Annotated in this window: 49 protein-coding genes (2 of these 49 cut by a window edge); 25 read left to right on the plus strand and 24 right to left on the minus strand. The window is 63.7% G+C overall.

Annotation, left to right across the window (positions count from 1 at the left end):
* Window positions 1–1,206, plus strand: the 3' portion of a protein-coding gene (locus GQ674_RS04945) for a hypothetical protein (RefSeq protein WP_159496198.1). The gene continues 108 nt to the left of window position 1, outside the view; the window shows 1,206 of its 1,314 coding nt (coding positions 109–1,314); its start codon lies off the left edge, out of view; its stop codon occupies window positions 1,204–1,206.
* Between the two features lie 41 nt (window positions 1,207–1,247).
* Here GQ674_RS04945 and GQ674_RS04950 read toward each other — a convergent pair whose 3' ends face one another.
* The gene (locus GQ674_RS04950; protein WP_159496199.1) at window positions 1,248–2,639 is read right to left on the minus strand and encodes a site-specific integrase; all 1,392 of its coding nucleotides are present in this window, start codon (window positions 2,637–2,639) and stop codon (window positions 1,248–1,250) included.
* 492 nt (window positions 2,640–3,131) lie between these two features.
* Between GQ674_RS04950 and GQ674_RS04955 the strand changes: the two genes are divergently transcribed.
* The 5 genes from GQ674_RS04955 to GQ674_RS04975 all read left to right on the plus strand — a co-directional run bounded on the left by GQ674_RS04955 (window position 3,132) and on the right by GQ674_RS04975 (window position 7,223).
* On the plus strand, window positions 3,132–3,587 hold the full coding sequence (locus GQ674_RS04955; RefSeq protein ID WP_159496200.1) for a hypothetical protein: 456 nt from the start codon (window positions 3,132–3,134) through the stop codon (window positions 3,585–3,587).
* Window positions 3,588–3,646: 59 nt separating this feature from the next.
* On the plus strand, window positions 3,647–4,597 hold the full coding sequence (locus GQ674_RS04960; protein ID WP_159496201.1) for a hypothetical protein: 951 nt from the start codon (window positions 3,647–3,649) through the stop codon (window positions 4,595–4,597).
* 119 nt (window positions 4,598–4,716) lie between these two features.
* Window positions 4,717–5,154: a hypothetical protein gene (locus GQ674_RS04965; protein WP_159496202.1), complete on the plus strand. Its 438-nt coding sequence runs from the start codon at window positions 4,717–4,719 to the stop codon at window positions 5,152–5,154.
* Between the two features lie 414 nt (window positions 5,155–5,568).
* Entirely contained in the window at window positions 5,569–6,696 is a 1,128-nt protein-coding gene (locus GQ674_RS04970; RefSeq protein WP_159496203.1) for a DUF4062 domain-containing protein, read from the plus strand.
* Between the two features lie 29 nt (window positions 6,697–6,725).
* Complete coding sequence (locus GQ674_RS04975; RefSeq protein ID WP_159496204.1) at window positions 6,726–7,223, plus strand: hypothetical protein; 498 nt, start codon at window positions 6,726–6,728, stop codon at window positions 7,221–7,223.
* 272 nt (window positions 7,224–7,495) lie between these two features.
* Here the strand turns inward: GQ674_RS04975 and GQ674_RS04980 are convergent, their stop codons facing one another.
* Window positions 7,496–10,618, minus strand: coding sequence for an AAA domain-containing protein (locus GQ674_RS04980; RefSeq protein WP_236546193.1), 3,123 nt, complete (start codon window positions 10,616–10,618; stop codon window positions 7,496–7,498).
* Between the two features lie 840 nt (window positions 10,619–11,458).
* Here GQ674_RS04980 and GQ674_RS04985 point away from each other — a divergent pair.
* The 5 genes from GQ674_RS04985 to GQ674_RS05005 all read left to right on the plus strand — a co-directional run bounded on the left by GQ674_RS04985 (window position 11,459) and on the right by GQ674_RS05005 (window position 15,792).
* Window positions 11,459–11,764, plus strand: coding sequence for a DUF3892 domain-containing protein (locus GQ674_RS04985; RefSeq protein ID WP_159496206.1), 306 nt, complete (start codon window positions 11,459–11,461; stop codon window positions 11,762–11,764).
* Between the two features lie 153 nt (window positions 11,765–11,917).
* Window positions 11,918–13,411 carry a PIN domain-containing protein gene (locus tag GQ674_RS04990; protein ID WP_159496207.1) on the plus strand — a complete coding sequence of 498 codons (1,494 nt, stop codon included), beginning with the start codon at window positions 11,918–11,920 and terminating at the stop codon, window positions 13,409–13,411.
* 158 nt (window positions 13,412–13,569) lie between these two features.
* Window positions 13,570–14,424, plus strand: a complete 855-nt coding sequence (locus GQ674_RS04995) for an OST-HTH/LOTUS domain-containing protein (protein WP_159496208.1) — start codon at window positions 13,570–13,572, stop codon at window positions 14,422–14,424.
* A 223-nt stretch (window positions 14,425–14,647) separates the two neighbouring features.
* A complete protein-coding gene (locus tag GQ674_RS05000; RefSeq protein WP_159496209.1) occupies window positions 14,648–15,541 on the plus strand; it encodes a MobA/MobL family protein in 894 nt (297 codons plus the stop codon).
* 74 nt (window positions 15,542–15,615) lie between these two features.
* A complete protein-coding gene (locus GQ674_RS05005; protein WP_159496210.1) occupies window positions 15,616–15,792 on the plus strand; it encodes a DUF3606 domain-containing protein in 177 nt (58 codons plus the stop codon).
* Between the two features lie 513 nt (window positions 15,793–16,305).
* On the opposite strand, the gene GQ674_RS05010 is transcribed toward GQ674_RS05005, so the two are convergent.
* Both GQ674_RS05010 and GQ674_RS05015 read right to left on the minus strand, forming a co-directional pair.
* On the minus strand, window positions 16,306–16,698 hold the full coding sequence (locus tag GQ674_RS05010) for a hypothetical protein (protein ID WP_159496211.1): 393 nt from the start codon (window positions 16,696–16,698) through the stop codon (window positions 16,306–16,308).
* Window positions 16,699–16,739: 41 nt separating this feature from the next.
* Window positions 16,740–17,054 carry a hypothetical protein gene (locus tag GQ674_RS05015; RefSeq protein ID WP_159496212.1) on the minus strand — a complete coding sequence of 105 codons (315 nt, stop codon included), beginning with the start codon at window positions 17,052–17,054 and terminating at the stop codon, window positions 16,740–16,742.
* 166 nt (window positions 17,055–17,220) lie between these two features.
* Between GQ674_RS05015 and GQ674_RS05020 the strand changes: the two genes are divergently transcribed.
* Together GQ674_RS05020 and GQ674_RS05025 are read left to right on the plus strand one after the other, a co-directional pair.
* Window positions 17,221–17,556, plus strand: coding sequence for a helix-turn-helix transcriptional regulator (locus GQ674_RS05020; RefSeq protein WP_159496213.1), 336 nt, complete (start codon window positions 17,221–17,223; stop codon window positions 17,554–17,556).
* 379 nt (window positions 17,557–17,935) lie between these two features.
* Complete coding sequence (locus GQ674_RS05025; RefSeq protein WP_236546194.1) at window positions 17,936–19,558, plus strand: MobA/MobL family protein; 1,623 nt, start codon at window positions 17,936–17,938, stop codon at window positions 19,556–19,558.
* A 59-nt stretch (window positions 19,559–19,617) separates the two neighbouring features.
* Here the strand turns inward: GQ674_RS05025 and GQ674_RS05030 are convergent, their stop codons facing one another.
* The 4 genes from GQ674_RS05030 to GQ674_RS05045 form a co-directional block, all read right to left on the minus strand.
* The gene (locus tag GQ674_RS05030; RefSeq protein ID WP_159496214.1) at window positions 19,618–20,013 is read right to left on the minus strand and encodes an H-NS family nucleoid-associated regulatory protein; all 396 of its coding nucleotides are present in this window, start codon (window positions 20,011–20,013) and stop codon (window positions 19,618–19,620) included.
* 355 nt (window positions 20,014–20,368) lie between these two features.
* A complete protein-coding gene (locus GQ674_RS05035; RefSeq protein WP_159496215.1) occupies window positions 20,369–21,484 on the minus strand; it encodes a hypothetical protein in 1,116 nt (371 codons plus the stop codon).
* Complete coding sequence (locus GQ674_RS05040; protein WP_159496216.1) at window positions 21,484–22,107, minus strand: hypothetical protein; 624 nt, start codon at window positions 22,105–22,107, stop codon at window positions 21,484–21,486. The genes GQ674_RS05035 and GQ674_RS05040 overlap by 1 nt, the downstream gene beginning before the upstream one ends.
* A gap of 523 nt (window positions 22,108–22,630) precedes the next feature.
* A complete protein-coding gene (locus GQ674_RS05045; protein WP_159496217.1) occupies window positions 22,631–23,026 on the minus strand; it encodes a barstar family protein in 396 nt (131 codons plus the stop codon).
* A gap of 257 nt (window positions 23,027–23,283) precedes the next feature.
* Between GQ674_RS05045 and GQ674_RS05050 the strand changes: the two genes are divergently transcribed.
* Window positions 23,284–23,646 carry a glycine zipper 2TM domain-containing protein gene (locus GQ674_RS05050; RefSeq protein WP_128096016.1) on the plus strand — a complete coding sequence of 121 codons (363 nt, stop codon included), beginning with the start codon at window positions 23,284–23,286 and terminating at the stop codon, window positions 23,644–23,646.
* A 134-nt stretch (window positions 23,647–23,780) separates the two neighbouring features.
* Here GQ674_RS05050 and GQ674_RS05055 read toward each other — a convergent pair whose 3' ends face one another.
* The 5 genes from GQ674_RS05055 to fabR all read right to left on the minus strand — a co-directional run bounded on the left by GQ674_RS05055 (window position 23,781) and on the right by fabR (window position 29,437).
* On the minus strand, window positions 23,781–24,902 hold the full coding sequence (locus GQ674_RS05055) for an ABC transporter permease (protein ID WP_159496218.1): 1,122 nt from the start codon (window positions 24,900–24,902) through the stop codon (window positions 23,781–23,783).
* Window positions 24,899–26,080: an ABC transporter permease gene (locus GQ674_RS05060; protein WP_159496219.1), complete on the minus strand. Its 1,182-nt coding sequence runs from the start codon at window positions 26,078–26,080 to the stop codon at window positions 24,899–24,901. The genes GQ674_RS05055 and GQ674_RS05060 overlap by 4 nt, the downstream gene beginning before the upstream one ends.
* Complete coding sequence (locus GQ674_RS05065) at window positions 26,077–27,093, minus strand: efflux RND transporter periplasmic adaptor subunit (protein WP_159496220.1); 1,017 nt, start codon at window positions 27,091–27,093, stop codon at window positions 26,077–26,079. Before GQ674_RS05065 ends, GQ674_RS05060 begins: the two co-directional genes overlap by 4 nt.
* Entirely contained in the window at window positions 27,086–28,414 is a 1,329-nt protein-coding gene (locus tag GQ674_RS05070; RefSeq protein ID WP_236546195.1) for a TolC family protein, read from the minus strand. Before GQ674_RS05070 ends, GQ674_RS05065 begins: the two co-directional genes overlap by 8 nt.
* 357 nt (window positions 28,415–28,771) lie before the next feature.
* Window positions 28,772–29,437 carry an HTH-type transcriptional repressor FabR gene (gene fabR / locus GQ674_RS05075; protein ID WP_159499238.1) on the minus strand — a complete coding sequence of 222 codons (666 nt, stop codon included), beginning with the start codon at window positions 29,435–29,437 and terminating at the stop codon, window positions 28,772–28,774.
* A gap of 92 nt (window positions 29,438–29,529) precedes the next feature.
* On the opposite strand from fabR, the gene GQ674_RS05080 reads away from it, so the two are divergent.
* A complete protein-coding gene (locus GQ674_RS05080) occupies window positions 29,530–30,606 on the plus strand; it encodes a ferredoxin reductase (RefSeq protein ID WP_159496222.1) in 1,077 nt (358 codons plus the stop codon).
* 2 nt (window positions 30,607–30,608) lie between these two features.
* Window positions 30,609–31,742 (plus strand): acyl-CoA desaturase, encoded by a 1,134-nt coding sequence (locus GQ674_RS05085; RefSeq protein ID WP_159496223.1) that lies wholly within the window; start codon window positions 30,609–30,611, stop codon window positions 31,740–31,742.
* Between the two features lie 21 nt (window positions 31,743–31,763).
* On the opposite strand, the gene GQ674_RS05090 is transcribed toward GQ674_RS05085, so the two are convergent.
* The 5 genes from GQ674_RS05090 to GQ674_RS05110 form a co-directional block, all read right to left on the minus strand.
* The gene (locus GQ674_RS05090) at window positions 31,764–33,941 is read right to left on the minus strand and encodes a TonB-dependent receptor (RefSeq protein ID WP_159496224.1); all 2,178 of its coding nucleotides are present in this window, start codon (window positions 33,939–33,941) and stop codon (window positions 31,764–31,766) included.
* Between the two features lie 112 nt (window positions 33,942–34,053).
* On the minus strand, window positions 34,054–35,547 hold the full coding sequence (locus tag GQ674_RS05095; RefSeq protein WP_159496225.1) for a M23/M56 family metallopeptidase: 1,494 nt from the start codon (window positions 35,545–35,547) through the stop codon (window positions 34,054–34,056).
* Complete coding sequence (locus GQ674_RS05100; RefSeq protein ID WP_159496226.1) at window positions 35,544–35,936, minus strand: BlaI/MecI/CopY family transcriptional regulator; 393 nt, start codon at window positions 35,934–35,936, stop codon at window positions 35,544–35,546. Before GQ674_RS05100 ends, GQ674_RS05095 begins: the two co-directional genes overlap by 4 nt.
* Window positions 35,937–36,002: 66 nt before the next feature.
* Window positions 36,003–37,106 (minus strand): metallophosphoesterase, encoded by a 1,104-nt coding sequence (locus GQ674_RS05105; protein ID WP_159499240.1) that lies wholly within the window; start codon window positions 37,104–37,106, stop codon window positions 36,003–36,005.
* A gap of 150 nt (window positions 37,107–37,256) precedes the next feature.
* Complete coding sequence (locus GQ674_RS05110; RefSeq protein ID WP_159496227.1) at window positions 37,257–38,681, minus strand: GGDEF domain-containing protein; 1,425 nt, start codon at window positions 38,679–38,681, stop codon at window positions 37,257–37,259.
* Between the two features lie 148 nt (window positions 38,682–38,829).
* Here GQ674_RS05110 and GQ674_RS05115 point away from each other — a divergent pair, with 148 nt between their 5' ends.
* Window positions 38,830–39,861, plus strand: a complete 1,032-nt coding sequence (locus GQ674_RS05115; RefSeq protein ID WP_159496228.1) for a cation diffusion facilitator family transporter — start codon at window positions 38,830–38,832, stop codon at window positions 39,859–39,861.
* 76 nt (window positions 39,862–39,937) lie between these two features.
* Entirely contained in the window at window positions 39,938–40,687 is a 750-nt protein-coding gene (gene gpmA / locus GQ674_RS05120; protein WP_159496229.1) for a 2,3-diphosphoglycerate-dependent phosphoglycerate mutase, read from the plus strand.
* A gap of 152 nt (window positions 40,688–40,839) precedes the next feature.
* On the opposite strand, the gene GQ674_RS05125 is transcribed toward gpmA, so the two are convergent.
* A complete protein-coding gene (locus tag GQ674_RS05125) occupies window positions 40,840–41,256 on the minus strand; it encodes a hypothetical protein (RefSeq protein WP_159496230.1) in 417 nt (138 codons plus the stop codon).
* 120 nt (window positions 41,257–41,376) lie between these two features.
* Here GQ674_RS05125 and GQ674_RS05130 point away from each other — a divergent pair, with 120 nt between their 5' ends.
* Window positions 41,377–43,473 (plus strand): M13-type metalloendopeptidase, encoded by a 2,097-nt coding sequence (locus GQ674_RS05130; RefSeq protein ID WP_159496231.1) that lies wholly within the window; start codon window positions 41,377–41,379, stop codon window positions 43,471–43,473.
* A 299-nt stretch (window positions 43,474–43,772) separates the two neighbouring features.
* Here GQ674_RS05130 and GQ674_RS05135 read toward each other — a convergent pair whose 3' ends face one another.
* From GQ674_RS05135 to rlmJ, 5 genes are all read right to left on the minus strand, one after another.
* Window positions 43,773–44,378: an HD domain-containing phosphohydrolase gene (locus tag GQ674_RS05135; RefSeq protein WP_159496232.1), complete on the minus strand. Its 606-nt coding sequence runs from the start codon at window positions 44,376–44,378 to the stop codon at window positions 43,773–43,775.
* 51 nt (window positions 44,379–44,429) lie between these two features.
* Window positions 44,430–44,951, minus strand: a complete 522-nt coding sequence (locus tag GQ674_RS05140) for a hypothetical protein (protein ID WP_038689572.1) — start codon at window positions 44,949–44,951, stop codon at window positions 44,430–44,432.
* Window positions 44,952–45,032: 81 nt separating this feature from the next.
* Window positions 45,033–48,500 carry a transcription-repair coupling factor gene (mfd, locus tag GQ674_RS05145; RefSeq protein WP_159496233.1) on the minus strand — a complete coding sequence of 1,156 codons (3,468 nt, stop codon included), beginning with the start codon at window positions 48,498–48,500 and terminating at the stop codon, window positions 45,033–45,035.
* Between the two features lie 208 nt (window positions 48,501–48,708).
* Window positions 48,709–49,254 (minus strand): GNAT family N-acetyltransferase, encoded by a 546-nt coding sequence (locus GQ674_RS05150; RefSeq protein ID WP_038689569.1) that lies wholly within the window; start codon window positions 49,252–49,254, stop codon window positions 48,709–48,711.
* A gap of 95 nt (window positions 49,255–49,349) precedes the next feature.
* Entirely contained in the window at window positions 49,350–50,207 is an 858-nt protein-coding gene (gene rlmJ, locus GQ674_RS05155; protein WP_137188950.1) for a 23S rRNA (adenine(2030)-N(6))-methyltransferase RlmJ, read from the minus strand.
* Window positions 50,208–50,252: 45 nt separating this feature from the next.
* Between rlmJ and creB the strand changes: the two genes are divergently transcribed.
* From creB to gltX, 6 genes are all read left to right on the plus strand, one after another.
* Window positions 50,253–50,945 carry a two-component system response regulator CreB gene (gene creB, locus GQ674_RS05160; RefSeq protein WP_159496234.1) on the plus strand — a complete coding sequence of 231 codons (693 nt, stop codon included), beginning with the start codon at window positions 50,253–50,255 and terminating at the stop codon, window positions 50,943–50,945.
* A gap of 3 nt (window positions 50,946–50,948) precedes the next feature.
* On the plus strand, window positions 50,949–52,409 hold the full coding sequence (gene creC, locus GQ674_RS05165) for a two-component system sensor histidine kinase CreC (RefSeq protein WP_159496235.1): 1,461 nt from the start codon (window positions 50,949–50,951) through the stop codon (window positions 52,407–52,409).
* 99 nt (window positions 52,410–52,508) lie between these two features.
* A complete protein-coding gene (gene creD, locus GQ674_RS05170) occupies window positions 52,509–53,828 on the plus strand; it encodes a cell envelope integrity protein CreD (RefSeq protein WP_159496236.1) in 1,320 nt (439 codons plus the stop codon).
* A 10-nt stretch (window positions 53,829–53,838) separates the two neighbouring features.
* Window positions 53,839–54,249 (plus strand): hypothetical protein, encoded by a 411-nt coding sequence (locus tag GQ674_RS05175; protein WP_159496237.1) that lies wholly within the window; start codon window positions 53,839–53,841, stop codon window positions 54,247–54,249.
* Window positions 54,250–54,418: 169 nt separating this feature from the next.
* Complete coding sequence (locus GQ674_RS05180; protein ID WP_159499242.1) at window positions 54,419–55,981, plus strand: M28 family metallopeptidase; 1,563 nt, start codon at window positions 54,419–54,421, stop codon at window positions 55,979–55,981.
* An 88-nt stretch (window positions 55,982–56,069) separates the two neighbouring features.
* Window positions 56,070–57,209 carry the 5' portion of a glutamate--tRNA ligase gene (gene gltX, locus GQ674_RS05185; protein WP_159496238.1) on the plus strand. 264 nt of this gene lie beyond the right edge of the window, so 1,140 of the gene's 1,404 nt are visible here — the first part of the coding sequence; it begins with the start codon at window positions 56,070–56,072; its stop codon lies off the right edge, out of view.

Consider the following 57,209-nt stretch of genomic DNA (forward strand, 5'->3'; position numbering starts at 1 on the left):
GTGGCGTTTACTGGGGCAGCGCTCCCTGCGCGACCCGGGACGGTCGCGTATGCGCTACTGGATACGCTGATCAAGCAGGATCAATGGCTACTGTGTGGCTGCTGCGGTGCTGTCCAGAATCCGCCCGTCATGTTCGCGATGCGAACTCTGTCTTCCGACCATCCTCTGACTTTGGTCAGAAACCACTCACGTGCACTGCATGTGGCTGACTGTCCTTTTTATCGCGATCCCCAGACTACACATGGGCATAGTCTGGCACCCAGGAGTGAGGTTGTCGCTCTTGGCGTGCTGAAAATTTTATCTGATGCACAAGCAGCTAGGTCCCCGAAAGGCCAAGGTATCGACGTTGGAAAGCCTGCCGATGCGAGTACGCCGCCGCTCGCCCGAGTGCTCTTCACGCTGCTGGAGTCCAGCGGATGCAACCGCATCACAGCGCGATCCCGTAGTGTCAGCATGGACGCCAATCGGGTTAAACAGGCGGCGGCTGGGCTGTTTATGGATGGAGCCAAGAAGGTCCCTGCTAAGCCATTCATCGGGGGTAATTTCCATGCTTTTAAAACTGTCTTCCAGGAAGCCACTCGTGCCGCATCGAAAGGTGCTTGGCCGAAAGACTTGGAGCCTCACGGCTTCGTGATTGGTCTTTGTAGCCTAACGTCTTGCGGTGAGGAGATGTTTCTGACGAGTGTGTTCGGGGTAGACGGAAAATTCGCCCAATGGAAAGTCACAGGTCGTGTTCGTTTGCCAGGGCAAGGCACGGTTGCGCCTTATCTGGGTATCGGACTAGTCGCGCGTCTGGCCGGTAAGAAAGAGCCAAGCATCGTTCAGGCCTATGTCCATCCCGCGAACAGCTTGGACGACTGGACCTTGGTCGACTCCGATTTGGAGCGTCAGACACTCGCAATACTGACCTCGCGGCTGGATGCGATGGTCGCTATGGAGCACCCTTACTCGATCGTCAAGCCATACATTGATCGCAAGAGCAAGCAGAGTGGAACCCCTTACCGTCCTGATTTTTGCCTACTTTCACGAGGGAGGACGGCATTCATCGAGACGATGGGCTACGTGGATCAAACATATCTGACACGAAAGGCGGCAATGCACGAAGTGATGAAAGAAGACCATCCCGTCTTTGAACACCGCCCAGGTCAGAATGACGCAGCGCTCCAAAGCTTCCTGGATCGCTTCGTTGGATTCCAAGAGAGATGAGGGGGCTGAGTAGCCTGCTTTTTCGTACGCCATCTCGATGTTCAGGGGTACACTCTCGCATCCTTGCCCAATCGTTCTCGGAACTGTCCGCGCAAGTAGCGGGGCAGTTCAACAGGTGGTTGGTATTGCTCCAAGGCTTCGACTTGGATTTTGCGCACATTGTTTGCGGACTTGTGAACATAATTGTCTTGGAGCACCGGCGCCTTCTTGTTGAGCGAGTGGCCTGTGATCAAGGCAATGTGCTCAATCCTCACGCCCTTGGCGTCGAGTTCGGTTGCAAGGGTATGGCGGAAGGCATGCGAGCCGATGCCCTTGGCAAAGCCGACACCTTTTAGGTAGCTACCAAACTGATTGACGAAGCCTTGGCTGTAGCGTCCAGTGACCTTGCCGGTCTTTTTGGAAACGCTGGCAGATAGGTGTGGGAAGAGGCGCGGGTGTCCGCAGGCCTTGATGTCAGCCAGGAAGTCCATGAAGCCTGCTTGGATCAGGCTCGCGTGTATCGGCACCTTACGCATAGCGCTCTTGCCCTTGATGCTTTGCCGGCTCCGCCGTCCGCTGCTTTGGGCGAGGTCTTCATCCACGGTCTTTTGCACAGAGAAGCACCACACACCGTGGTCTTGAACGATGTCAGCCACTTTGAGCTGGGCGATCTCATTGATGCGCGCCCCTGTATACAACGCAATGAGCGGACACCACCAGCGGTGGGGATATTTCTTAGCCCATGGGAGGAATGTGTCGGGGTTGAAGATCTTCTGAACCTCCTCAATGGAAAGTAGTCGCTCGGGCTCATCTTGATCGATCAACAGCTCGTCTCTTGCTGGCTTGAACGCATCCATTGGCGAGTGAGGAATGGCGCGGGCTTTGACTAAGGTATTGAAGAAGGAGGCCAGAAAGCGGCGATGGAGCTCAAGGGTGGAGTTAGCCGGCTGCGGTCTTCCTTGGCTTTGGCCTTGGGCGATCAGAAGTTCAGGCGTCAAGCTGCTGTATGCAGGGTTGGTCATGAAGTCATGAGGGGCCCAGCGCAGCAGATCCCACATCTGGTAGATGTGCGTGTGATCGATCCGAGAGGCAGAAGTGTTGCCGGCCACTCTTTGCAAAATGGCAAGCGTTCGCTGATAGGCATCGATGGTGGTAGTGCGAAGGTTCTGGCGTTCCTTGTCCTTGAGGAAGTCGTCGACCTCTTCTGAAAGAAGTCTGGCGGGGGTGGCTAAGGGCAGGGGCTCTGGATAGCGGGTGCCGTTTCGCCGTAATCGGCGGATCTTCTCACTGTGATCGTAGGTTGCTTGGACCAAATCTTGGAGGTGGAGCGCGCCAGCGCGATCTTGAATCACCAAGTCACCAAATTCAACATTGCCGATACGTATGCTGCGGATATAGAGCTGACCCGTAGGCTTCTGTAAGTAGAGATCAAGTTGGGGGTGTTGAAAGTGCATCTACGATCCAATTGCAGGAGGTAGATCTTTGATAAGGTGGCTCAGATTTCTGTCAATCCAAAATCATGGCAAGAATTTCGAGTTCGAGAACGACTTAGGCAATGCAGAAATGTGTGTCAAAAGTGCTGAGAGTTATGTGGTGAGTTTTATTCTATTAGTTGGGGTAACATTATATGTGACGGGGCTTCCGTCCGCGTCTGATCGGTCGAAACCATATATGCGCGTGTAGTGTTTAAAAGTAATAAATCGGCGAAAAGTGAGAGATATATCTCACTCCTAAAATGAACGGGAGATAAATGAGAGATGGTTTGCCTTAAGTAATTTATCTTAAGAAGGCAGTTAGGCAATCAACTTTGCAATATCTCAATCCATGATCAAGTTGGAAGCTGTTTGCCCTGCGTTTGAGACATAACTTGTTAGAAGGACAGCCTGTTTTAACGGCTGACTTGACGAAGCTGGCGCTCGCGTTAATTTAAGGGGCGAGGTGAGATCATGAATAGGAAAGACCGAGAGCAGTTCCTGCTGAAATTGGGATGGGTTTTAAAGAGTGAAAAAACGAATGGGTCTCGTTCTGCGTGGCGAGTTGCCTCGGCAACAATACCTGGCAAAGTGACTGAATTTGCCTCTTTGCGAGAAATCGATGAATGCTTAAAGCGAAAGCTCCAAAGCGAAATGGCGGTCCAGCAAGCGCTGCAAAAATTTGAACTTGTCCATAAGCGGTGTTCGCAGGAGGAGCGTGAAAAGTTGATGCGCTGGATGTCTACTGGGCATAGGGACCAAGTTTGGCATCTAACGAGTAATTGCATTGAGATGAGTTGGACAGTTCCAGAACTTCCGAGGCGATGGCGTGCGCTTGCTTGTAAAATTCTGGCACTTCGTCTTGATAAAGAATATGAAGAACTCTGGAAGCGAGCGGCTGAAAAGTTTCTGGTGGCAGCGCAACACTGATCCCACGCTCGGATCCCACGCTCGTGTAACATCAGTCGGCACACAGCCCGGAGATGCAAATGAGTTCCCAAGGCGTTGGTTTGGAGGATTGGCTAGAGAGTCTCGCAGGTCAAAAATTGCCAGACAAGTCCGTCATCGGTTGCTGCGTGAGTCTTGCGGCCAAGTCGATGGAGGCAATCAACTTGGTTGAGCATCGCCTGGACGAGGAGGGGCTGACAGCCTCTCTTGTGGGAAGTTTGGCATCCGCTCTGCCACTTTCGTTCCTCGCATTTGGCTCCAATGCGCCATCGCAAGTCTGCGAATTTGGGTGGGGTCAGTATCGAAAGCATAGCAGTGACGCATGGAGTGAATCGATGCGAGGCGCGGACTTTGCACTTCTCGTTAAACTCCCGTCAGGTCGCGTGCGTCTTTCGATCTTTCAAGCCAAGAGCGATTGGTCAGAAAGCATACCAGATGGGCATATAAAGATAAGGCAAAACAGAAAGAGAAAAGACGGTGCCATCGATAAGCAGCTGAAAGCACTGCACGATACGGGCTGCGATCTTATGAGGAGAAAGGGTGAGGTATCACCCGGCACGCAGCATCTGACCTGGGTGCATTACCTTTGCCAAATTAATGGGCAACTTTGCTGCTTGCCCTTGGATCGGATTTCGGAACAGGTTGCCTTGGAGTTGCAAGATAAAGGGGACCCTGTGATTGAGGTAGATGGCTTTGAGGCAGTTCTCTTTTGTCAGGTCCTCGCTGACGCGTTCAACTCTCAGAGCTGCAACTGGCTAGAGATCGATCTGCCGGAGGTCGATGGCAAAGTTCCAGAATGCATTGAACTGACTAGTCTAGCGAAACTCATGAACTTGATTGTCGGCGAGGATGGGAGCGGTTCTTGGCAGCTTGTGCTCAAAGGATGCGACAGATCGCCACTCGTCGGGCTTTCAGGATCGGTGGGAAAGCTCAGCATCCAGTATGAATTGCCACCATCTAAGGATGAGCTTGGCTCAGCCTTTAAGCCATGAGATGCGATGAAGGCGAGCGTGTCTCAGAATTTGAGACATCACTCTGCTGAGATTGTCCCCGGGTCTGGGCACTAACAACTGGGCCTTGGAGCCTCGAATTTACTGACAGGAATAACCTCATGGACAATTGGTTAGCACAAGCGGTCATCGGCGGCGTGGTGGCTTCAACGGTTATCTACTTGGCTCGTTGGGCTTGCGGCAAGGCGATCTTCTGGAACGACCGGGTAAGCTTGGCCATCAATCGGGCTGAAATTCGGAAGATCGAGCATCTCGGCCAAGACAAATTCCATGTCACGCAGTTCCTGCTTATCCAAGTTCTTTGCTGCTTTGGCATTCTAGGTATTGCCATCATGCTTGCTCCGCTAGCCTTCATGACGGGTGGCGCCAACTGGATCGGGCCAGGCTTGGGGGTGCTGGGCCTTTCGATCTACGGATGCGTGGTCTATCCGTTGGGCATGATGGTGCGTGTTCGAAAGGGCGAGGCCTACATCAAGCGCCAACTGGCGCTGATCGAGAAAGCAGAGCGTCGCTTGGATATGACCTCCTCGAAGGCATGACCTTCATCTGAAGGATGCCGCAACTTAAACCTCTTAAGCAGAGTTAGCGGAGGTTTGACGTAGAGGTGTTCATCAGCTCAATGATTTCTTACATCGAAGCTTTGCGGGCGTAAGTTGAGCACGCCATCGAGGTTGTCGGCCATCATGGCGATCATCTACCAAGCTGACAAGCATGTCCGAATAGTATGGTATTCCGCCAAGCGCATCCCTGACCCCAACGACAGCCAGCCGACCGTATGAGCCGCAGTGCCTGTGCTTTCGTGCCTGACGGCGATCGTGATGTGCACTGGGGCTCGGGTAGGAAGCCAGGTCTTGAAAACCGGACAGGAGCAGAGATCGTGTAGTGCACCTGTTGAGACCAGCGTATGCTCAAATCGTTGTCTAGACTCGCCTGAGTCATCATCTGAGGTTCCAATGAAGATCTTTATCAGCTCACTTATAACGGGCATGGAAGCTGAGCGAGCTGCCGTCAAGCACGCGATTGAGCTTCTTGGTCACCAAGCCATCAGAGCTGAGGACTTTGGAGCCCTGGCGAGTTCTCCCCAGGTTGCATGTCTTAACGGCGTGCGCGAGGCGGACCTCGTCATCCTCGTTCTGGGTTCTCGCTACGGGACCAAGCAAGCGGGGGGCGTCTCAGCTACGCACGAGGAAGTGCATGAGGCACGCAATCGGAAGCCTCTCCTTGTATTTGTGCAGTCCGGTGTAGAGTCGGAGGCGGATCAGGCCGATCTGATTTCAGAGATCGGCAAGTGGCAAGGTGGTCAGCTCTGGGATGGGTTTAGCTCACCGGATGACCTGGGCCAGAAGGCGACGCGCGCCATCCACAAGTTTCAGCTAACGCAAGCCGTAGCCCCCCTTGATCCCGCCGGAATGCGCGCGCGTGCGCTGACGCTCTTTCCGCAAATTGAGCGCGGCTATCATCAAAGCGGTGTGGTCTTGCAGCTTGCCGTTGCTGCCGGGCCCGACACAACGGTGCTTCGTCCTGCCGAGATGGAAGCCCAAGCGCTCACAGATGCCATGCAGCAACAAGCGCTTTTCGGAAAGCCCGCTATCTTTGATCGGAGCTTGGGGATGCAGGCAGGCCTGTCCGGCGAGTCGCTTCTCTTGGGCCAGGAAGGCCAGCGTAGTGACGGCGCGTCCGTTCGACTGTGGCCCAACGGCGATCTTCTGATCAGTTTGCCTGTTCCGCCACCAGAGCGTGGTATGGGGCTATCGGTCGTCGTAGAAGAAGATATCGCCGGAAAGCTGGACGCTGCGATCAGCTACACGGCGTGGCTTCTGGCTACTATCGATCCAACCGAACGGCTTAGCCATGTCGTTCCTGCGGTGCGGCTGCTCGGAGAGCATGCAGGTGCTTGGCGGACCCGGGCGGAACACGAGGCGAGTCCAAACAGCATGCAAGTTCCTTGGCGGCAGGGAGAGCACCAGGAGCCCGTCCTCCTTACGCCAGCCCACCAGGTCAGACAAGCGCTGACGATGGACACGCAGCGAATCGTTGAGGACCTCGTCGTGCTACTGCGTCGCCGTTGGAATAGTCAATAACGACCTTCGATCCATAACTGAGGTGCCCCATGATCGTCCCCGCAGAAGCGTTTTCAGAACGTGTTCCACAAGACCTTGCTCCGGGAAGTATTTTTTGGTTCCGGGAGGCCTGGGCATTCTTAGTCAGTCATGAGCTAGAAGACGTGCCGGTCAAGAGTTTCATCATGCTCCAAGGTGACCGAGCGGGGACACTGTTCAACGTTGTCGAGGGAATGCCCGCCTGCCTAACGTTGGCCGACCCCTTCGCATGGTTCCCCGCTGTTCCTAGCGGCACTCTGCCATCGCGCGACGTTTTCGAAACAGCCTCACTGTCGCTCACCGCCTCCGGTCCAGTCGTGGTCGGAGGCAAACCGGACCGTTGGGGAGACGCAGATATGTTTGCTTTTAGCTTGGACGGGCGCTCCTTAGGTGAGGCTCCCCGGGGAGCGGTCAATCGATACGGGAAGTGGACGGCGGAGCTTTGCCACCCGTCTCGTCCCTTCGTCAGCTTAGGTCAGATTTTCGAAGTCGATCGATTGCGGGTTTGAACCTTAAATGGCAAAAGGAACGTCAAAAACTACGTGTTTTCGAGCTGTTGCGCTTCTCAAATATTGAGTCATAAACAGCGGCGGCGAGGGCACTCCCACTGGCTGCGGCGCGTGGACAGCTCGCCATCGTTGCTGAGATCATGGCTTTGCCGCTCCCCGACAGGCAGACGGCTTGCTACAGGGCATGGGAGTATGCCGTGAAGTATGGGCATGCTCACTGCGCGGAGATGCTGTCCCGAGGTGCGTTCGGCCAAGCGGGTCCACGGCTCAGGTCAGAGCGCTTGGTCTAGCACGGCGAAATGCCCAGCACTCGACCAAAGACTCCGATTGCCAATCACATAGATCACCTCCTTGGCACGAGTGACCGCAACATTGAGGAGGTTTGGCGTCGACCCCGCCCATTGCCGAGCGCCATGCTGAGCAGCCTGTGGCGCGCCTAGAACGAAGACGACCGCCTGAGCTTCACGGCCCTGCACGGTATGCACAGTGCCAATGCGCTCGTAAACCCAGCTCGAGGCGCTTTCCACCCATCCTTCTAACACGCCAGATCGGCGAACAAGCTCCCGAAGTTCGTCTTGGACGACGACAAACGGGGTGATGACATAAAGGTCCGGTGCTATCTGATTTGCGCGAAGCGTGCGCAAAAGTGCAACGACCTCGTCCCCTTCTTCCTGCGAATACTTGTCGCGCCCACTGCCTCGAACATCGATCCAGCGCGACGGTCCAAGTATGTTGCGAATGACGGAGGGTGACGGCTGCTTGGCTTGGACCATGAGGCTGTTGTAGGCCACACGATTGGAGATATCAAACATCGGAGAGGCACAACGCCGATGGACCAACAATGGCGCCCCCACTGCGCGCAATCCAGACGCGGTTTCGAAACGCGCACAGTGCAGGCTGCCATCGTCCGCAAGGGTCTGGACTGATGCGCCGGGGGCGGCAAAACGATCGGGATCCACGTTGAACTGCTGCATGATCGCCTGCGTGAGGGGCGGCGGCAGCGGGACCACAGGTTCGACCTGCAAGGGGTCGCCTACAACCAGTGCGCGTTTCGTGCGAAGCAGCGCGCCGACCACAGATTGCGGTGTTGCTTGCCCTGCCTCATCGACAAGGAGCCACCCCAAGCTTTCCTCGGGAAGTTGACTAAGCATGCGTTCTACGGACGCAAACGTCGTTGAGATCACCGGCACAACGAGGAAAAGTGTGCTCCAAAGATCAGCCGCCAGGTGCTTGCGATCGGAGCCGAGTTTGAAGTTACCGCTGAGAAGCCCGTTAAGGTTTCGAAGCAGCGGCAACGCGGCGGCATCAATGAATGATCGATGCACAGCTATCGCAGCCTCAAACAGCTCGGCGCGCTGGATTTGGAGCTGGCTGTCGAGCCAGGGAAGAGAGGTGTTCTTGGACGAGTGATCCAATTGATGGAAGGCTGTATCAAGCACGCTTGCGCCTTCGCCTACCCGAATTTGGGCGCAGGAGGCAAGCCCAGCGTCAAGCTTGGCCTTTGCAAAATCATACTGGCCAGCGCGCTCGGTCGCGATATGCCTTGCATGTGCCAGCTTTCCCAGACCTGCATCATGCTGTTTCTTAGCATCTTGATAGACAAGCTTGGCTTGCCCATGCGCATGAGAGAACGACCCGTGGTCGTCGTGCCACTGCGCGGCCTTGGAGGAGCCAAAGAGGCGTTTAAGTGAAAAGAAGCTGGGCCGCTCCTGTTCGTGCTGTTGTAGTCGTAGGTGCGCGTGCTCAACCGTTTGCTTCGCGTGGGATAGGGCCGCTTGATCGGCTTCGCACGACTTGCTAGCTGCTTCTAGCGAGCCTTGGCTTTCTTGGAGCAACAATGCTGTATGCCTTGCGGCTTCGCGGAGGTGGGGCAGGTCGGCCAAGGCAGTGCGCAGCGTTTCCAGCTCAGCTAAGCGCGCGCGAACGAGCAGATCCTGACGACGAAAGCGGTCTTTAGCCTTGTGCCATCGCTCCAACGCGTCTGCGCGTCCTGTCGGACCCTGGCAAAGTTCGGCCAGATCCGGTGGCACGCCTGGTTGAGCTGCTGTGACACCGCTGACCCGCTCTAGGTAGGTTTTGAACGACAGGTGAGATTCGGTCCAAAATGCCTTGCGGAAGCGTGAGCGATTGCTTCCGTTGCCCAGCACGGCGGCCATCAGTCCCCACGCCGGTTTGTCGAGCAACTGGCTCGCGAGCGGGGCGAAGTAGCGCATGCTGCTTTCGACTGCAATAGAGCTCAACGCCGGCATCTCTGCGCTGACGTTCTCCACCGCTTTGTTGTTTGAGCTTGCTACAACCATCTCAAAGCCGCGAAGGGTTTCATCCAGGGCATAAAGCTCTTGAGTCTCGCCGCGAACGCGTTTGCTCCACACGGACTTGAACGCCTTGGTGGGGTCATCGAAGCTGCACATGGCCTTGGCACGCTGGGTCAGCTGATCGGCGACCACGTCGCGAAGCAACGTGCTCTTACCTGTTCCAGGAGGACCGTTGACGCCAAGGATCGGGTTGGTCCCAGACAGTTGGGACGCCAGGTTCACCGCAGCTTGCTGCAACAGCGCGGGGCGCTGTCCGGAAGGTGTCACCCAGCGGCCACCCGGTGCAAACGCCGGGGACAAAGCGACTTCTAGGGCTAGCGGTTCACTCAGCAGATCGTGTCGGTGTGGCGGCGTCGATTGTCCCAAGAACCGGCGCAAGGCGGGCGGGAGTGCGTTGCGGGTTGCTCGGTCCTTGGCTTGGGCCAAATCACGCAGGTAAAAACTGTTGAGCAGCAGTGGATCCGGCACAGCGCTGCTCCGGAAGCCCACATATGCGGCGGCGGCAAACTGCGGGCCCTGCACCAGATCCGGTGGAAGTCCGAGGGTCTTCACCAGCCAGTTAAAGCTATTTTGGAGTGTTTCAAAGCGGATGGGCGTGTCGGCCTGACTCGGGTCTGGCCGGAGCTGCTTGGTCAAACCTTCGATCAGCCGCGCCTCTTCCTTTGTCCACGCGGCAAGGTCTTGCAGCGATCCACGGAGCGCTACGGGCAGCCCCCAGCCAAAAGCGGAAAGCGATACTGGCACTTCACCGGCCAATCGCCCCTCCTTGTCAACAAGGATAGAGGCGAGCACGACTTCTCCCTTGATATTGGGGGGATTCACCCGGGTATCGTGAAAATGCCGCAAGAGTTGATCGAAAGCCGGTTCTGCGGAAAGCGTGCCCAGGATGATGTGGAAATAGACTTTGAAATTGGGCTTGGAGCGCGCTGACCCGCCGTCCCACGGCATCCCAGGACCAATCGCGACGATATTTTGGGCAATGTTACTGGCCAGCTCTGCTCGGCGCTTGAAGGTAGTGGGCGACAGGACTTCCAGAGCGGACCAGGAGTCCAAGATGTCGCTGGCGTGGTTGGTGAACATGACCGGCGCACCAGGGGGCGAGGGGGGGCGTGAGTCCGCCGGGGGGGTAAGCAGGGGCTCCCTAAGGGGGCGATGCTCGTTTAGATCGCCAGGATCGGAGCGGCGAGGAGCGCTCGGGGGCATGGGAGGGTGAGGGACGCTGGGCGAAACGTGCGGCTTAACTTGAAGGGCAATCAGGGCGGCATTCACCTCATTGAGTAGTTCCTTCGCACGAGGAGTCCGGCGGAAGGAAAGCTCCTCTGAAAGCATTCGGAGCGTGCTCACATCTGCCGAGGAGCATCCATAGATGTCTTCAAGTTGATCGATGGATTTGGCTAGGTGCGGGCGGCTCATTTCCGTGTTCCGTCGTCCAAGATATGGAGCTAATCTAGCAATTTTAGGAGTGCGGCTCGACGCTTTGTTTGCGAGCATCCCAAGGTTGACGCCCATCATGCCAAAAGCGATGACCTCGGGCAGGAGGACAGGGCCGAAAACACGGTTTGTCTCCTCTGCTCCGTTAGTCGCCCAGGGGCAAGGCGCTGCCGCGTAGGGGGCGCTCTACAAGCCGGGCGAAGCTCGGACCCATAGTCCAACAGGGACGAAGGTCTGTCAGAAAAATCTGACAGCGGAGTGCTGCACTAGCGGATTGTGATCACCCAAGGGAGATGCGAGCATTTTGGGGCCCCTGCCAATATGCGTCCCAACTTAGTTTGGATGGTGTCCTCAAGAGGGTGCCGCACCGGGCGGTTTTTTGCCCGTCGGTCAGTGGATGGCGAGCAGAAAGCTACGCTTGGTGAGTCACGATCACCAAGCATGCAAGATCAGATCTAAAGCACGACTGACCTACAAGGAGAGTTCGCAATGGCCAATCCGGATTTTTACGTGTCTGCTGTCAACTACAACAGCGATGAAACCCACATCGCTAAGCTGAGAGTTCACGAGGTTAAGGTGGGATCGAACACCTTGCAGCCCGCACAAGAGCTGACGCGCCCTAAGGTGATCGAGCTAATCGAGAGAGGGAAGAGCTTCACCACGATCTTTAAGAAGGCAGATGGGAACTGGGGTGTCGGCGCGCCGCTTCAGATCGCTCCCGTGACGACAAAGTATCTGAAGACAAAGAACGATCAGACGACCAAGGATAACTTGGAAAACCTGCCTTCCTTTTAAGTTGGTCGTGAAAGTGCATGGCTTCGTCAATGTAGCGCGGCCATGTCACTTGCGCTAAGCCGGTCGGCTGAGGGAAAAGGTAGATGACTCACGGCGCTTTGCATATCCTTGATCGAACTGAAGCCTCCTCTTGCACAACGGTAGTGTTGAAATATGGCCAAAGCTCTTTATCTCATTCCGGACACGAATGTCTTACTCCAGTGCCGATCATTCCACGAGCTTGACTGGTCATCGTTGTGCGATCCAGTCACCGAGATCACGTTGGTCCTGGTGACTCCCGTCGTCCGTGAGACCGATCGGCAAAAAGGTGGGCAGGGGCGTCTGGCGAATCGCGCCCGTAAGGTCAACAGTTGGATCGGAGAACTGTTGGACCAAGATGCACTTGAGATCAGGCCGGCATCGCCCGGGCCTGCGGTGAGGCTGATATCAGCTGATGCATTTAAGCCCGACCCTGACTTAAGTGGTGAACTCGACTACGCCCACCCGGACGACTCGATCGTGGGGACCGTTTCTGCCTTCAAGAAAGCACATCTGGGGTCGGAGGTTGCCCTTCTGTCACGTGACAACGGTGTTCTCCTTGCCGCCAAACGCGTCGGGGTTCCCTTTTACAAGGTGCCCGAAGACTGGCTACTGCCTGCGGAAACGAACGAGGATCAAAAGCGCATCAAAGCGTTGGAGAGTGAGCTGGCGCGTGTGCTGAAGGCGGAGCCCAACTGTCTCGTCGAGGCAGTCGACGATCCATGGAAGTTTGAGGTGCATTGTTACGAGCCACTTAATGAAGAACAGGTAGCAAACTTGTTGGACAGGCTGCGATCGCAATGGCCCTGTGAGAGCGAATTCGGGCCGAAAGAGATGGCTGCGCGCGTTCCAACGCTTGGACTCGCGGTTGCTAACCTACGTGAAGAGTTCAAGCCGGCTAGTCAAGAGGCGATTGATCACTACAAGAACTCAACTTATCCAGGGTGGCTTACGAAGTGCGAGGAGGTATGGCGGAAACTGCACTCTGAGCTCAACGACCGAGAAGCGGCGCCACGCGTTGAGTTCACGCTAAGAAACGACGGGTCAAGGCCGGCAGAGGATGTCAGCGTCGACATATCGCTCAGGGGTAAAGGTTGGTTGCTATCGCTGGTCGACGCTGATGAGGAGGAGAAGACGGTGGATCTTGGCTCCGTCGCGACGCTGAGCGTGGGGTCTGGGCAGCGGGTTGTGAGATTGCCACCTGTACCCAAAGCCCCGAAGGGAAATTGGGTCAAACGAAGCCTGTTCCCGCATCATGCCGCGACGATTGCGGGTGTGGAGGCGACAAGGCGTTTTCTGGATATGGAGCCGATCAGTGCCCGCCTAGGGCCTCCACCTCAGCGCGAACCTGATACCTTTTATTGGAAACCAGGGACTCGTCCGACACATCCGCGCCCAAGCACGTCACTAACCTGCTCGCAGTTCCGGCATCAATCTCGCCCCGAGGCGTTCGAGTTCAATGTGGTAATACTCGGTGAGCGGGCACCGGGCCAAGTGAAGGGGGCACTAAGAGTCGAAGTTCATGCGGCAAACCTTGGTACGCCCGTTGTGGCGACATTCCCCATTGAGATCACAATGGTCGCTGCTGACACTTACGCTGAGGCAAACGCGCTTCTTGAGCTTCTGTAGTCAGAAGACTTTGGCGCCGAGTGTCGTGAACGGAGCATGCAGTCTCAATGAGGATCTGAGCCTAGATCTCGCCAGTCAGGATCTGCGCTCTGCAGAAATCGCAATGCTGGCTTTGGATCGAAGGCCCCTTGGCAGTCTGGCGCGTCAGGACCCATTCCGTGATTAACTCATTACCTACTGATCCACTGCGAGTTCCTCAGCGGGAGGTGCAGCGGCTGTTGGGCCGGTGCCTTCTGCGCATTCAACAGTACGAACGGTTGATCAAAGCCATCGTGGCGCACCATGAGATCTGTGGAACCGTCTCGTCGCTGGATGCAATCCGGTCCGCTCGTATCGCTGAGGCGTCAACAAAAAGCCTTGGTCTCCTGGTGGGGAAACTTCTGGGGTCCTATTTGGTCCATGGCTCTGGGCGTGACACCGATTTAGTCGGTTCTGATTCTGCAGAGGCCGCGACGGTTCGAATGCAGTTCCGGCTTGAAATGGACGCTGAGGACTTCGAGCGGACCCAAGCAGATCTCAAAGATCTAGTAAGGCTCCGGAACCACTTGGTCCACCACCTCATCGATCACCACGACGTTTGGACCGTGCCGGGCTGTGCGCGCGCCAGGCAGGCATTGCTGACGGCCTACGACCGCATTGATCTTCACTTCGAACAGTTGCGCAGCTGGGCTGAGAACATGGAGCAAGCGCGCCAACTTGCCGCCGAATTCGTCCAGTCTGAGGTCTTCCGCGACTTGGTGATCAACGGCATTGCACCGGATGGTTCAGTCGACTGGCCAAGGTCAGGAATCGTTAGGCTGCTGAGAGACGCGATGTCTGAGTTGTCAGTGGATGGTTGGACGTCTATTGCCGCTGCTCAGCGGTTCATTCGAGCGCGCGAGCCCGATCAGCTGCCGGAGAAGTATGGATGCCGAAGTTTTAGACAGGTTGTGCATCAGTCCCGTCTTTTCAGGCTTGAATACAGGGACGTCAACGGCTCACGCGAGGCGTGCTTTACGGATCGTTTGCGTTGATGGCAGAGTGCGTTGAGTGCCTGCCGATTCAGCGCGGTGATGACTGCGGAGCTTTGCCTCTCCTTGACCTGCCTTCATAAGTCTGGGTCAGAATACGTAAGCCAGTCAGCATAGCCGCTGATTCCCTCCTAGGCAAAATAAATGCTTGAAAATAAAGGAGTTTGTGATATTGCGCATCTTGAATCTTGAGTCATAACCAATGGACCAGGACACAGGAGGCTCCATGACAATCGAACACACACGCATCAGAACTTACAGCCGCGCCAAGGGGCATTCGGCTTTGGCCGCCGCCGCCTACCGGGGCGGATTTCTGCTCACTGACCCATCGACGGGAGTCAAACACGACTACCGCGGGCGAGGTGGAATCATCCAAGCGTGCTGCTTGGCTCCTCCAGGTTCGCCTGCCTGGTTCAATGACCCCCAACGTCTCTGGGCCGCAGCAGAGGCAGCGGAGCGCCGTCGTAACAGCACAGTCTGCCGAGATTTCACCATTGCATTGCCGCACGAGCTCGATGACCGCGAGCGTTGGGACCTTGTTCTCGACATTTCGCATGCACTGATCGAGAGATACGGCTTTGCGTTACAAGCGAGCCATCATCGGCCAACCAAGGACGATCCTCGCTACTTCTACGCTCACATCTTGGTGACGACCAGACGCATGGAAGCCTCTGGGCTGGCTGCGAAGACGCGCGTCCTGGACAGGCGAATCAATGGCTACGGTGAGGTGCTGTGGATTCGAGCAATGATCTCTGAGCGCATCAGTGCGCATCTCGGTCTAGGCGGGCCCCAGGTTGAGCGTAAAACCCGGGATCTAGCGGAGGGCCTTGCCACGCGTCGGGGCGAGGGAGTCGTTGGCGACGAGCAAGCGAGCTTTGAGCAACTCTTGGGCCGCTACCGAAAGGAGGGCAAGCTTCTTCCCGTCCCAGCGGGCCACACGGCTGAGCGGGCGCGTGGCGAACAGTCCAGCGCGCTCCCCATGGTTGCCGGTATACCTTCTCATTCGCTCCCGTACAGCCCTGCCACTGACGCACTCCCGGTGCTACCCAGTGAGCTGCCTGGTGCGGCTCTAGAGTCCAATAGGCAGGTAGGGGAAGTCCTACCGTGCAAAGCGGGCTAACCCGACTGGACGAGCGCAGAAGGCGGCGAGACTGTGGAGCGCCTCACACTTCGAGGCGACATGGAGATTTTTCAATGGCAGATAATTTGGAAAAGCGCGGTCCGCCCGACGGAATCCGCATCAATGTCAACGAAGATTGGGAGCTGCGCGACTGGTCTCGGCACTTCGATGTAACCCCGGCCAAGCTGAAAGAGGCCGTGGCCGCCGTCGGCGTCATGGCCAAGGACGTCAAGCGCTACCTGGGCAAATAAGTCCCCCTGCGCAAAGGTTGGAGAGGAGGGCGGTCTCATCCGCCCTCCTTGCTGCGCCGATGCCGGCCTAGTGCCTCAGGAATGAGTGCCGCAACGCCCCAATGACAATTCAGGATCAGCAGCGCCGAAGGGACGCTTCTGCAGCCGCCTTCATTCATTTGAAGAGAGAACGGCTCTACTTCGACTGAGGCTGTGGTTGACCGCTGCCCTGAGCGCTTCAGTGCAAGTAGGGCCTACGGAGCTCCGCCAAAAGCTCAGGCAGTGCCACAACACCGTCCAAATAGGCATGGAGTGCGTTGGCCATATGCTGGTCCACGCCAAAGCCGGCAGCGTGTTGATCTGCAATCCAGCTTTCCACGTGAGCATGACGCAGTTGAGATTCCTGTTCGTCCAGGAGCGTCGGTGAGCGGGGCAAGTCTTGTTTCATGCGAAGAATCCGATTGGTGTCCTGACCTGATTCGTAGCAGAGAACGTTTTTCCGTCAAGCCCCATTCCACGCCTGCAACCTGAGTGTCACAGCATCGCTCTGTCGTTGATGGCTTGGTTCAAAAGCTCATACCAGCGATTCATGTCACTCTCCCGGTAGAACTTGATCGTCCACACGGGGTGATCAGCATCGCGAACGCTAAGCGTCAGCGTGCCTTGGCGCTTTGAGTTATGCCAATGCTTTTCCCACATACGGACATCGCTCAGCGGGTAGATCTTCGTTGTCCGCGTCGAGCGGAGCTTGATCCGGGAACGGGCCATAGACAGCGCCAGGGCGCTATTGCTATAGAAGTAGGATTGGTCGAACTCCGCCGCGAACGCTGCTTGGTCACCTCGTGAACTGAGAGTCCTGCCCACGCCTACGGCGACAAGTGCGCCGGCGCCTAGGACGAGCAACAGGAAGAATGTGCCGACAGTCATTTGAGCTCCTCGGATGCAAGGGGGATTAGGGGTTCAGCGGACTACTGGACCCTGCCAGTGATCTTCCAGGTGCCACCGACCTCGGTGAAGGTGTAGACACCATCCATTTGGTTCCCGAAATCCCGCCCCATTGCTTCGATCTGAGCTGAAACATCGCAGTTATAGCTCGGGGCGCCCTCGGCCTTCACGCACTTGCCGCTCCTAAATTCCTGAATCTTCGCCTTGTCGTTGCTGTTGTCCTGAACGTATTGCAAGAACGCGTTCTGACGGTCGTCATGCGGGGGACCACCACCACCAGAGCAGGCGGCCAGACAGACGATCAGCGCTCCAACGACTGCAACGCGGGCCTTGGACATAGAAATTCCTAGTGATAGAGGGGAGGGGGATGACCTCGGCTCAGAAGCGAGAAGCTCGGCTACTGGCGGCCTTGCTCTTGATGCGTGATGATGTTACCGAAAAGGAAACAGACTATGCAACTAGGAGACTTCATGATCGTTAAGGATTTCTACCCTTGGTCACGCTTTGGAACTGGACGACGCTCCCCTAATCTTTGCCAATCGCCTGCGACGAGCTCGACTAGCGGCCGACTTAACCCAAGAGGCACTCGGCGTAGCAGCCGGGTTGAGCGTTGACGTGGCCAGGGTCCGGATCAACCGTTACGAGAAAGGAGGGCGCGAATGCGATCTGCGCACCGCGAAGCGCCTTGCGGAGGCATTGGACATGCCGTTGGCAGCGCTCTATGCGGAAACAGATGAGATCGCAGAGGCAATCACAGCCTTAGTCAAGCTTCCAGTCGAAGAGCAGCGGCTAATCGTGGCGGAATTGCAGCGAAAGGCAGGAAAACAAGGCTCGCGATAGTGTTGCCTTGCTGCAAAGGCACTCATCCACCTAATCTGTGAATGGGTCAAATTTAAGTTTTGTTCATATTTTGCTGCCGGGGCTACCGCCGCGTTTTGGGGGTGAAGATTGAGTCCCATCCTGCCGCGGTGAGGCTCTTCCCTGGAGCCCACAAGTCTAAGAAGCAATAGCGCACTGATGGAATTTCCGATTCTCGGAATTCCGTGCTCTTCCTGCCGGCAGTGCGAAGGCCGTTGGCCTCCTCGTGTCCCGCTCCGCGGTGCACAAAGCAAGGCAAAACCCTGTGATTTCGCGCACGAAATCGCCGGCGCTGTGAAGGCCTAGACGAATAATGCAAATGGCCTTTTGTTGGCTTCTCCAAAAATGAATAGGAGAAGTCGTGGCAATTTATCACTCACACATGAAGTCGTTTGGCCGAGGCAAAGGCGATAGTTCAGTGGCAGCAGCAGCGTATCGCGCTGGATTTGATCTCGTCGACGAGGCGACCGGGCTGTCGCACTCTTACTCGCGCCGGCACGGCGTTGATCACGTCCAGATGCTCGCCCCCAAGGGTGCTCCGACCTGGTGCTTGGACACGCAAAAGTTCTGGAATGCCAACGAGGCCGCCGAGACACGCAAGAATGCCTTAGTCGCCCGGGAAGTAGAGGTGGCTCTGCCACAGAGCTTAGATCAAGCACAACGGAAGGCCTTGGCTCTGGACCTGGGGCAGCTCTTGGTGGATCGCTATAAGGTCGCCGTCTTAGTGGCGATCCACACGCCTAGCCGAAACGGGGACCAGCGCAACCATCATGTGCATCTTTTGATGTCTGCACGGCAAGTTGGCCCAGAAGGCTTTGGCAAGCGCGCAGCTGCTGAGTTCGATGGGCGGCAAGGGCAGGGCAGCAATGCCGTCAAGGAGCTGCGCTTGGCGATTGCAGCCACCATCAACAGGCATCTCGACATTGCCGGAATCCAAAAGCGGGTCGACCCCCGCAAACTGAAGACCCAAGCGCTCGAAGCGGCTTTGCAAGGCAACTTTGAGCTCGCGAGGGAGCTGACCCGCACGCCAGGAACGCACAATGGGAAGGTCAAGACAGCTCTAGAACGGAAAAGCCGTCTGACTTGGTCTGTCCAGGGCCTTGGCGGCAAAGATGCGGCGATGAAGCTGGTTGCCACCATCTCGGCACACCAAGCAGCATTGATAAACGATCCGGAGGTGCCGGAGGGTCATAGCCACGCCGCTGCCTTGCGCGATCAAGCAAAAGCGGCCGGGCTCAAGCCGCAGCAAGCGGGAGAGGGACATCCGCGTAATGTCGTGAATAGAGTGCGGGAGCATCTCTTGGATCGCCGCCCCAACGCCGCGCGGAGCTTCGATCAATACAGCCGGCAAACCCTACATCTCAGTCGCGTGCAGCGGATCACGAGAGCATCAGGACGCGATGCCGAGGTTCTCAATGCAGAAGCGAAGCTCATTGAAGATTGGCTTGAAGCGCAGCGAGAGGTCGCCCAAGATTCATTGGAGCTCCTTCGAAGCGTCCCCGGAATCCAAATTGAGCCGGAGTTCCAACTCGCCCATGCCAGCATCTTGTGTCGGCGTATCGATGACTATGCAGGCAAAGCGTTCACCTTCGAAGACACGGAAGTGCTGGCCCGCTCCTTGGCCAAGTATGCGCACATGATGGCGCGGCCGCATCGGGCGCGGATGGCGCTACTTGATGCTCAGGCGAAGCTATCGGAGCACGCCGATGCACCTAAGACGCAAGCGGCGACGCGCGCCCGTCAGCGCGTCTACCGCGCGAAGACCCATGTGTCACCGAGGATTGCGGCGATCCAGCGTTGGCGTATTGATCAGGCCAGAAAGCGCATGACTGAGGCAAGGGACGACCTGGAAAAGCACTTTGCTGATCCCAAAGCCGCAATCCTTCCCAGAAGCCCGCTTGGGGACATGGATCCGCCACCTGTTCGCGCAGAAGAGGCGGGGAACTGGGAACATAGGATGCGAGGGCGACGACCGACGTTCTAAGTGCCTTGGAAAACGCAGGCCAAAAAAGATCCCCGTCGCCGGGGATCTTTGCATCTGACTCAGCCCGGATACGCGGGGAACTTCTCGTCAGGGTGCTTGGATTTCCATTCTTTATAGGCGGCCGTGCCTTCCCAGGCAGCAAATGATCTCGGCGTGCGGCCTCGGCCTGACCAAGTTTCTTGGGTGTGAGGCAGCCAATACTTGGCGGCGACGGCCTTCTTCGGGCCGGCACTCTTTCGTGGCTGACCGGTGCTCGCCGCGAGTGAGGATGAAATCTCAGCCCTTTGCTTGGCGTTGAAGTTCTTAGCGTACTGAGCAATGAGGTTCAGGATCTCCGCGTGAGCATCAGAGGTCTGTTCTTGGCGCAGCTGAGCCTCCTGTGCATCAAGTGCTTGGAGCTCGTCTTGAAGCTTCTGCTTCGCGGAAAGAATGGAATCGAGCGTCGGTTTGGTCATGCGTTGTGAGCCTTTTGAAAGGTTGCGATTGATTTGGGGACCTTGGAGGGTATCTAAGAGTGCCGATATCAAGCTGAGCCTTGAGGGCGCTAAAAGGGTAGCGCTCTGGCTTCACCTGCAAAGCGAGCTATAGAGGCCTTGCAGAGGCGTGTATCAGGTTCTTCAGGATCGGGGCGATTATTGCATGGAAAAGCACTAGCGGGCGGAAGCCCAGTGCCCATGCTTTGCCAGACCTGCCGGGAGCTTTTTCGCTCCGGCCCGCCTCGCTTTTTGGGGGCGGTATGTAGGATCATCGCCTCGTTGGATTGGGTCTCCCGCCAATACTCAGCCTGGACGCCCAGACTGGGTGCATCTTTCAGAAGCTCAACGATTGGATGAGCTGCCGCCGATCACTATGATTGCTGGCAGGCAGTCCGATGCTGTTTTCATTTGCAACGGCTTCGAGAAGCCTGTCGACTTCACAAGATAGGGTCAGCAAAGCGCTGAACTTGGCTGGGCTATCAAAGATGAGTCGCGTCCCATCCGGCACAAGCAGTAGCTTCGCGTAATCGGGATGGTGACACAGGTAGTCGAGGTGGCGTTGAGTCTCTGCCAAGATGCCAAGTTCATACCAATGTCCCTTCCGCAAAGCATCCATGTCGGCGTGGAACATGATGGCGGCAAGGTCAAAGCTTGGGAGCGCAATCTCGCGCTCCGCGTCCGCTTTGATGTTCTTAACAAGTCGAATGGCCTTCTTTAGGGAGCCCATCGCGACCAGGTCACGATCTGAAACTTCCCTGATGTGCTTGAACGGGTAGTTGGTCATCGTGACGCTGTTTCTCTTGTCCAAGATGATGACCCCCCGATCATGCAACGCCCCACTGCGCTGGTAATCGGCAGAGTCATGCCAGTGGGAAGGCACTACATCGACTGATCGGGCAAGGGAGCCGCCTGAGATCTTGATCGCTTTGCTCCCTTGCGTATCTACCGTTGCGGCCGGAAAAGCGTTTTCGAGCGCCGGTTCTTCTTCCGCGCGTAGGTTTTTGAGCTGCTGCAAAGAGGTCAAGGTTGTGGGGTAGTAAGCGCCCGAGGATGCACGCAGCCCGCCCGGGTCGTAGCTTAGGAACTGGGCCGTGATCAGCGTAAGGAGATCCACATCGCTAACGCCACGAATGTGCACATTGAGCGGCACGGAACCTTGCAGGTGAAATTCGAGATGGAATCCTTCAATACGTTTTTCTAGCTGGTTTGCCACGCGCATAGCTGTCTCAGTGCTGATGCGCGTGTAGTCTGCGTCGACCTCTTGCATTGCGCCCAAAACGTAGCGAGTGTTGGGCTTGCTGGTTGCCTTTGTTTCCCACGCCTCCTGCTGTCCAATCTTCTCAACATACTTAGCCACCGCAGCGCTGTCTTGCGCCATCAGGCTTGCTCGATCCTCGCCACGGCGCCGCGCTCTCAGAGCGGAGATGCGCTCATCAACAGTCCTTGCCATTACTGCCTCCGCAGTGTGAGGGTGCCCGACGAGTGACGACCGTCACCATTGAAATAGTCGCCCTTGCCAGTCTTCAAATCCTTGGCAAAGATCAGTTTTGCAAAGCCACGATGGGCGCTGAGCTCTGTCTGACCGGGCTTAGGTTCATTGCGATAGCTGTAAAGGAGAACAAACCCTTCGATGGGGTCAGACAGCAGTCCGGCAACATCACTGTTGGACCTGGACGAGTCGGCATCAAGGTGGATGCGCACCTTGTCCCAATCTTGGGTGATCGTCATCGTTCCCTGCCAATCAACGGCGAGCGAGTCAGGACGTGGAAAAGGATGGCCCTCGCAGATCCAGGTGCCCGAAAGATCGGCAACCTTCAACCAGCTGGCAACGAGGGGCATACGCCAGATCCAGCGGCGGAAGATCAGATAGAGAACGGCATAGACGGTGCCCGCACCAATCAGAGAGAGAACAACGGGCGGCAAGTTCGTGCTGAGCCCAAACTGCTTGGCAAGGTCGACTGCTTGAAGGAGCGCCCAGACCAAGAGCCCTGAAACGGCCGAAGCCGTTCGGGTCAGATACTTGCCAATGTCCGCCCTGTTAACGCCGCCCCGCACCACATACTCATGATCCATTTGAGTCCCCCGACTGTGCATAACCGCAAGATATCGGGAAATTGTCGCAAGAGGTGCGACCGAGCGCTTTCTAAGCGAGGCCGATAGGCCGGGCAAGGGGAATGCGCTTTGAGTGACTGGAAGGCTCCGGATGAAGCCAGGGGCATCCAACAGGCTCCGCAGCAAGAGCTAGCAACGGGGGACTGGCGGGGACTCTCGCGAAGGAACGACTTGGTCAGGGTCGCGCTGTCGAACGTAGAGCCCGTCGCCTGATGTAGCGGTGGTGTAGCGCCGGCTTAGAAACGGGCCTGCCTGTTTGCGCAATCTAGAGAAGAAACAAGGTCTTGGGAAGCCTACGTGCTTAATGCTTCATCAGGGGGGTGTGTTCGGGCTGCTTTTCGGTCACGCGGGGTCCATCAACGTCGGGGGCGGGCCGGAAGGCCACCAGAACGACCATTGTAGGGGAGGGGGCGGGGAGGGCGAAGCGCGGGCGGACTGCCCCTGTGCAGAACAGCGTGGGCACCCGGAACAGCGGCGCTGCCGATCAGTCCGTGGTCAGCCGCACGTTGGGATGCGCGGCGAAGATGTCCATCACGATGTCGAAGTAGGTCTGGCCGACGCCGCGCGCCAGTGCGTCGAGCTGGGCATCGAGGATCTGCAGGTTGAAAGTGCCGGGCCGGGCGCGTTTGTCCTGCAGCCAGGCGCGTGTTGCTGCCGCGCCGAGTGCCATACGGCTGTGCGCGATGTCCCTCCAGTGCACGCTGACCGCCGCGTGCCCGGCCAGTGCGCCATAGCCGCCATACAGCAGGTCATCCAGCGCATCCAGGCTGGCCCCGAGCTGCCAGTCTTCGCCCGCCATGAACACGCGGTTGATCTCGGCGTAGAAGCTGGCGATGTCATCGATGGCGCTCCCCTCGAGCAGCAGCGTGGTGGTTGTCATCGCACTTTGCACCGGTTGCCAGCGGAAGTTGGTTTGCCAGGGCGGAACAGGGACGTTCCCCACGGCAGCATTGAAAGGACCACGCGGGATGATACGGGGCGGAGGGAGACGCCTGCGTCGACGCCGCGCCACCGTGCCCTCAGGTGTCCGCCGCCTGAACACAATCCCGGCATTGACGTGGCCTCGACATGTTTTCACTGTCGGTTGCAGCCAACGGGCGCAGGCTCGGTCCATGTCCTGCGAATGAGGAGACGAACATGAAGACGATTCAACGTGTGATGTGCATGGGCGCCCTGATTGCCGCCTCGTTCGGCGCCGCCGCGCAGACGTATGGCCCGAAGGATGAAGGCCGCCGCTTCAACGACGGCAGCAAGGTCGTCTGCAAGAACGTGGAAGTGCAGCGCAACGCGAAGGACCCCAATCGTATTGCCGGTACCGCTACCGGTGCGGTGGTAGGCGGCCTGCTGGGTAACCAGGTGGGCGGTGGCAACGGCAAGAAGCTGGCGACCGTGGCCGGTGCGGTCGCGGGTGGCGCTGCGGGTCGCAACATCCAGGGGCGCAGCCAGCAGAAGAACGGTGACCGCGTGGTCGAGCGCCGCTGCGAGCGCCAGTACCGCTGATCCTGCGCTGCAGGGAGCGATGACATGATGCCGGCCCTGCGGGGCCGGCATTTTCGTATCGGGTCCGGTTGCAACGCACATGAGCCAACGCGAGCACCGCATCTCACCTGGCTAAACCTCCGTTGCCGCAGGGTTTACGCCAGGGGCGTGCGCCCGCGCGCGCCCAACCGCCACACGGCAAGCGCACCGTAGAGCACCAGCAACGCGGCCAGCGTCCACAACTCGTGGCTGACCTCGCCCAGGCGGGCATCCATCTGGTTCAGGCGCACCATCAGGTTGATGCCGGTGGTGGTGGGCAGCAGGTGCGCCAGGGCGACCAGCGCTGGCGGCGAGGTGACTGCCGGCCAGGACAGGTTGGCCAGGAAGAACAGCGGGATCGAGCAGGCGATGACCACCTGGAAGGCGCGTTCGCGGGTGGCGAAGAAGCTGCCGACGAACAGGCCGAACGCCACCGTGGCGGCAATGAACAACGTACCGCCGAGCACTTGCCCGAGCGGATTCCCGCCGCGCGGATAGTCCTGCACCCACGCGGTGAAGCCGGCGTAGTAGAGCAGGCCCAGCAGGCCGATGATGCCGAATCCAAGCGCCATGCCCGCCAGGGTGGGCAGGTCGAAGCGCAGGCGTCGACCGAGTGCCAGACGCCGCGTCCCCAGCAGGACGCCAATGCCCATCAACAGCGTCTGGTGCACGATGAGTTCGGCCACCCCGGGCACGATGGCGCTGCCGTAGCCTTCCAGCGTATTGAACAGCGGGCGCTGCACCAGGGTGATCGGCGGTGGCTGCGGGGCGCCCATGAAGGCGGCCTGCGAAACCGCTGTTTCGCGCGCGAACGCGGTCAGTGCATCGGCCACGCCGCCGAGTACCCAGCTGGCGCGGCCGAGGTAGGCGCCGTTGCCCATCAGCACCAGATGGCCGGCGCCGCCGCGCAGGATATCGCGCTCCAGTTGCGCGGGAATCAGCAGGATGCCTTCGGCCTCGCCGCGCTCGAGCGCGTGGCGGGCCTGGTCGAGGGTGGCGGGCTGGGCCACGATGCGCACGGTGCGCAGCGCGTCCACACGCCGCAGCAGTTCGCGGCTGGTAGCGCTCTGGTCGTGGTCGACCACCACGATGGGCAGGTTGCTGGCCACCTGGTGGCGATACGCCGCCGGGTAGAAGAACGAGTACAGCACCACCGCGCCGATCATCAGCACCACCGCATAGCGGTCGGTCAGCACCGCGCGCAGTGTCTGGCGCAGGCTGGTGGTGAAGCGGCTCATGCGGCCGCTCCGTTGGATGCTGCCGGGGTGGGCAGGGTGCGCGCTGCGACGATAAGGCGCCAGCCGCCGACACCGCCGGCCACCAGTACCATCAGCAGCAGCGTGGCCAAGGGCCACAGCGAGACCGTCCATGGCGCGCCGACGAACTGCTGCTGGGTCTGCAGCTTGACGTAGGCGGTGAGCGGCAGCAGCAGGTTCCAGACGCGGGTGAACAGCGGTGCATCCACCACGGGGAAGGTGGCCCCGGAGAATGCCAGCGCGGTGCCGATGCTCAAGCCGATCGCCGACAGCGCGGTGCCCATGTCGCGGGTGAGGCCCACGAACAGCAGCGCCACCGCCGCGCAGGCCAGGTAGAACAGCGGCTGGCCCAGCATCAGCAACCCCAGGCTGCCGGCGACGCCGTCGCCGCGCAGCAGCGCCAGGTACAGCACGCCAAGCGCGCCATATACCGAGAACAGCGCCACATAGGGGCAGATCTTGCCGGCGATGGCCGCCCAGGGCGCAGCGCCAAGCCAGGTGCGCAGCTGTCCGTCGCGCACCTCGCGCCCCAGGCTGGCGGCCACGGCCAGCGCCAGGCCCAGCGACAACACCGCCGGAAACAGCAGCGGCAGCAGGAACAGTTCGTAGCTGCGCGCCGGGTTGTACAGGATGTCCGACTGCACCGCGATGGGCGGTGCGCGCAGTTTGGCCAGGCCGACCTGTTTGCCGATGCCGCCGCTCAGCAGGCGCGCATTCCAGGCGCCGACCGCTTCGACGATATCGCGTACCGCCGACTGCCCGGTGGTGAGGTAGGTGGCGTTGTAGTAGGCGAATACGGTGCCCTGGCTGCCACGCAGCGCCTGGCGGGTGGCATCGCGCGGGACCAGCACCACGGCAAACACATCCAGCCGCCGCAGCTGCGCCTGCGCATCGGCCAGGCTGGCCGGTTGGCTGGCCACGGCGATGCCCGGGCTTGCGTCCAGCATACGGGCCAGCAGGCGGCTCTCGGCACTGTGGTCCAGATCGACAATGGCAATGGGAATGTCGCGCATCACCGACGCGGCGAACAACCAGGCCAGCACCGCCAGCATCAGCAGTGGCAACAGCGTCACCAGCAGCAGGTCGGCGCGGTCGGTGCGCAGGTGCTGCAGCTCGCGCTGGAAGGCGGCGCCGAAGCCCGCCCACCGCGACCGGTTCATCCCTGCGGCCACGCGAACAGCACGCTCATGCCGGGGCGGAAGCCCTCCACGCGCGCCACCGGGCGCAGCCGGATCTCGAAGCTGCGCACGTCATAGCCGGACGACTGCCGGGTGGCGCGCCAGGTGGCGTAATCGCCGGCCGGGTTGATGAAGTACACCTCGAACTCGACCTCGCGATCCAGCGCGGGTACCTGACCGCGCAGCCGGTTGCCGATCTTCAGGCCCCGCATCTGCGATTCGCGCAGGTTGACCGAGACCCACATGCGGTCGATGTCGACCAGGGTGAACACCGGGTAGCCCGCCGGGACCAGCTCGCCGACATCGGCCATGCGCTTGTTGATCTCACCGGCGAGCGGCGCGCGGCCGTTGACTTCCTCGCGCGCGGCATCCACTTCGGCCACCGCGCCACGCGCCTGGCGAACCTGGCCCTGTGCAGCGCGCTTGTCCTGCTCGCGCGCACCCGCCAGTGCCTGGTCATACTGCGCGCGGGCGGCGTTGGACAGCTCGCGCGAGCTGCGTGCCTGGGCCAGCGCCTCGTCGCGCTTCTGCCGGGTCATGACCCCTTCGTTGAACAGGTTCTGCACGCGCTGGTAGGTGGCGTCGGCCAGCGTGGCGCCGGCTTCGGCGCGTTTCCAGTTGGCCTGCGCGGCGCGGATGTCCTCACTGCGTGCGCCTTCGTCGGCCTTGTCGGCCACGGCGCTCGCCGCCTCCAGCGCGCCCTGCGCCTGTTCTTCCTTGGCGGCCACTTCCGGGCTGTCCAGCACGAACAGCACCTGGCCGGCCTGCACCCGGTCGCCTTCGCGCACCTTCAGCGTGGCCAGGCGTGCGGTGATCTTGGCGGCCACGTTGACGGTGTCGGCGTCGGCCATCCCCTGCAGCTGTTCGGACGGGCTGCGCCAGGCCAGCCACAGGCCGACCACCACCACGATCGCCAGCACCAGCGCGAGGGCAATACCGAGCTTGCGCTTGTTCGGCGGCGGCGCGTCGGTTGGCGCCTGCAGAGTGTCATTCATGCGCGATCACCTCGTCGGCCTGGCGGCGGAATTCTTCATAACGGTCCATCTGTCCACTGATCTCCAGCAGTTGTGCCAGCGCCACGTCGTACTGGTAGGCCGCCTGTGCGCGTTCCACCTGCGCACCGCCCAGCCCCAGCCGCGCATCGATCACGTCCAGCGAGGTGGCCTGGCCTTCGCGGAAGGCCAATTCCTGCAGGCGCAGGTTTTCGCGGTTCTGCTCGATGCTGCTGTCCAGCAGCAGGAACTGCTGGCGCGCGGTATCCAGTTCGTACCAGGCCTTGCGTACGCCCAGGGTGACCTGGTTTTCGGCTTCGCGCAGGCCGGCTTCGGCCTGTTCCTGCTGCGCGCGCGCGGCGCTGATCTGCGCCGGGCGTGAACTCGGGGACAGGAAGGTGTACTTCAGCCCGATGCCGAACGCCCAGTCCGGGTCGGTCAGCATTTCATCACGGCGCAGGAAGTCGTACTGGCCAAACAGGTACACGGTGGGCTTGAGCTTGGCCTGCTGCACGCGCACGCCTTGTTCGGCCTGGGCCACCAGGGCGCGCAGGCGTGCGATCTGCGGCTGCCGGGCCTGCGCATCACGTTCGAACGTGGGCAGTGCGCCAATCGGCGTGCGGTGCACGAACAACGGCGACAGCGGGCGCACTTCGCCCCCGCTGCGCAGCAGGGTGGCCAGCGCGGCCTTCAGGGTCTGCAGGTCGTTGAGCGACTTCTGGTAGTCGCGCTCGGCCTTGTCGCGGGCCACGTTGGCCTGCAGGCGCTGGGCACGGGTGGCGAAGCCTTCGCGTTCCAGTTTCAACGCGTCGTCGAGGTGGCGCTGCAGTCCGTCACGCACGTCACGGCGTACGTCGACGGCCTGCTCGGCCAGGCGCTGCCCGAAGTAGGCCTGGGCCAGCTGCACGCTCAACGACTGGCGCTGCGATTCGCGTTCGGCGCTGGCCTGCGCGGTGGCGCCGGCGGCGGCCTGTTGCGCGGCCGGGATCAAACCGCCGGTGTACAGCGGCAGCACCGCGGTGACGACCGGACGGGTGCGCCAGTCGCGCTCGGTGAACTGCAACGGCGAGTTGATGCCGAACGCCTCGGCCACCGGCGCCAGCGAGCCCAATGGCAGAGTCAGCGTCTTCTGAAACTGCAGGCGGCGCACTTCACCGGTGATCTCCGGCAGGCGCAGCAGCCGGGTGGCGTCCTGCAGGTCCTGTTTATTGCGCACCGAGGCATCGGCGGCGGCCAGCGCATCGGAGACCTGTTCCAGGCGCTGCTGCGACTGCTGCCAGTCCAGCGCAGGAGCAGCCGGCTCGCCGATGGGCGACTGGGCCATGGCCGCGCCGCTGCACAGGAGCAGGGCCGTGCAGTGAAGTCCTTTCTTTGCGCGCGCAAGCGCCGTGTGCCGGCTCACAAATGGGCGTTCCGTATGTAAAGCATTCGGTAAAGTATGGTGCGCGCCGCGTGAAGCCCGGGTCTTCACACCGCGCCCTGGCGGCGTCTGCACGTTCGACCACGGCGATGCCGTTTGTATGCGAATGGACGTTCTGGATTGGGTGGGGCGCACGGCACCGAAATGTTGCGACCACCAACGGTGGTCGCCTACCGGGCATTCACGATGGGGTGGGGGGCGGGCCGTGGTTCGATCCACACCAGGTAGGTGCCGACCGTGGGTCGGTACGCCGCTCGCCGCTCAACGCGTCGGCGGGTTGCCGGCGATGGTGCGCGCGCCGGTGATGATCATGCGCAGCATCTGCGACAGCTGCTCGATCAGCTCGGCGTCCTTTTCCTGTGGCTGGTCCACGGCGGTGGCCCCCATGGCGAACACCAGCCGGGTGATCGCCTTGGACGCCAGCGCCGGTTCGTGCAGCACCGCGCCGCCGTCGGCAGCGGCCAGGCGGATCAGGTCGACCCGCAGTTCGTCTTCGAAGTAGCCCAGCTCACGGTCCACCGCCTGCTTGAATGCGTCCGAGCCGGCGCTGCCTTCGCGGAGCAGCACGTGCAGCAGCTTGTGGTCGGCGCGCAGCTGTTCGAAGAAGGTTTCTACCGACAGCCGGATCACGCTGCGTTCGGACGAGGCCGCGCGCTGGCGGGCCTCGCCGATGATCGTGCGCAGGGAACGGCCGGCCAGGTCGATCAAGGCTACGGTCAGTTCGTCCATGTCGCGGAACTGGCGATAGAACGAATTCGGCGCGATCCCGGCCTCGCGGGCCACCTCGCGCAGGCTAAGCGTGGAGACACTGCGGTGCGGGCCGATCAGGGCCAGCGCCGCGGCCAGCAGGTCGTCGCGCGAGATCGAGGCTTTGCGCGCCGGATGGGCATCATCGGCAGCGGACAGGGGCAGGTCTGGGGAGGTCATCGGGGGCAGGGTGGTCAAGTCCCTGAATCATAGCCCGTCCATTCAATATACAAGTGTATACACGCATGTATGCGCGTGCGTATAGTGGTTCCATGAGCGCTCATCCCCGCCCCCCGATCCGCCGCCGCAATCCCATTTCGCCCCGTCACTGGGTGTCCGAGGAGTTGTTCGACTTCTGGGCCGGTCGCCTGCACCCGCTGTGGACCCTGCGCCGGGCGCGGGCGCGGCTGGTGGCGCGCGAGCAGGCCAGCGCCGACGCGGTGACCCTGGTGCTGCGCCCGAACCGGCACTTCCGCGGTCTGCAGCCGGGCCAGCACGTCACCCTCGGGGTGGACGTGGACGGTCGCCGGCTGTCGCGCAGCTACAGTCCCACGCGGCTGGCCGATGGCACCCTGGCGATCACCGTCAAGGCGATCAAGGGCGGCAAGGTCAGCCAGCACCTGGCCCACCATGCCGTCATCGGCGAGGCGTTCGAGCTGGGCCAGGCCTTTGGCGCGATGACCGTCGACACCCGCCAGGCCCAGCGCCTGCTGCTGTTGGCCGCCGGCAGCGGCATCACCCCGATGCGCGCACTGCTGCGCCAGCTGGATGCCGCCGGCATGCCCGGCACGGTGGACCTGGTGTACTGGGCCCGCCGCCGCGAGGAACTGTGCTTTGCCGATGAGCTTGCGGCGCTGGCCGCGCGCCATCCGAACCTGCGCGTGCACCTGGCCCTCACCCGCGACCCGCACGCCGCCGCGCCGCGCGTGGATACCTACGCGTTTGACGCACTGGGCGATATCCGTGCGGCCCAGGTGCTGGTGTGCGGCCCGGGCGGCTTCGTCGATGCCGCCCGTGAACGCCTGCAGGGCGCCGTGGCCGGGCTGCAGTTCGAAGCCTTCACCCCGCCGGTTCTGCCCGACGCGGAAACCGGCACGGTGCAGGTGGAACTGCGCCGCACCGGCCGCACCTTGACCCTGCCGCGCGGCACCTCGCTGCTGCAGGCGCTGGAGGCCGAAGGCCTGCGCCCGGCCAGCGGCTGCCGCATGGGCATCTGCAATACCTGTGTGTGCGGCAAGGCGTCCGGCGTCACCCGGCACACCCTGACCGGCGACTACGCCAATGAACCGGCCACGCAAGTGAAGCTGTGCGTCAACAGCGCCAGCACCGACCTGATCCTGGAGCTCTGAGCATGTCTTCCGTGCACAACCGCGTGCTGTCGCCTACCGAACTGGATGCGTTCGGCCATGAACTCGATGCGCTGCGTGCGCGCCAGCTGGCGACACTGGGGGCCGCCGACGCGCGCTACATCCGCCGCGTGGTGGCCGGCGTGCGCTGGACCGGCGTGGCAGGCCGCGCGCTGCTGTTCCTCGGTGCCTTCGTGCACAGCGTGCTGATCCCGGCGTGGATCGCCGGCGTGGTGCTGCTGGCGCTGTCCAAGATTCTGGAGAACATGGAGCTGGCGCACAACGTCATCCACGGCCAGTACGACTGGATGGGCGACCCGCAGCTGCAGGGCAGCACCTACGAGTGGGACATCGTCGGCACCGCCGACAACTGGCGCAAGACCCACAATTTCCGCCACCATACCTACACCAACGTGCGCGGGCTGGACGACGACATCGGCTACGGCCTGCTGCGCATTTTCCCCGAACAGCGCTGGCGCCCGTTCTACCTCACCCAGCCGGTGGTGGCGGTGGTGTTCGCGCTGCTGTTCGAATGGGGCATCGCCATCCAGGACCTGCGCCTGGGCCGCTGGTTCGCCGGCAAGATCACCTTCCGCCAGCTGCTGGCGCAGGCGCGCCCGGTGGGCCGCAAGATGGGCAGGCAGATGTTCAAGGACTACCTGCTGTTCCCGGCGCTGGCCGGCCCGTTCTTCCTGCCGGTGCTGCTGGGCAACGTGGTGGCCAACCTGATCCGCAACGTGTGGACCTACGTGATCATCTTCTGCGGCCACTTCACCGCCGACGCCGAGACCTTCCCCAAGGAATGCGTGCGTGACGAAAGCCGTGGCCACTGGTACCTGCGCCAGCTGCGCGGCTCGTCCAACCTGACCGGCGGCAAGCTGATGAACGTGATGTCGGGCAACCTCAGCCACCAGATCGAACACCATTTCTTCCCGGACATTCCGGCCAACCGCTACGCGGCCATCGCGGTGGAAGTGAAGGCGATCTGCGCACGCTACGGCCAGCACTACAACACCGGCTCGTTGCCGAAGCAGTTTGGCCAGGTGATGTGGCGCATCGTGCGGCATGCCTTCCCGAGCCGCCCGGTGCGCGCCAAGGCCGCTGCCGTCAACGCTCAGCCACTGCCGCAGCAGGGCTGAGCCGGAACGCCGCAGCACCGGTCAGAGCTGCTGCTCCCACTGCAGCCGCCACAGCGGCGCGCCCGATCGGCGCTGCTGCAGTTGCTGCCGCCCCTGTGCGTCCCACAGGACCTGGCCGGACACCAGGTCCTGCCGCAGCAGATTGTTGGCGCTGAGCCGGAGCTTGGTGCGCGGTCCCAGCGTCCACAGTGCATACAGGTCCAGCTCGCGCTGGTAGGCATCGATGTCGATCTGTCCGCTGCTGATGCGCACCGGACCGCCGCTGCGGTAGCTGTAGTTCAGCCCCGTGGTCCAACGCGGGTTGATCCGGTAGTCGGCGCCCAGCGAACCGGTGAAGCGCAGCTGCCCGTCCAGGCGGTTGTCGGGTCCGGGCACATCGGCCACGCGCGACCAGTTGCGCGTGGCATTGAGGCGGAACGACACGTCCGGTGCGTTGGCCAGGAACCGCGACAATGCCACCCGCGCGTCCATTTCCACTCCCCAGCTGGTGGCGTCGCCTGCGTTGCGCGGTGTCGCGACCCAGCGCCCGTCCTGCGCCGTGGTTTCGGTGCGCACCACGTCCTGGATGCGCCGTGCGTAGGCCCCCAGGCTGAGTTCGGTGCCGTCCTTGCCGTGGGTTTCGTAGGCGATATCCACGCCGGTGGCCAGCTCCGGGCGCAATGCCGGGTTGCCCTGCTCGTCAGGGTTCAGGGGCCGGTTGTTGGTCGAGGTGTACGGACGCGGGATCAGCGAGGCCAGCGTCGGGGACTTGTACGTGCGGCTCAGCGCCACGCGCAGCTGATCGTCGCGGGTACCCGGCAGCTTCCACAGGGACTGCAGCACCGGCGACAGCACGCTGTCGCGCTGTCGGATGGCGGCAAAGCCACTGCCGGCACTGCGGATGTCGATGGTTTCCCAGCGCAGCCCCAGGTACATCGACCAGCGTGGGCCGAGCTGCAGGTCGTCCTGCCCATACACGGCCATGCGCCGGATGCGCGCATCGAAGGCGAGATCGCTGATGCTGCCGGCATCGCCCGCGATGGGCCGCAACTGCTGCAGGCGGGCTTCATCGCGACGGTCGACGCTGCCTTCCCAGCCAACTTCCAGCGTATGTCGGCCGTGCGTGGGCAGCGCGTACTTCCCGGTGGTGTTGACGTTGTGCACGCGCAGGCGCGCGTCGGTATGGTCGTCCAGGTTCTGCTGGCCATCGGTACCGACGCCTTGCTCGCGGTAGCGGTAGTCTTCACGGTTGGCCCCTGCGGCAAGCCGCGTGGTGACGCTGCCGCCGACAGCGAAGGGATGAGTCCAGCCTGCGCTGCCGCTGAGTTGTTCCACCGCGATGCGCGTGTGTTGCCGGTAGTGGACCTGCGCCAGCGGCGGCCCCAGCCAGGTGTCCCAGGCGATGTCGGTGCTGCGCTGGAAGCGGCTGGCGTCGGCCAGCGCCTGTAACGTCAGGGTGTCGCCATTGTCGAGGCTGAGCTCCACGCTGGGCGCAAGCGACACCGCCTGGCGAGAACCCGTCGCCCGCAACCGGCTGCTGCGCAGCACCTCCGGCTGCCCTTCAGGGGCATACGCCGTTTCCACGGCCTGCTGCTCCACCAGGAACGCCCGGCGCGACGCGCTGACAGCCACCGACTGGCTGCGCCGTGCCTGGCGACGGCTGCGCTGCCAGGTCAGCGACGGTGCGCTGCGCGCGTTGGACACCCCCCACGCCAGCGCCAACGATTCAGCCTCCTTGCGCGCACCGGCGACCAGCACGATGTTGAGCGTGCCGGCGATTGCTTCGGTGCGCTGGTCGGCGGTGGGCGCGCGCAGGATTTCGACCCGTTCGACCATCTCCGGGCTCAATGCGTCCAGGTCGAACCCCAGCGGTGCCTTCTGCCCGTTGATCAGGATCTGCGTATAGCCGGCGCCCAGTCCGCGCAGCGACAGTGTGCCGCTGCGGCCGGGCGCACCCTGGCCGACGCTGATGCCCGGCAGCCGTTTGAGCGCATCCAGCAGGGCCGGATCGCCGTACTGACGCAACTGCGCGGCATCGATCACGATCCGCGTGGTGGTGTCATCGCGACGCGCCTGGTAGTGCGCCGCCTGTACCTGCACGGTGTCCAGTTCGGTGGGGGGCGCGGTGCCGTCGTCGTGCGCGGTCGATTGGGCCCAGGCCGCCGGGGCGATGCACAGCGGAAGCAGCAGGAACGGACGGAAGGAGGCGGGCAGGGGCATGCGGGCGATCCAGGAGGGGCCGTGGCGGCCGTGGGTCAGGCAACAGCTGTCCCTCCTGCGACCAGGAAGACCAGATGCAACGGGAAGCAACGCGATGGAGCGGGTCAGCGGCTCATGGCAGGCGACGCTGCGGGTCGATGCGTTCGCCGTTGAACAGCATCTCCATGTGCAGGTGCGGGCCGGTCACCCGGCCGCTGCGACCGGTGCGGGCGATCGGATCCCCGCTACGCACCTGTTGGCCCACCTGCACATCGGTGCCGTCCAGGTGGGCGAACAGGGTCTGCCAGCCATTGCCATGGTCCAGCACTACCACGGTGCCGTACTGCGCGCCGCCCGGATAATCCGGCGTGGCGGCCACCACGGTGGCGTCGGCCGGGGCCAGTACCGACGTACCGACGCGTGCACCGAAATCGATGCCGCGGTGCGCGCGCTGGCGGATGCCGCCGGCATCGCCGTAGTGCCCGGTGATACGTGATTGCGCCAGCGGGGCGGCAAAACGCATGGTAGCCGCGGCCAGTAGCGACGCGTCAGGGGTTGCACGCGCAGGCGAAGCGGCGATGGCCACGATGCCCAAGGGAAGCGGCGTGGCGGCGGTACCTGCCTGGACCAGCACCAGCATCGCGCCGATCCCCAGTGCACCGGCGCCGAGCAGGGTGCGCGCAGCCAGTGGCAGCGTGCGTCCGGCGTCGCCGCCGAGCATGTGCTGGATGCGCAACCGGTGGCCGGCGGCGTCGCGATGGGTCAATGCGCTGGGCGATGCCGGCGTTGCGCCATGGCCGGCCATGCGCAACGCCTGCAGGTAGGCGGCGGCAAAGTCACGCCGCGCGGTGTCGTCGCTCCCCAGCGCCAGCGCGTCGCAACGCAGTTCGACGGCCATCTGCACGCGCGCGGTGATGCGGCGCACGAACGGGTTGAACCACACCAGCGCTTCAACCACCGCCATCGCGCCGGCCCGCTGCGGATCGCGACGGGCAAGGTGGGCCGCTTCATGGCCCAGCACCAGCCGCAGTTGGCGGTCGCTGAACACCTGCAGCGCGGTGGCAGGCAGCACGATGGTCGGGCGTGGCCAGCGCACGGCGAACGGGCTCACGGCGTGTTGGGTGATGCGTATGCGGATGCCCTGCCGGGCAAGCTGGCCAGCGTATTCGCGGCTGGCTGCGCCACGCCACGCAGCCGGCGGCACAGACGGCGCGGCGCGTGCGATCCGCGCTACCGCCAGGGTGCCGCGCAGCAGGCGGAGCAGCGCGATGCCGGCACCGATGAGATAGGCCGCCCACAGCACCTGCGCGAGCGTTGGCCAGCCCAGCCGGGGGGGCGCTGTGATGCCTGTCGTAATGGCCGGGCTGCCGGCGTCCAGGTCCAGTGCGATGGGGAGCGCCAACGGCGAGGGCAGCGCGGCGACCTGCGACGGTGCGGCCACCGCCAGCGCCATCGCCAGCAACGGGGGTAGTACGGCCAGCAGCCAGAGACACAGCCAGTAGCGCGTCGCGGCCGCGGAAAGCTGCAGCCATCGGTGCAACGCGTTGCCTACGCCCCATGCCAGGCCAGCGCAGAGCAGGCTGCCCAGCAGGTGCACCAGCGCCGGATCCGGCAACCGCAGGCTCATGGCTGCGGCTCCTGGTCGGGGTCGGGGTCGCGGAGCAGGGCGTCCAGTTGCTGCAGTTCGGTTTCGCTCAACAGGCGGCTGTCGGCGAAGGCCTGCACCGGCAGGCCACCGTCGATTTCCAGCACGCGGCGGGCGAAGTCCGCGCTCAAGACGGCCAGGGTGGCCACCTTGCCCACCTTGGCCCGGTACACGTTCAGACCGTGCTCGGCGCTCTCATCGACCATCCCCTTGTCGACCATGCGCTCCAATGTCTTGCGCGTGGACGAGTACGACCAGTCCAGCGTTGCGGCAACGCCGTTGTGCAGCTCGCGCGCACTGCAGGCGCTGTTGCGCCAGAGGCATTTGAGCAGTTCCAGCTCGGCGTTCGAAGGGGTGGGCACACGCGCCATGGCGACACCAACATCAGGGAGTGGTGTCGCAAGTGTGCGACAAGTGTCGCACGCCCCGCAAGAGGGTCACTCCTCCAGCCCGATCTTCCCCTCGGCCAGCGGCACCCGGCTGCCGTCGAGCAGGCCGCGGCTGAGCAGCCCGTCTTCGATGAACAGCAGTTCGCCGTTCTCGCCGTTCTTGATGCTGCTGTCGATGGCGATGATCTGGTCACCGTGGAACGTGCTCACGTGCGGCATCGAGGTATGCCCGACCACGATGCGCGCAAGGTCAAGCTGGGTGAGCAGCGCATCGACCTGGGCGGTGTCCAGCTGCCCGTCGAAGTAGCCGCGGTACCAGATCGGGCTGGTCTTGCCGTCGAACAGGCGCGCCGTGTCCGGCGCTGCCTTGACCTGATCGCGCGGCAGCCCCACGGCGGCCTGGTAGGTGGCGTTGGTCGCGTCCATGCCGCGCACCAGGTCCAGGTTCTCCGGTGCGATGCCACCGTGCAGGAACAACGTGTCGCCGATCCTCAGCATGACCGGGCGGGTGCGCAGCCATTGCCCGATCACCGAATCGGGCCCGTACAGCGCGGGGTAGCTGCGGCCCAGCAGCTGCGCGCTCCGGAGGTACTTCGGATTCACGTAGCGCAGGTCGTCGTAGAGCACCATCGTTTCGTGGTTGCCCAGCACGAAGTGCACCGCGCCGCCCGCCGCGCGGGCCTGCTGCTGCAGACCGTACAGCAGCCAGAACGCTTCGGTCACCTGCGGGCCGCGGTCGAACACGTCCCCGGCCACCACCAGGGTGGCATCGCCGAGCGACCACTCGTCACGCGCATCGATCACATGGTGGGCGCGCAGCAGCCGGACCAGCAGGTCATACTGGCCGTGGATGTCCGACACCGCAACGATGCGCGGCGTGGCCGGATACTGGGCCACCTCCGCGGTGCGCGGCGGCAGCACGGTCACAGGATGCGGGTAGCCGCACTCGGGCACCACCTGGGTGGTATCGCCGCGGGCCGGCAGCGTGCGGTGAACGATGTGGTCGTTGCAGATCCACGCTGCCTCGTGGCCCTTTGCGGTAACGAACACGTACGGACCATCCGCATCGACGTGCTCGGCCGGTGCGGCCACCTCGCGCGCGCTGGTGGTGAAAGCGGCCAGCAACAGCAGGCAGGGAAACAGCGCGTGCATCGCGCGCAGGGTACGACAGGCAGGCATCGGCGGCGTCCGGGCGGAGAGGGCGTGCGCAGGCGCACGCAGTGATCCTACGCCGCGGCGCATGCGTTGGGCATGCGCCGTTGGTACCGATGGCTGTGCAGGAACAGGCAGTTGGCGGGTGACTCAGCCGCGCTGCAGGGCCTGGCGGCCGGGCGCCTCCGGCAACGCATCGTCGGCCAGTACCACGCGGTTGCGGCCGCGCTTCTTGGCCTGGTACATCGCTGCATCGGCGCGCGCCATCAAGCGCTCATAGTCCGGGTGGCCATCGTGCGCCGCCACGCCGATGCTGGCGGTCAATGCCAGCGCGGTGCCATCGGCCAGCTGCGCCGGGGTCTGTGCGATCTGCCGGCGCAGGTTCTCGGCAATCACTTCGGCCTGCGCCGCGGTCGCCGCCACCAGCACCACCACGAACTCCTCGCCGCCATAGCGGAACAGGTAGTCGCTGCCACGCGTCAGTTGGCCGAGCAGGGCTGCCACGTGCTGCAGGGCGCGGTCGCCGCCGTCGTGCCCGTGCGCATCGTTGATCGCCTTGAAATGATCCAGGTCCAGCAGCAGGATCGAGAACGGGGTGCTGGCCGAGGTGGCCAGTTCGATCTCACGGCGCAGCACGGTGGGCAGGAAGCGCCGGTTGAGCAGGTTGGTCAGGGCATCGCTGCCTGCGTCCAGTTCGCCGATCCGCTCGAACAGCATGCCCATCAGGGTGCGGATGCGCGCCAGCTGCTCGCGGATGCCCTGCAGTGCGCCGAAGCGCGCGCCAACATCGGCATGGGCCAGCGCGGCGTGCAGTTGCGCGTCCACCTGCGCCACCAGCGCGCCCACCTGTGCGGTTTCGCTGCTTTCGCCAAAACTGGGAATGCCCTTGTGGGTGAACCACAGGCCGAATTCGGAATGCGCCAGGTCGACGGTGTCGGCGTCGGTGGCCTGGCTGGCAATGGCGTACAGCAGCGCGTTTTCCCAATCCAGCAGCAATGCGCGCTGGCGTTCGCGTTCGGTGCTCACGTTCTGCACCAGCGAAAACAGCCGGTACGCCGCATCGGTGCGCGAGGAGCGCTCGCGTGCGTGCGTGTAGGCCAGGGTCATGCCCTCCAGCGCGATGTCCACCGACGCACTCAGGCAGTTGATGGCCTCGAAAGCCACGTGGCTGTCGGGCGCGTCGGCGACAATCTGCGCGAACAGGCGCTGCTTGAGCACGCGGGTGCCGCGCGTGACCAGATCCACCGGGATGCCCACGCGCGCATGCACGTCGCCGATCACCCGCTGCGCCGCCACCAGCGCGGCGATGCTGTCGGGCGTGGCCGTGAGCAGTTGGGTCAGCCAGCGCTGCATGGCCGGCTTCAGCCGCAGGCGCACCTGGTCGTGGGACAGGAAGCGGCTGGCGCGCGGGTCCTCCAGCAGCACGTCATAGAAGTGGTGGGCCAGGTCGGGCGGCGACCGGGCCGCCAGCTCGGCCAGCAGCGTGGCCGCGTCGGTGCTGGTGGCCTGCAGGGTCTGCTGCCATGCATCGGCCAGTGGCCGGCTGGCCTCATCCAGGTTTGGAACGATATCCACGATGGTTGCTCTTCCCGCCACACAGGCCGTCGAAGGTTAACGGCCGCGCGTGGCTGTAATGAAGTTACAGAATGAACGCGAGCCCAAGTGTAATAGTCTCCGCCGCATTGCCTGCTTACTCTGCGCGCATTGCAACGGAGACACCTTCATGGGCCACGACCACGATCACCTGCCCAGCGAAATCCGCCACGAAAAACCCTTGTGGTGGGCGCTGGGCCTGACCACCACCTTCCTGCTGGTGGAAGTGGCGGGCGCATTCTGGACCAACAGCCTGGCGCTGCTGTCCGACGCGGCACACATGGCCACCGATACGCTGGCGTTGATGATCGCGCTGGTGGCGGTGCGGCTCAGCCGCCGCCCGCCCGATGCCAAGCGCACCTATGGCTACGCGCGGCTGGAAGCGCTGGGCGCGATGTTCAACGGCGGCATGCTGTTCGTGGTGGCCGGCTACATCCTCTGGGAAGCCATCGAGCGGTTCCGCCAGCCGCAGGAGATCGCCTCCACCGGCATGCTGGTGATCGCAGCCGTGGGCCTGGGCATCAACCTCATCTCGATGCGCCTGTTGCGCGCGGGCAGCGGCGAAAGCCTCAATGTGAAGGGCGCCTACCTGGAAGTCTGGGCCGACATGCTCGGGTCGGTCGCGGTGATCATCGGCGCGCTGCTGATCCGCTGGACCGGCTGGAAGCTGATCGATCCGATCCTGGCGGTGCTGATCGGCCTGTGGGTGCTGCCGCGCACGTGGGTGCTGATGCGCGAGGCCATCAACGTGCTGCTTGAAGGCGTGCCCAAGGGCACCGACCTCGCTGCGGTGCGCACGGCGTTGGGCGCCCAGGACGGCGTGGTCGATGTGCACGACCTGCACGTGTGGGCGCTGGCATCGAGCACACCGGCATTGACCGCGCACGTGGTGATGGCCGATGGCGTGGAGGCCGATGCGCTGCGACGCGCGCTGACTACCACGCTGCATGACCGGTTCGAGATTGAGCATGTGACCCTGCAGATCGAAGCGGACCACTGCGGCGACAGCTGCAGCGTGGGCAGCCCGAAGGCAGGCGATGCGCATGCCGGCCATGATCACGGCGACCACGCCCACGGCCATGCCGACCACGCGCATGCCGCGACCGACGGCCGTCGCACCGGGCCCGATTCGCAGGGCCACCACGGCCATCCCCATCCCTGAACCGGGCCGGGTGCGGGGCAGGGCAGGCTTGCCGCTACAATGCGGGTCTGCCTTGCCATCTGTCGGAGATACTGCAGTGACCCGGAAACTCGTACTGTTGCGCCACGGCCAGAGCCAGTGGAACCTGGACAACCGCTTCACCGGTTGGGTGGACGTGGAACTGACCGAACAGGGCCGCCGCGAGGCCGCCGCCGCCGGCCGCCTGATGCGCGACGAAGGGCTGCAGTTCGATGTGGCGCATACCTCGGTGCTGAAGCGCGCCATCCACACCCTGCAGGGTGCATTGGCCGAGCTGGACCAGGACTGGCTGCCGGTGAGCAAGAGCTGGCGCTTGAACGAACGCCATTACGGCGGGCTGCAGGGCCTGGACAAGGCCGAGACCGCCGCCAAGCACGGCGAGGACCAGGTCAAGATCTGGCGCCGCTCCTACGACATCCCGCCGCCGGCGATGGACATCGAAGACCCGGGCCATCCGATCCACGACCGCCGCTACGCCGGCCTGGACCGCAACGCGCTGCCGGGCACCGAATCGCTGGCCACCACGCTGGACCGCGTGCTGCCGTACTGGTTCGATGCGATCGCCCCGCAGCTGAAGGACGGCAAGACGGTACTGGTGACCGCGCACGGCAATTCGCTGCGCGCGCTGTACAAGTACCTCAACAACGTCTCGCAGGAAGCCATCCTGGAGCTCAACATCCCGACCGGCATTCCGTTGCTGTTCGAGCTCAACGACGACCTGACGGTGCAGTCGTTCCGCTACCTGGGCGACCCGGAAGCGGCCCGCAAGGCGGCCGAAGCGGTGGCCAACCAGGGCAAGGCGAAGTAACTACGAAAGGCCGGCGCAAGCCGGCCTTTTCTTTACCCCCGCCGGTAAAGCCACCCTATGGGGGGCCGCGCGCGATGCACGGTTCACGCACAGCCACCCATGGGGTGGCTCTACCCGGGCGGGAGGGGGCGTTGGTCGGCTGACGCTCGCCGTCAGCAGTCGTAGCCCCAGTCTTCTACCGTGACACCACAGCCCAGTACCGCGGCCAGCGCGTCCTGCTGCGCGAGCAATCCATCCAGCGTCGCCTGCTGGAACGTAGGGCTGCCCAATGCACTGATCACGCCCTGTTCGGCCGTGGACACGAACAGGGTGACGTAGCCACGGGCCTTGGCCGGTTTCATGATGCCGATGCCAGCGCCCAGCAGCGGGAAGGGCAGGATCAGGTTCTGCGCGTTCTGGCTGAACCCCACCAGGCCGGCCTCCGCGGCGGACCAGGCCAGCAGATGCGCGCGCGGCACGGTCGCGATCTGTGCGGCTACGGCGTCGGGCAGGTGTTCATCGCCGACCAGGCGGCCGGTGTACAGGTGCAGCGGATCCGGCTGCGTGGTGGCAAGTGCGAGGTACTTCATCCTTGGCGATGTTACCGATGTTTCCAGTGCGTGCGCCGGTCACCGGCATCTGTGACCTTTGGCCGGTCCCCGCCATCGCCGCAGCGGCTACGCTGGGCGATTCGCCGTTGGAGACTCGCCATGAACGTCCGCAACCTGGTCCCGCTGGGCCTGACCATCGCCATCGCCGCTTCGCTGGCGGCCTGTGGCAAGCATGACACCGCGCCTGCCGCGTCCGCCGATGCGGCCACGCCGGCATTTGATCAGTCGCAGATCAAGACCGCGCTGATCTCGCTCAACAGCGCAGACCTGGACCCGTCGATCGCCGCGTGCACGGACCTCAACGGCTTCGTCAACAGCAAGTGGCTCACCGCCAACCCGGTGCCCAACGACCAGACCACCTGGGGCAGCTTCGAGATCCTGCGCGAGCGCTCGCTGGAAGTGCAGCACGCACTGGTCCAGCAGGCCGCCGCCAGCAAGCCCAAGGCCGGTTCGGTGGAAGCCAAGATCGGTGACATCTGGCGCACCGGCTCGGACGAGGCCAAGATCGAAGCGGCCGGTATCACCCCGCTGCAGCCGCAGCTGGACAAGATCGCCGCGCTGAACGACACCGCCGCCATCACCCAGTACCTGCGCGACAGCCAGGCGCAGGGGCAGGGGGTGCTGTTCTCGCTGTCGGCCAATGCCGACTACAAGGATTCGGCCAACGTCATCGCCTACGTGGGCCAGGGCGGGCTGGGCCTGCCGGAGAAGGGTTACTACGTCGATGATGCACAGGCCAAGATCCGCGACGCGTACGTGGCTTACATCGCGCAGGCGCTGACCCTGTCCGGCGTGGATGCCGCGCAGGCCAAGACCCAGGCCAAGGCCGTGCTGGACTTTGAAACCCGCCTGGCCAAGGCCTCGCTGTCGCGTATCGAACTGCGCGATCCGGCCAAGCGCTACAACCCGGTCAGCGCCGCCGAAGCCGACAAGCTGACCCCGAACTTCAGCTGGACCGCGCTGTTTGACACCCTCAAGGTGCCGGCCGCGCAGAAGTTCTCGCTGGCCCAGCCGGCGTTCTTCACCGAAGTGGACAAGATGCTCGCCGACGTGCCGGCCAGCACCTGGCAGGCCTACCTGCGCTTCCACACCATCGATGATGCCTCGCCGTACCTGAGCAGCGCGTTCGAGAAGGCCAACTTCGACTTCTACAGCACCACCCTGCGTGGCCAGAAGGAAATGCAGCCGCGCTGGAAGCGGGTGCTGGAATCGGTCAATGGCGCGATCGGCGAAGGCCTCGGCCAGCTGTACGTCAACGCGGTGTTCCCGGCCGACTCCAAGGTGCAGATGCAGCACCTGGTGGAGAACCTCTCGGTGGCGCTGAAGGCGCGCCTGGAGAAGCTGGAGTGGATGGGCGAGGACACCCGCAAGAAGGCACTGGAGAAGTGGGCCAGCTTCACCCCGAAGATCGGCTACCCGGACAAGTGGCGCGACTGGTCGGGCTATGAAACCAACGCCGACAGCTACCTGGGCAACATGCAGGCCGCGCGCGCGTTCAACTACCGCTACATGTTGAACAAGATCGGCAAGCCGGTGGACAAGACCGAGTGGGGCATGACCCCGCAGACCGTCAACGCCTACTACAACGCCACCAAGAACGAGATCGTGTTCCCGGCGGCCATCCTGCAGGCGCCGTTCTTCGATGCCAAGGCGGATCCGGCGTTGAACTACGGTGGCATCGGCGCGGTGATCGGCCATGAAATGATGCACGGCTACGATGACTCGGGCAGCCAGTTCGCGGCCAACGGCAACTTCGACAACTGGTGGACCGACAGCGACCGCAAGGCCTTCACCGGCCGCACCGACCAGCTGGTGGCACAGTTCGACGGCTATGAATCGCTGCCGGGCGTGAACGTGAAGGGCAAGCTGACCCTGGGCGAGAACATCGGCGACCTGGGTGGCCTGACCGTGGCCTATGACGCGCTGCAGATGGCGTTGAAGGAAGACCCGAAGGCCAACGTGGCCGTGGACGGCTACAGCCAGGACCAGCGCTTCTTCATGAACTGGGCGACCGTGTGGCGCCGCAATTTCAACGAAGGCGAGCTGCGCGTGCGCCTGAACACCGACCCGCACGCCCCGGCCAACTTCCGCGCCAACGGTGCGCCGTCGAACATGCCGGCCTATGCCAAGGCGTTCGAGTGCAAGGCGGGCGATGCGATGGTGCGTGCCGACGACAAGCGTGTTGTGATCTGGTGATCGCACGCGGTTGAGTGAAACGAAGAACCCGGCGTACGCCGGGTTTTTTGTTGGCGCATCGATCCTGACGGTTGGCCATGCCCGGCGATCCATGCGCGCCGCCGTGGCACGCGGAGGCAGGGTTGGATCCCAATCAACCGCCGTCAGCGGGTCAACGTGCGTTGGCGCATGGACCTTGAATGAGAAAGCGCCTTCACCGTTTTCAGGTCATGCGTTCGTCGCGTGTTGCACGCGCATGTCGTGGCAGCGCGACCGGATCCGTCCTGCGCAGTTGCAGGTGTGGCTGTTCGGCACGGTGTTTAGGCCAGCGCCGGTTCGCGCCCCAACAGGTCCTGGAAGGTGCCCAGAACGTACGGGTCGATCATGCCGCCGGAGGCGTCGTCCAGGATGCGCATGACCCGGCCGCGCTCCATGGCGCCGCGGTACGGGCGGTCGCTGGTCATCGCGTCCCAGGCGTCGACGAGGGTGAGGATGCGCGCGCCCAGCGGGATGCTCTCGCCGCGCAGGCCGTCGGGATAGCCGCTGCCGTCGAAGGCTTCGTGATGGGCGCGGATCAGGCGGGCCACGTCGGCGGCGTCGGCGCGCCCGGTGGCCAGGAAAATGCGTTCGCCGTGTTCGGGGTGTTGGCGCATGATCGCCTGGTCGGCGTGGTCATGGCGCCCGGGGCTGAGCAGGACGTCGTCGGGAATGCCGATCTTGCCGATGTCGTGGAAGCAGGCGGCCAGTTCGATCTGGTCGCACTGGGCAGGGTCCAGGCTGCAATGCCGGGCCAGCGAGCGCGCCAGCAGGCCGACGCGGTCGCAGTGATGGCGGGTGTAGGCATCGCGCAGCAGCAGCGACACCGACAACGCGTCGATGGAGCAGGCCAATGCGGCGGGGGCGTCGTGTGGGGAGTGATCGGTCACGGGGAAATACTGCCACGCTCCCGGCCGCCGAAGCGACCGGGAACGGCGGAATCAATGCCTCTGCAGCTGGATGCCGTGCTTCTTGGCGTACGCATCCTGCGCCGCGTCCAGGGCCTGCATTTCCGTATCGATACGGTTGCCGACGGTCTGCAGCTTCTCGGCCAGCGGCATGACCTGTTCCTTGGTCTTGTCGGCCGGCAGCGCGGCCATTTCCACCAGGATGCCGAACATTTCCTCGGCGCTCTGCACGTAGGCGCGCAGCTTCTGGTGCACGTCCTTGGCATCCTCATCCGGCGGCATCTGGTCGATGCGGGTCAGGTACTGCTGCATCTCGGTGCGGGCGCGTTCCAGGCCGGGCTTGAGTGTGTCCAGGCCCTCACCGGTGGCCAGCGCCTTCTGCAGCGGCTCGCTCTTGTTACCGACGGTCCACTCCTGCACGGTGCTGGCAGCACCGTTCCAGAAGGCGACGTTCTCGGTGAGGTATTCGCTGGCGCTCATGCCACTGCCACTGCCACCGCAGGCACTCAACAGGCCGAGGCTGGCAGCCAGCAGCAGGGTACGGAATCGTTTCAAAGCAACTCTCCTTGTCGCGGGCAGAGAACAGGGAAAAAACCCTCCGGCCCGCAGAAGCGGAGGGTCACAGGGGAAACGGGATCAGCGGGGCGACAGGGTCAACAACAGGGCCTTGGCCGCGCTGAAACGGTCTTCGGGCAACGGCAACGGATGCTTGATGCGCAGCTTGTCCGGGCCGTCCATGGTGTACAGCTTGGGCTGCTTCTGGATCATCTGGATGACCGCCATCGGGTCGATGGCCGGCTTGGCCTCGAACACGATGCGCCCGCCATTTTCGCCCAGTTCCAGCTTGCGCACGCCCAGCACGTTGGCCTGCAGCTTGAGTTCGGCGATGGCGAACAGGTGCTTGGCCGGGTCGGGCAGCAGGCCGAAGCGGTCGATCATTTCCACCTGCAGCTCGCGCAGTTCATCGGTGTCGCGCGCGCTGCTGATGCGCTTGTACAGGGTCAGGCGGGTATGAACGTCGGGCAGGTAGTCATCGGGGATCAGCGCCGGCACATGCAGTTCGACGTCGGCACCGCGTACTTCCTCGCCGGCATCCAGATCGGGCAGCTTGCCCAGGCGGATGCTGCGCACGGCCCGTTCCAGCAGTTCGGTGTACAGGCTGAAGCCCACCTCGGCCATCTGGCCGCTCTGGTCTTCGCCGAGCAGTTCGCCGGCACCGCGGATTTCCAGGTCATGGGTGGCCAGGGTGAAGCCGGCGCCCAGTTCGTCCATCGACGCGATCGCATCCAGGCGCTTCTGCGCGTCGGGGGTCATCGCGCGCTTGTCCGGCACCACCAGGTAGGCATAGGCGCGGTGGTGCGAGCGCCCCACGCGGCCGCGCAGCTGGTGCAGCTGGGCCAGGCCGAAGCGGTCGGCGCGGTTGATGACGATGGTGTTGGCGTTGGGGATGTCGATGCCCGACTCGATGATCGTGGTCGACAGCAGCACGTTGTAGCGCTGCTTCTGGAAGTCCAGCATCACCCGTTCCAGCTCGCGCTCGGGCATCTGCCCGTGGGCGATGCCGATGCGCGCTTCGGGCACCAGCTCGGTCAGGTCGCGCTGCATGCGGCCGATGCTTTCCACGTCGTTGTGCAGGAAGTACAGCTGGCCACCACGGGCCAGTTCGCGCTGGAAGGCTTCGCGCAGCAGCGCGTTGTCCCAGGCGGTGATGAAGGTCTGCACCGCCAGCCGGTTCGGCGGCGGGGTGGCGATGATCGACAGGTCGCGCAGCCCGGCCATGGCCATGTTCAAGGTGCGCGGGATCGGGGTGGCGGTGAGGGTGAGCAGGTGCACGTTGGCGCGCATTGCCTTCAGCGCTTCCTTCTGGCGCACGCCGAAACGCTGCTCCTCGTCCACCACCACCAGGCCCAGGTCCTTGAACTTCACGTCCGGCTGCAGCAGGCGGTGGGTACCGATGATGACGTCGATCGTGCCAGCGGCGACCTTCTCCAGCTCGGCCTTGATTTCCTTGGTGGTCTTGAAGCGCGACAGCACTTCCACCCGCAGCGGCCAGTCGGCGAAGCGGTCGCGGAAGTTGCGGTAGTGCTGCTCGGCAAGCAGCGTGGTCGGCACCAGCACGGCCACCTGCTTGCCCGCGCTGGCCGCGGCGAACGCGGCGCGCACGGCCACTTCGGTCTTGCCGAAGCCGACGTCGCCGCAGACCACGCGGTCCATCGGCTGGCTGCTGGCCAGGTCGCGCAGGGTGGCGTCGATGGCGGCCAGCTGGTCAGGGGTTTCTTCGAACGGGAAGCCGGCCGCGAACGGCTCGTACATCGAGCGGTCCACGTGCAGCGCCAACCCCGCGCGGGCGCGCCGGCGGGCCTGGATTTCCAGCAGTTCGGCGGCCACGTCGCGGACCTTCTCGGCCGCACGGCGCTTGGCCTTGCTCCACTGCTCGCCGCCCAGCGAATGCAGCGGCGCGGTCTCGGCCGATGCGCCGGAGTAGCGGCTGATCAGGTGCAGCTGCGCGACCGGCACGTACAGCCGGTCGCCCTTGGCGTATTCGATCTCCAGGAATTCGCCCGGCATGCCGCCGGCGTCGAGCACGATCAGGCCGCGGTAACGCCCCACACCATGGTCTTCATGGACGATCGGCGCGCCTTCGGTGAGTTCGCCGAGGTCGCGGATGATCGCTTCCGGCTCGCGCCCGACGCGGCGGCTGCGGCGGGTGGTGCCCGCACGCTCGGGGAACAGCTGGCGCTCGGTGAGCACCGCGATCTGCGGCGTGTCCAGCGCGAAACCGTCTTCCAACGGCGCCACGGTGATCGCAAAGCGGTTGCTGGCGTCGGCCAGGAACGCAGGCAGATCGACCACCACCGGCGGCTTCAGCTCGGCTGCCTGCAGCACTTCCAGCAGCGCTTCGCGGCGCCCCGGTGAATCGGCGGCGATCAACACCCGTCCCGGGTAGTGGCCAATGAAGGACTTCAGTGCTTCGCCGGCCGGCGCATCGCGCGCGGCCACCGGCAGCGGCGGCAACGGCTGGTCGCCCAGCGGCTGCGCGTCGTCGATGCGCGCGTGGTCGGCGTTCCAGATCTCGATGCGGGGCAGCGCATTGAGCGTGGTGTTCAGTGTTTCCGGGCTGAGGTACAGCTCCTGCGGCGCCAGCAGCGGGCGCTCCACGTCATGGCGGCGCTGCTCGTAGCGGTTGCCGGTCTGCGCCCAGAAGGCGGCGGCCGCTTCGCCCACGCCCGCGCCGATCACCGGCAGCACGTTCGGCTGCAGGTAGTCCAGCAGGGTGGCGGTCTGGTCGAAGAACAGCGGCAGGTAATACTCCACGCCGGCCGGTGCCAGCCCGGCCTTGAGATCCTGGTACAGCGCGCTGCGCCGGGTATCCACGTCGAAGCGTTCACGCAGGGTGGCCAGCACCCGCGACACGGCCAGGTCGTCCAGCGGGACTTCGCGGCCGGGCAGCATCCGCACTGCTTCGACCTTGTCCAGCGAGCGCTGGCTTTCCGGATCGAAGGCGCGGATCGAATCGATGTCCTCGTCCAGCAGCTCGATGCGCAACGGCGTCTGTGCGCCCATCGGGAACACGTCGAGCAGCCCGCCGCGCACGGCGAAATCACCCGGGTCCATCACCTGCGGCACGTTGCGGTAGGCCGCCGCTTCCAGGCGCCGCTTTTCCGCATCCAGGTCCAGACGCTGGCCAACCTTCAGGTCGAAGCTACCACCGATGATGTACTTGAGCGGGGCCAGCCGCTGCAGCAGGGTCTGCACCGGCACCACCACGATGCCACGGGTGAGCGTGGGCAGCTGGTGCAGCGCGGCCAGGCGCTGGGAGATGATGTCCGGGTGCGGGCTGAAGGCGTCGTAGGGCAGGGTTTCCCAATCCGGGAACGCCACCACTGGAAGCGCGGAGGCGCCGCCCAGCAGGGTACGCAGATCCGATTCGATCTGGTTGGCCCCGTGGTTGTCACGTGCGATGACCAGCAGCGGCCCGTCATGGACCTCCGCAGCACGGGCGACGTACCAGGCCAACGCCGTGGCCGAAGCGGGAGCGCGCCACCAGGCGCGGAGCTGGCCGGAACGGGGCAGCGGCGGAGCGGGATAGGAGGGACGTGACATGAACCGTTGATTTTAGCAGACGCCGAAGTCACGGCCGTGTCAGTCCGGCTCGTCGCCGCTCGGCCCGCCCCCGCTCACCCGTTGCCTGTCGGGTGGCACAACCCCGGCAGGTGCCGGCCGTTGACCCGCATGCACACAGAATCGTAGGTGCCGGCCGTTGGCCGGCACGCGCACAAAAGGTAGGTACCGGCCGTTGGCCGGTACATCCTCAGCTATCGAGCTCCAGCACCATGCGCACCAACCCGGGCGTGCCCTGCGGATGCGGCACCGGCTTGAAGCCGAGCGAAGCGGCCAGCTGCTTCATCGGCTCGTTCTCTTCGGCCACGTCGCCGTACAGGCGGTCCAGGTACTTGCCACGTGCCCACTTGACCAGCTTGCGCATCAGCTGACGGCCCAGCCCCTGGCCGACGAGGAAGCGGCTGACCAGGATGGCGTACTCGGCTTCGCGGGTGCCCTGGATGATCGAGGCCCGTGCCACCGCGCCGACCACGGCTTCACCGGCGGGCAGCGACTCGGCCGCCACCAGGGTGATTTCGCTCTTCGGGTTGGGGTGGGTCAGGCGCTGGGTGGTTTCCGGCGACAGTTCGGTCACCGATTGCAGGAAGCGGTCGCGGATCTCTTCGGGCCCGAACAGGCTGAAGGCCGCATGCAGCGGCGCCCCGTCTTCGGGGCGGATCGGGCGGATCAGCAGCTCGTGGCCACTGGGTGCCTTGAAAATCTCGTGCCAGGGCGGCATGCGGTTACGGGTAGCCATACCGGTGATTCCTAGGTGGTCTTTGGATTCTCGCATCCCGGGGCGCCGGTTCCGTGAACGGAACGCTCACGCCGTTCAGGGGCGCGCAAGGACGCTCATTCGGCCTGCTTGAGCCACTGCAGCCGGGTGCTGGCGCCGGCCTCGCCCAGGAACTGCTTCAGCGCCGGCATGGCCGGGGCCAGCACCTGGTCGAACTGCCAGGGCGGATTGAGCAGCAGCATGCCGCTGCCATTGAGCCGCAGCGGCGAGTCGTCCGGCCGGATCAGCAGTTCGGCGGTCAGCACCGACTTCACCGGCAAGGCACACGCCTTGCGCAGGAAATGCAGGATGGTGCGGCGCTGCTTGATCGGGAACCAGATCGCGAAGGTGGCCTGGGGCCAGCGGCCCAGGATCTCGCTCACCGAGGCTAGGATGGCCTGGTACTCGGCGTCCTGGCCCTCGTAGGGCGGGTCGATCAGGACCAGCCCGCGGCCGATCTTCACGCCGTTGGCCTTGGGCGGCAGCAGGGCACGGTTCTGTGCATAGCCGTCGGCGTGGTAAACGCCGACCCGGCTGTCGTGGGCGAACAGCGCCTTCAGCGAGGCGGCTTCGTCGTCCTGCACCTCGCAGACCGCCATGCGGTCCTGCTCGCGCAGGGCGCGGGCGGTCAGCAGCGGCGAACCGGGGTAGCTGATCATCGCCCCGACCGGGTTGTCGGCCTGGACGGCCTTCAGGTAGCGCTCGACCACCGCCGGCAGCGTGGGCTGGGCCATCAGGCGCATCACCCCGTCCTCGGCCTCCAGGGTCTTGCGGCTTTCCTCGCTGGCCAGCAGGTAGCGGCCGGCGCCGCCGTGGGTGTCCAGCACGAAGAACGGGCTGTCCTTGCGCTTGAAGGTGTCGAGCAGGGCAAGCTGCACGATGTGCTTGAGCACATCGGCATGGTTGCCGGCATGGAAGGCGTGGCGGTAATTCATCGGCGCAGTGTACGGGGCGGCGGCCCCAGCGGCTATGCTGCGCGCATGAACCGCCCCCTGCACAACGTCCTGGTCGTCGAAGACGAAACCGCCATCGCCGACACCGTCCTGTATGCCCTGCGCAGCGAAGGCTACGGCGCCCAGCACTGCCTGCTCGGCGGCGGCGCGCTGGAGGCCCTGCGCCAGCAGGCCTTCGACGTGGTGGTGTTGGATGTGGGCCTGCCGGACATGAGCGGGTTCGAGGTGTGTCGCAGCCTGCGCACCTTCAGCGAGGTGCCGGTGATCTTCCTGACCGCACGCAACGACGAGTTCGATCGCGTGCTGGGCCTGGAACTGGGCGCCGACGACTACATGGCCAAACCCTTCTCGCCGCGCGAGCTGGTGGCCCGGGTGCGTGCGCGGCTGCGCCGCAGCAGCAGTGCCCCGGCCGAGCAGGCCGGCTGGCAGCAGCACGGCCGGTTTGCGATCGACCGCGAGGGCCGTCGCATCCGCTTCGCCGAGCAGCCGCTGGAACTGACCCGCTACGAGTACGCGCTCATGGCTGCCCTGCTGCAGCGCCCGGGCGCCATCCTCAGCCGCGCCCAGCTGATGGACCGGGGCTGGGATACCGATGCCGACAGCGCCGACCGCACCGTGGATACCCACGTCAAGACGCTGCGGGCCAAGCTGCGTGCCGCAGGCGCCGATCCCGACCCGATCCGCACCCATCGCGGGCTCGGCTACGCGCTGGAAGTCTGAGCCATGCGGCTGGGCCTGAAGCTGTTCCTGGGGTTCTTCCTGATCGTGGGCATCGCCGCGTTCTTCGTGATGCGCATTTTCGTCAACGAGGTGAAGCCCGGCGTGCGCCAGGCGATGGAGTCGACCCTGGTCGATGCCGCCAACGTGCTGGCCGAGATGGCCGCCGCCGACCTCAAGGCCGGGCGCATCCGCAATGGGCCATTCGTGGCCAACCTGGCCCGCGCGCAGCGCCGTGACCCCAAGGCGATGGTGTGGCGTTTTCCCAAGCGCACGCTGGACTACCGGGTGACCATCACCGACGCCAAGGGCATCGTGGTGTACGACTCCACCGGGCAGGACATCGGCCGCGACAACTCGCGATGGAACGACGTCTACCGTACCCTGCGCGGCGAATACGGTGCCCGCTCCAGCCCGGAAACGCCCGGCGACGACACCCATTCGGTGATGCACGTGGCCGCGCCGATCCATGACCCGGCCGATGCCACGCGCCTGATCGGCGTGCTCAGCCTGGCCCAGCCCAACCGCAGCATCGACCCGTTCATTGCCGCCAGCCAGCGCGCCATCATGCGGCGGGGCGCGTGGTTGATCGGGTTGTCGGCGCTGATCGGGCTGTTGATGACGGCGTGGCTGATGCACGGCGTGAACCGGCTCAACCGCTACGCCAAGGCGGTCAGTGCCGGCGAACCGGTGCCACCGCCCAAGCCGCGCCGCGATGAGATCGGCGACCTTGGCCAGGCGCTGGAAACCATGCGCCGCAAGCTGGAGGGCAAGGCCTACGTCGAGCAGTACGTGCAGTCGCTGACCCACGAGATGAAGAGCCCGCTGGCCGCGATCCGCGGCGCCGCCGAATTGCTGCAGGAACCGTTGCCCGATGCCGACCGCGTGCATTTCGCGCGCAGCATCCAGGGCCAGGAGCAGCGCCTCACCGAGACCATCGACAAGCTGCTGGCGCTGGCCGAAGTGGAACAGCACGGCTGGCTGCAGAAGCGCGAGCGCATCGATCTGGGCCCGCTGCTGCAGGCGGCCGCCAGCGCGGTGGCGATGCGCGCGCAGGCCGCCGCGGTGGCGATCGACGTGGAGGTGCCCGATGGCCTGGTCATCCAGGGCGACGGCTACCTCTTGCGCCAGGCATTGAACAACCTGCTGGAGAACGCGCTGGCGTTCTCCAGTGCCGACAGCCGGGTGCAGCTGAGCGCCGCGCGCGAGGGCGACGACGTGGTGCTGCGCGTGGCCGACCGCGGCAGCGGCGTGCCCGACTATGCGTTGGACCGCGTGTTCGAGCGCTTCTACTCGCTGGCGCGGCCGGCCACGGGCCTGCGCAGCTCCGGGCTGGGTCTGTCGTTCGTGCAGGAAGTGGCACGCCTGCATGGTGGGCGGGTGCAGCTGCGCAACCGCGAAGGCGGCGGTGCATTGGCATCGCTGTGGTTGCCAATGCGCGACCCGGGCGCGCCGATCCGGCGCTGAGCGCAGGCGCGGCGGGCACTTCACACAGACTTCAAACTCAGCACAAACCCCGCACACCACCGCGCCCGAAGCTGGCCCCCTCCCAACCGAGGACGGGCCATGAAATCCCTGAAGATGCTGTTGCGGTTCGCCATTGTCGGCGGCCTGATCCTGTTGCTGCTGATTCCCTTGATGATGATCAAGGGCGTGATCAAGGAGCGTGAGGCGTACCGCGACGAGGCCTACCTGCGCGTGTCGCAGAGCCGCGCCGGTGCGCAGACCCTGACCGGTCCGGTGCGCGTGGTGCCGTGGACGGACACGCGCGAGGTCGAGGTGGTCGACGCCGCCGGCAACAAGAAGAAGGAAATCCAGACCGAGCACAGTTACTGGCTGCAGATGCCGGCCACGCTGCGGGTGGACGGGCAGATGCAGCCCGACGAACGCCGGGTCGGCCTGTTCCGGGTTCCGGTCTACAGCTGGAAGGCGAAGATCACCGCCGAGTTCGCCGACGACGACTATCCCATCAAGGCCGGGCGCGTGTATGGCACGCCGTACCTGGCCGTCGGTATCGCCGACCTGCGCGGTCTGGTCGGTTCGCCCACGCTGCAGGTCGATGGCCAGGCGTTGACGCTGCAGCCGGGCATCGGTGAGGTCAACGGGCTTGGCAAGGGTCTGCACGTGCCGCTGCGCGACTTCGACGACAGCATCGGCGGCATGCTCAAGGGCAGCCGCCTGCAGCTGGACATGGTGCTCGACGGCACCCGTTCGCTGGCGGTGGTGCCAGTGGGCGACGACAGCCGCATCGCGATCCGCTCGCCGTGGCCGCACCCGCTGTTCGGCGGCAGCTTCCTGCCCAACCAGCGCACCGTCACCGACACCGGGTTCGATGCCCAGTGGGCCGTGTCCTCGCTGGCCTCCGAAGCACAGCGCCAGCTGCGCGACAGCAAGGACCTGGACCCGGAAACGGTCAGCGTGGAACTGGTGAACCCGGTGGACATCTACACCCAGGCCGATCGGGCCAGCAAGTACGGCATCCTCTTCATCCTGCTCACCTTCGTCGGCTTCATCCTGTTCGAGCTGATCAAGCGCCTGCGCATCCATCCGCTGCAGTACCTGATGGTGGGCCTGGCCTTGGCGATCTTCTTCCTGCTGCTGCTCAGCCTGTCCGAGCATATTCCGTTCTGGCTGGCCTATCTGGTGTCGGCGGTGGCCTGCATCGGGGTACAGGCGGTGTATCTGTCGGGGGTGTTGAAGAGCTGGACGCGCGGCCTGGGCTTTGCCGGCATGCTCACCGTGCTGTACGGCGCGCTGTACGGCCTGTTGATCTCGGAGAACAACGCGCTGCTGATGGGCTCGCTGCTGCTGTTCGGCGTGCTGGCCAGCGCCATGTGGATCACCCGCCGGATCGACTGGTACGAAGTCGGCGCGAGCCTGAAATAAGGAGCGGCACATGAGCTGGCGCAACGGGTTGCGGCAACGCGCATGGCAGGGCATTCCGGAACTGCTGGAAGTGGACGCGCTGCTGCAGGCCAGCAGCGTGCTGGCGGCCTTGCCGGGGGCGCGCATCGCCCCCGGCCTGGTGCGCTTCAAGCTGGCGGCGCGCACCTGCGAAGGAGTGCAGCGGCAAGGCCTGGACTGGCTGTCCGGCGCACGCCAGGGCCGCGGTGCCCTGGCCGGAAAAGTACCGCGCTACCGGCCATGGAAGGCCGGCGACGCGGCGCTGGCCGAGATCGGCATTGCCGGGCTGCCCATGGACTGGCCGGCGCACGCGGCGGTGTATGGCTGCAGCAGCGTTGACCGCCGGCACTGGCTGTTGCTGGTGCCGGGCAGCGCACAACTATGGCTGGGCTGGACCGGCTGAGCAGCGCCAGCCGGGCACACCTCATGTGTGCGCACATGACCGATGGGACGGGGGCCCGGCGCGCGCGCTGGATAGACTCGACAGTTCGACGAGCAATGCCGAAGGGCCGGGGTGGGGCGTGGTGAAGTGGAGCGGGCTGAAGTGGGGTGTACTGGCGTTAGCGCTGGCGATGGGTGGCAATGCAACGGCGCAGCAGCGCGAAGCGGTGGACCTGGACATGGTGGGCAAGATCCGCCAGCAGGCCTTCCACCAGTCCCAGGTGATGGACACTTTCAGTTATCTCACCGAGCGCATCGGGCCGCGCCTGACCAACTCGCCGGCGATGGGCCGGGCCAATGCCTGGACACGCGGCAGGTTCAACGACTGGAAGCTGGACAACGTCCACGACGAAGCGTTCGATGGCTTCGGCCGTGGCTGGGAGTTCACCTCGGCCAGCGTGGAGATGCTGGGCGATCGCGTGCAGCCGCTGCATGCGCTGCCCAAGGCGTGGACGCCGGGCACCCAGGGCCCGGTCGAGGGCGAGCTGGTGCAGGTGGACATCAAGAAGCCCGAGGACATCGAGAAGTACCGCGGCAAGCTGCGGGGGAAGATCCTGTTGCTGGGCGAGGCGCGCGAGTACAAGCGGGGCACCGACGCCGATTCGCACCGGCATGATGCCACCTCGCTGGAAGGCCTGCAGGAATTCACCCTGCCCAAGGACAAGGACGTGGTGGCCGACCGCGCCAAGCGGGTCAAGGAGTACCAGGAGAAGCAGGCGCTGGCGGCCAAGGTCAACGCGTTCTTCGTCGCCGAAGGCGCACTGGCCTCGATCAGCATCAGCGGCTGGGACAACGGCATCATCCGCGTTGCCGGCGGTGGCTCGCGCAAGGCGGGGGAATCGGTGGGCATTCCCGAGCTGGCGATGATCGCCGAGCATTTCAATCCGTTGGTACGTGCGCTGGAGGCCAAGCAGCCCGTGCGCCTGCGCGTGGATGTCGCGGCCCGCTTCACCGACGAAACCGACCAGCCCGGCTACAACACGCTGGCCGAGATCCGCGGCAGCAGCCGGCCCGATGAAGTGGTAATGATCGGCGCGCACCTGGATTCGTGGCACAGCGGCACCGGCGCCGCCGACAACGCCGCCGGCGTGGCGGTGATGATGGAGGCCATGCGCATCCTCAAGGCTGCGGGCGCCAAGCCGAAGCGCACCATCCGGGTGGCCCTGTGGAGTGGCGAAGAACAAGGGCTGATCGGCTCGCAGGCCTATGTGGCCAAGCACTTCGGTGGTTTCCCCGAGCCTGCCGATGCGGCGCAGAAGGCGCTGCCGGCCTCGTTGCGCGAACCGACCGGTGCCCTGCAGAAGACCCGCGACTACAGCAAATTCCAGGTCTACTTCAACATGGACAACGGTTCGGGCCGCTTCCGGGGCATCTACGCGCAGGAGAACATGGCGGCCGTGCCGATCTTCGAGGCCTGGCTGGCCCCCTTCCACGACGTGGGCGCCACCACCGTGGCCACCCGCAACACCGGCAGCACCGATCACATCAGCTTCGACCGCATCGGCCTGCCGGGCTTCCAGTTCATCCAGGACCGGCTGGACTACTTCACCAACGTCCACCACAGCCACCTCGATACCTGGGACCACGCCGAACCGGAAGACCTGAAGCAGGCCGCCGCCATCGTGGCGTCCTTCGCCTACCACGCGGCCATGCGCGAGCAGCCCTTCCCACGCAAGCCCGAGCCGCAGCCGTAAGGAGGCCGGACGGAGGGGGCGCCCGCCGCCTCCGTGACCTCCCGGGGGTAGTGGTAAAATCGGCGGATTCCCGTTCCCCGAGCCTTCCATGACCTGCCGCACCCGTTTCGCCCCCAGTCCTACCGGCTACCTGCACATCGGTGGCGCCCGCACCGCGCTGTACTGCTGGCTGGAGGCCCGTCACCGTGGCGGCGAATTCGTGCTGCGCATCGAAGACACCGACCGCGAGCGCAGCACCCAGGGCGCGATCGACGCGATCCTGGAGGCGATGGACTGGCTGGGCCTGGGCTATGACGAAGGCCCGATCTACCAGACCCAGCGCGTGGCCCGGTACCAGGAAGTGGCCGAACAGCTGGTCGCGCAGGGCAAGGCATACTACGCCTACGAGACCAAGGAAGAGCTGGACGCGATGCGTGAGGCCGCCATGGCCCGGCAGGAAAAGCCGCGTTACAACGGCGCCGCACGCGATCTCGGCCTGCCGTACAGGGACGACCCGAACCGCGTCATCCGCTTCAAGAACCCGCTCGAGGGCACGGTGGTGTTCGACGACCTGATCAAGGGCCGCATCGAGATCGCCAACAGCGAGCTGGACGACATGGTCATCTTCCGCCCGGACGGCTTCCCCACCTACAACTTCGCGGTGGTGGTGGACGATTGGGACATGCGCATCAGCGAAGTGATCCGCGGCGATGACCACATCAACAACACCCCGCGCCAGATCAACCTGTACGAAGGCATCGGCGCGCCCGTGCCGAAGTTCGGCCACATGCCGATGATCCTGGACGAGCAGGGCGCCAAGCTGTCCAAGCGCACCGGCGCGGCCGACGTGATGCAGTACAAGGACGCCGGCTACCTGCCCGACGCGCTGCTGAGCTACCTGGCCCGGCTGGGCTGGTCGCACGGTGACCAGGAGCTGTTCAGCCGCCAGGAGCTGATCGACCTGTTCGACGTGACCAACTGCAACTCCAAGGCCGCGCGCCTGGACATGGCCAAGCTGGGCTGGGTCAACCAGCACTTCCTGAAGACCGAAACGCCCGACAGCATTGCCCCGCACCTGGTCTACCAGCTGAACAAGCTGGGCCTGGATCTGAACGCCGGTCCGGCGCCGGCCGACGTGGTGGTGGCATTGCGCGACCGCGTGCAGACCCTGAAGGAAATGGCCGAGAAGGCGGTGGTCTGGTACCAGCCGCTGACCGAGTACGACGAGGCGGCCGTGGCCAAGCACTTC

This window comes from Stenotrophomonas sp. 364 (assembly GCF_009832905.1).
Taxonomy (GTDB): domain Bacteria; phylum Pseudomonadota; class Gammaproteobacteria; order Xanthomonadales; family Xanthomonadaceae; genus Stenotrophomonas; species Stenotrophomonas maltophilia_AP.

What these genes read in the sequence shown, in the direction of transcription:
- GQ674_RS04950 (WP_159496199.1), bottom strand. Translation starts at nt 2,639, where the DNA reads ATGCACTTTCAACACCCCCAACTTGATCTCTACTTACAGAAGCCTACG.
- GQ674_RS04955 (WP_159496200.1), top strand. Translation starts at nt 3,132, where the DNA reads ATGAATAGGAAAGACCGAGAGCAGTTCCTGCTGAAATTGGGATGGGTT.
- GQ674_RS04960 (WP_159496201.1), top strand. Translation starts at nt 3,647, where the DNA reads ATGAGTTCCCAAGGCGTTGGTTTGGAGGATTGGCTAGAGAGTCTCGCA.
- GQ674_RS04965 (WP_159496202.1), top strand. Translation starts at nt 4,717, where the DNA reads ATGGACAATTGGTTAGCACAAGCGGTCATCGGCGGCGTGGTGGCTTCA.
- GQ674_RS04970 (WP_159496203.1), top strand. Translation starts at nt 5,569, where the DNA reads ATGAAGATCTTTATCAGCTCACTTATAACGGGCATGGAAGCTGAGCGA.
- GQ674_RS04975 (WP_159496204.1), top strand. Translation starts at nt 6,726, where the DNA reads ATGATCGTCCCCGCAGAAGCGTTTTCAGAACGTGTTCCACAAGACCTT.
- GQ674_RS04980 (WP_236546193.1), bottom strand. Translation starts at nt 10,618, where the DNA reads ATGTTCACCAACCACGCCAGCGACATCTTGGACTCCTGGTCCGCTCTG.
- GQ674_RS04985 (WP_159496206.1), top strand. Translation starts at nt 11,459, where the DNA reads ATGGCCAATCCGGATTTTTACGTGTCTGCTGTCAACTACAACAGCGAT.
- GQ674_RS04990 (WP_159496207.1), top strand. Translation starts at nt 11,918, where the DNA reads ATGGCCAAAGCTCTTTATCTCATTCCGGACACGAATGTCTTACTCCAG.
- GQ674_RS05000 (WP_159496209.1), top strand. Translation starts at nt 14,648, where the DNA reads ATGACAATCGAACACACACGCATCAGAACTTACAGCCGCGCCAAGGGG.
- GQ674_RS05005 (WP_159496210.1), top strand. Translation starts at nt 15,616, where the DNA reads ATGGCAGATAATTTGGAAAAGCGCGGTCCGCCCGACGGAATCCGCATC.
- GQ674_RS05010 (WP_159496211.1), bottom strand. Translation starts at nt 16,698, where the DNA reads ATGACTGTCGGCACATTCTTCCTGTTGCTCGTCCTAGGCGCCGGCGCA.
- GQ674_RS05015 (WP_159496212.1), bottom strand. Translation starts at nt 17,054, where the DNA reads ATGTCCAAGGCCCGCGTTGCAGTCGTTGGAGCGCTGATCGTCTGTCTG.
- GQ674_RS05030 (WP_159496214.1), bottom strand. Translation starts at nt 20,013, where the DNA reads ATGACCAAACCGACGCTCGATTCCATTCTTTCCGCGAAGCAGAAGCTT.
- GQ674_RS05035 (WP_159496215.1), bottom strand. Translation starts at nt 21,484, where the DNA reads ATGGCAAGGACTGTTGATGAGCGCATCTCCGCTCTGAGAGCGCGGCGC.
- GQ674_RS05040 (WP_159496216.1), bottom strand. Translation starts at nt 22,107, where the DNA reads ATGGATCATGAGTATGTGGTGCGGGGCGGCGTTAACAGGGCGGACATT.
- GQ674_RS05045 (WP_159496217.1), bottom strand. Translation starts at nt 23,026, where the DNA reads ATGACAACCACCACGCTGCTGCTCGAGGGGAGCGCCATCGATGACATC.
- GQ674_RS05050 (WP_128096016.1), top strand. Translation starts at nt 23,284, where the DNA reads ATGAAGACGATTCAACGTGTGATGTGCATGGGCGCCCTGATTGCCGCC.
- GQ674_RS05055 (WP_159496218.1), bottom strand. Translation starts at nt 24,902, where the DNA reads ATGAGCCGCTTCACCACCAGCCTGCGCCAGACACTGCGCGCGGTGCTG.
- GQ674_RS05060 (WP_159496219.1), bottom strand. Translation starts at nt 26,080, where the DNA reads ATGAACCGGTCGCGGTGGGCGGGCTTCGGCGCCGCCTTCCAGCGCGAG.
- GQ674_RS05065 (WP_159496220.1), bottom strand. Translation starts at nt 27,093, where the DNA reads ATGAATGACACTCTGCAGGCGCCAACCGACGCGCCGCCGCCGAACAAG.
- GQ674_RS05070 (WP_236546195.1), bottom strand. Translation starts at nt 28,414, where the DNA reads ATGGCCCAGTCGCCCATCGGCGAGCCGGCTGCTCCTGCGCTGGACTGG.
- fabR (WP_159499238.1), bottom strand. Translation starts at nt 29,437, where the DNA reads ATGACCTCCCCAGACCTGCCCCTGTCCGCTGCCGATGATGCCCATCCG.
- GQ674_RS05080 (WP_159496222.1), top strand. Translation starts at nt 29,530, where the DNA reads ATGAGCGCTCATCCCCGCCCCCCGATCCGCCGCCGCAATCCCATTTCG.
- GQ674_RS05085 (WP_159496223.1), top strand. Translation starts at nt 30,609, where the DNA reads ATGTCTTCCGTGCACAACCGCGTGCTGTCGCCTACCGAACTGGATGCG.
- GQ674_RS05090 (WP_159496224.1), bottom strand. Translation starts at nt 33,941, where the DNA reads ATGCCCCTGCCCGCCTCCTTCCGTCCGTTCCTGCTGCTTCCGCTGTGC.
- GQ674_RS05095 (WP_159496225.1), bottom strand. Translation starts at nt 35,547, where the DNA reads ATGAGCCTGCGGTTGCCGGATCCGGCGCTGGTGCACCTGCTGGGCAGC.
- GQ674_RS05100 (WP_159496226.1), bottom strand. Translation starts at nt 35,936, where the DNA reads ATGGCGCGTGTGCCCACCCCTTCGAACGCCGAGCTGGAACTGCTCAAA.
- GQ674_RS05105 (WP_159499240.1), bottom strand. Translation starts at nt 37,106, where the DNA reads ATGCACGCGCTGTTTCCCTGCCTGCTGTTGCTGGCCGCTTTCACCACC.
- GQ674_RS05115 (WP_159496228.1), top strand. Translation starts at nt 38,830, where the DNA reads ATGGGCCACGACCACGATCACCTGCCCAGCGAAATCCGCCACGAAAAA.
- GQ674_RS05125 (WP_159496230.1), bottom strand. Translation starts at nt 41,256, where the DNA reads ATGAAGTACCTCGCACTTGCCACCACGCAGCCGGATCCGCTGCACCTG.
- GQ674_RS05130 (WP_159496231.1), top strand. Translation starts at nt 41,377, where the DNA reads ATGAACGTCCGCAACCTGGTCCCGCTGGGCCTGACCATCGCCATCGCC.
- mfd (WP_159496233.1), bottom strand. Translation starts at nt 48,500, where the DNA reads ATGTCACGTCCCTCCTATCCCGCTCCGCCGCTGCCCCGTTCCGGCCAG.
- GQ674_RS05150 (WP_038689569.1), bottom strand. Translation starts at nt 49,254, where the DNA reads ATGGCTACCCGTAACCGCATGCCGCCCTGGCACGAGATTTTCAAGGCA.
- rlmJ (WP_137188950.1), bottom strand. Translation starts at nt 50,207, where the DNA reads ATGAATTACCGCCACGCCTTCCATGCCGGCAACCATGCCGATGTGCTC.
- creB (WP_159496234.1), top strand. Translation starts at nt 50,253, where the DNA reads ATGAACCGCCCCCTGCACAACGTCCTGGTCGTCGAAGACGAAACCGCC.
- creC (WP_159496235.1), top strand. Translation starts at nt 50,949, where the DNA reads ATGCGGCTGGGCCTGAAGCTGTTCCTGGGGTTCTTCCTGATCGTGGGC.
- creD (WP_159496236.1), top strand. Translation starts at nt 52,509, where the DNA reads ATGAAATCCCTGAAGATGCTGTTGCGGTTCGCCATTGTCGGCGGCCTG.
- GQ674_RS05175 (WP_159496237.1), top strand. Translation starts at nt 53,839, where the DNA reads ATGAGCTGGCGCAACGGGTTGCGGCAACGCGCATGGCAGGGCATTCCG.
- GQ674_RS05180 (WP_159499242.1), top strand. Translation starts at nt 54,419, where the DNA reads ATGGGTGGCAATGCAACGGCGCAGCAGCGCGAAGCGGTGGACCTGGAC.